Origin of the sequence: Paenarthrobacter sp. A20, assembly GCF_024168825.1 — a bacterium.
In the GTDB taxonomy this organism is placed as follows: domain Bacteria; phylum Actinomycetota; class Actinomycetes; order Actinomycetales; family Micrococcaceae; genus Arthrobacter.
On the sequence record NZ_JALJWH010000001.1, the window covers coordinates 2,454,417 to 2,512,087 of the forward strand.

General features: G+C 64.4%; 44 protein-coding genes and 1 tRNA gene (2 of these 45 cut by a window edge). 28 read left to right on the forward strand and 17 right to left on the reverse strand.

Going from position 1 to position 57,671, the window contains the following annotated elements; genetic code table 11:
* Positions 1–85 carry the end of a pentapeptide repeat-containing protein gene (locus J3D46_RS11605; protein ID WP_253467260.1) on the forward strand. The gene continues 767 nt to the left of window position 1, outside the view, so the window shows 85 of its 852 coding nt (coding positions 768–852); its start codon lies beyond the left edge, outside the window; its stop codon occupies positions 83–85.
* A gap of 27 nt (positions 86–112) precedes the next feature.
* Here the strand turns inward: J3D46_RS11605 and J3D46_RS11610 are convergent, their stop codons facing one another.
* Entirely contained in the window at positions 113–919 is an 807-nt protein-coding gene (locus J3D46_RS11610; RefSeq protein WP_253467262.1) for an RDD family protein, read from the reverse strand.
* Positions 920–1,025: 106 nt separating this feature from the next.
* On the opposite strand from J3D46_RS11610, the gene J3D46_RS11615 reads away from it, so the two are divergent.
* Positions 1,026–2,018: a stage II sporulation protein M gene (locus J3D46_RS11615; RefSeq protein ID WP_231338726.1), complete on the forward strand. Its 993-nt coding sequence runs from the start codon at positions 1,026–1,028 to the stop codon at positions 2,016–2,018.
* 141 nt (positions 2,019–2,159) lie between these two features.
* Entirely contained in the window at positions 2,160–3,317 is a 1,158-nt protein-coding gene (locus tag J3D46_RS11620; protein WP_253467264.1) for a TIGR01906 family membrane protein, read from the forward strand.
* On the opposite strand, the gene J3D46_RS11625 is transcribed toward J3D46_RS11620, so the two are convergent.
* The 4 genes from J3D46_RS11625 to J3D46_RS11635 form a co-directional block, all read right to left on the reverse strand.
* On the reverse strand, positions 3,314–3,661 hold the full coding sequence (locus J3D46_RS11625; RefSeq protein WP_253467266.1) for a hypothetical protein: 348 nt from the start codon (positions 3,659–3,661) through the stop codon (positions 3,314–3,316). The genes J3D46_RS11620 and J3D46_RS11625 overlap by 4 nt on opposite strands.
* Before the next feature lie 12 nt (positions 3,662–3,673).
* Positions 3,674–3,805 (reverse strand): hypothetical protein, encoded by a 132-nt coding sequence (locus J3D46_RS24955; protein ID WP_256491218.1) that lies wholly within the window; start codon positions 3,803–3,805, stop codon positions 3,674–3,676.
* Between the two features lie 156 nt (positions 3,806–3,961).
* On the reverse strand, positions 3,962–5,794 hold the full coding sequence (locus tag J3D46_RS11630; protein ID WP_253467268.1) for a long-chain fatty acid--CoA ligase: 1,833 nt from the start codon (positions 5,792–5,794) through the stop codon (positions 3,962–3,964).
* Positions 5,795–5,804: 10 nt separating this feature from the next.
* Positions 5,805–7,622 (reverse strand): dolichyl-phosphate-mannose--protein mannosyltransferase, encoded by a 1,818-nt coding sequence (locus J3D46_RS11635; protein WP_253467270.1) that lies wholly within the window; start codon positions 7,620–7,622, stop codon positions 5,805–5,807.
* 125 nt (positions 7,623–7,747) lie between these two features.
* Between J3D46_RS11635 and rsmI the strand changes: the two genes are divergently transcribed.
* Together rsmI and J3D46_RS11645 are read left to right on the forward strand one after the other, a co-directional pair.
* Positions 7,748–8,623, forward strand: a complete 876-nt coding sequence (gene rsmI / locus J3D46_RS11640) for a 16S rRNA (cytidine(1402)-2'-O)-methyltransferase (RefSeq protein WP_253469211.1) — start codon at positions 7,748–7,750, stop codon at positions 8,621–8,623.
* Positions 8,624–8,783: 160 nt separating this feature from the next.
* Positions 8,784–10,265, forward strand: a complete 1,482-nt coding sequence (locus tag J3D46_RS11645; protein ID WP_253467272.1) for an NAD-dependent succinate-semialdehyde dehydrogenase — start codon at positions 8,784–8,786, stop codon at positions 10,263–10,265.
* Positions 10,266–10,399: 134 nt separating this feature from the next.
* Here J3D46_RS11645 and J3D46_RS11650 read toward each other — a convergent pair whose 3' ends face one another.
* The 3 genes from J3D46_RS11650 to J3D46_RS11660 are packed head-to-tail and all read right to left on the reverse strand — an operon-like array spanning position 10,400 to position 15,492.
* Positions 10,400–12,946 (reverse strand): DUF3488 and DUF4129 domain-containing transglutaminase family protein, encoded by a 2,547-nt coding sequence (locus tag J3D46_RS11650; RefSeq protein WP_374110795.1) that lies wholly within the window; start codon positions 12,944–12,946, stop codon positions 10,400–10,402.
* Positions 12,943–14,394: a DUF58 domain-containing protein gene (locus J3D46_RS11655; RefSeq protein WP_253467277.1), complete on the reverse strand. Its 1,452-nt coding sequence runs from the start codon at positions 14,392–14,394 to the stop codon at positions 12,943–12,945. Before J3D46_RS11655 ends, J3D46_RS11650 begins: the two co-directional genes overlap by 4 nt.
* A 9-nt stretch (positions 14,395–14,403) precedes the next feature.
* Positions 14,404–15,492, reverse strand: a complete 1,089-nt coding sequence (locus J3D46_RS11660; RefSeq protein WP_253467280.1) for a MoxR family ATPase — start codon at positions 15,490–15,492, stop codon at positions 14,404–14,406.
* A gap of 178 nt (positions 15,493–15,670) precedes the next feature.
* On the opposite strand from J3D46_RS11660, the gene J3D46_RS11665 reads away from it, so the two are divergent.
* The 5 genes from J3D46_RS11665 to J3D46_RS11685 all read left to right on the forward strand — a co-directional run bounded on the left by J3D46_RS11665 (position 15,671) and on the right by J3D46_RS11685 (position 21,767).
* Positions 15,671–16,558: a TatD family hydrolase gene (locus J3D46_RS11665; RefSeq protein WP_231338717.1), complete on the forward strand. Its 888-nt coding sequence runs from the start codon at positions 15,671–15,673 to the stop codon at positions 16,556–16,558.
* A 292-nt stretch (positions 16,559–16,850) separates the two neighbouring features.
* A complete protein-coding gene (locus J3D46_RS11670; protein WP_253467283.1) occupies positions 16,851–18,002 on the forward strand; it encodes a resuscitation-promoting factor in 1,152 nt (383 codons plus the stop codon).
* A 26-nt stretch (positions 18,003–18,028) separates the two neighbouring features.
* Positions 18,029–18,910, forward strand: coding sequence for a 16S rRNA (adenine(1518)-N(6)/adenine(1519)-N(6))-dimethyltransferase RsmA (gene rsmA / locus J3D46_RS11675; protein WP_231338715.1), 882 nt, complete (start codon positions 18,029–18,031; stop codon positions 18,908–18,910).
* Positions 18,907–19,899: a 4-(cytidine 5'-diphospho)-2-C-methyl-D-erythritol kinase gene (locus J3D46_RS11680; protein WP_231338714.1), complete on the forward strand. Its 993-nt coding sequence runs from the start codon at positions 18,907–18,909 to the stop codon at positions 19,897–19,899. The genes rsmA and J3D46_RS11680 overlap by 4 nt, the downstream gene beginning before the upstream one ends.
* Before the next feature lie 35 nt (positions 19,900–19,934).
* Positions 19,935–21,767 (forward strand): ABC-F family ATP-binding cassette domain-containing protein, encoded by a 1,833-nt coding sequence (locus J3D46_RS11685; protein ID WP_253467286.1) that lies wholly within the window; start codon positions 19,935–19,937, stop codon positions 21,765–21,767.
* 124 nt (positions 21,768–21,891) lie between these two features.
* On the opposite strand, the gene J3D46_RS11690 is transcribed toward J3D46_RS11685, so the two are convergent.
* Complete coding sequence (locus J3D46_RS11690; protein WP_253467289.1) at positions 21,892–22,293, reverse strand: VOC family protein; 402 nt, start codon at positions 22,291–22,293, stop codon at positions 21,892–21,894.
* Positions 22,294–22,589: 296 nt separating this feature from the next.
* The gene (locus J3D46_RS11695) at positions 22,590–23,189 is read right to left on the reverse strand and encodes a TetR/AcrR family transcriptional regulator (RefSeq protein ID WP_231338743.1); all 600 of its coding nucleotides are present in this window, start codon (positions 23,187–23,189) and stop codon (positions 22,590–22,592) included.
* A 288-nt stretch (positions 23,190–23,477) separates the two neighbouring features.
* Between J3D46_RS11695 and J3D46_RS11700 the strand changes: the two genes are divergently transcribed.
* The 10 genes from J3D46_RS11700 to sufU all read left to right on the forward strand — a co-directional run bounded on the left by J3D46_RS11700 (position 23,478) and on the right by sufU (position 38,239).
* Positions 23,478–23,549 (forward strand) — tRNA-Gln (locus tag J3D46_RS11700).
* 120 nt (positions 23,550–23,669) lie between these two features.
* Complete coding sequence (glmU, locus tag J3D46_RS11705) at positions 23,670–25,163, forward strand: bifunctional UDP-N-acetylglucosamine diphosphorylase/glucosamine-1-phosphate N-acetyltransferase GlmU (protein ID WP_253467292.1); 1,494 nt, start codon at positions 23,670–23,672, stop codon at positions 25,161–25,163.
* 2 nt (positions 25,164–25,165) lie between these two features.
* A complete protein-coding gene (locus tag J3D46_RS11710) occupies positions 25,166–26,146 on the forward strand; it encodes a ribose-phosphate diphosphokinase (protein WP_011774071.1) in 981 nt (326 codons plus the stop codon).
* Between the two features lie 319 nt (positions 26,147–26,465).
* Positions 26,466–27,038 carry a 50S ribosomal protein L25/general stress protein Ctc gene (locus J3D46_RS11715; protein WP_231338710.1) on the forward strand — a complete coding sequence of 191 codons (573 nt, stop codon included), beginning with the start codon at positions 26,466–26,468 and terminating at the stop codon, positions 27,036–27,038.
* Positions 27,039–27,194: 156 nt separating this feature from the next.
* On the forward strand, positions 27,195–27,779 hold the full coding sequence (gene pth / locus J3D46_RS11720) for an aminoacyl-tRNA hydrolase (protein ID WP_231338709.1): 585 nt from the start codon (positions 27,195–27,197) through the stop codon (positions 27,777–27,779).
* A gap of 141 nt (positions 27,780–27,920) precedes the next feature.
* Entirely contained in the window at positions 27,921–30,653 is a 2,733-nt protein-coding gene (locus J3D46_RS11725) for a LuxR C-terminal-related transcriptional regulator (protein WP_231338708.1), read from the forward strand.
* Between the two features lie 35 nt (positions 30,654–30,688).
* Positions 30,689–33,349 carry an AAA family ATPase gene (locus J3D46_RS11730; RefSeq protein WP_253467295.1) on the forward strand — a complete coding sequence of 887 codons (2,661 nt, stop codon included), beginning with the start codon at positions 30,689–30,691 and terminating at the stop codon, positions 33,347–33,349.
* A 472-nt stretch (positions 33,350–33,821) separates the two neighbouring features.
* Positions 33,822–36,284 carry an ATP-binding protein gene (locus J3D46_RS11735; RefSeq protein WP_253467300.1) on the forward strand — a complete coding sequence of 821 codons (2,463 nt, stop codon included), beginning with the start codon at positions 33,822–33,824 and terminating at the stop codon, positions 36,282–36,284.
* A gap of 88 nt (positions 36,285–36,372) precedes the next feature.
* On the forward strand, positions 36,373–37,698 hold the full coding sequence (locus J3D46_RS11740; protein ID WP_231338704.1) for a cysteine desulfurase: 1,326 nt from the start codon (positions 36,373–36,375) through the stop codon (positions 37,696–37,698).
* 88 nt (positions 37,699–37,786) lie between these two features.
* The gene (sufU, locus tag J3D46_RS11745) at positions 37,787–38,239 is read left to right on the forward strand and encodes a Fe-S cluster assembly sulfur transfer protein SufU (RefSeq protein ID WP_253467302.1); all 453 of its coding nucleotides are present in this window, start codon (positions 37,787–37,789) and stop codon (positions 38,237–38,239) included.
* Positions 38,240–38,260: 21 nt separating this feature from the next.
* Here sufU and nhaA read toward each other — a convergent pair whose 3' ends face one another.
* From nhaA to J3D46_RS11765, 4 genes are all read right to left on the reverse strand, one after another.
* Positions 38,261–39,604, reverse strand: a complete 1,344-nt coding sequence (nhaA, locus tag J3D46_RS11750) for a Na+/H+ antiporter NhaA (protein WP_374110839.1) — start codon at positions 39,602–39,604, stop codon at positions 38,261–38,263.
* A gap of 126 nt (positions 39,605–39,730) precedes the next feature.
* On the reverse strand, positions 39,731–39,952 hold the full coding sequence (locus tag J3D46_RS11755; RefSeq protein ID WP_089594213.1) for an SCO4848 family membrane protein: 222 nt from the start codon (positions 39,950–39,952) through the stop codon (positions 39,731–39,733).
* A gap of 1 nt (position 39,953) precedes the next feature.
* Entirely contained in the window at positions 39,954–40,451 is a 498-nt protein-coding gene (locus J3D46_RS11760) for a DUF2505 domain-containing protein (protein ID WP_231338701.1), read from the reverse strand.
* A gap of 47 nt (positions 40,452–40,498) precedes the next feature.
* Positions 40,499–42,037, reverse strand: coding sequence for an SDR family oxidoreductase (locus tag J3D46_RS11765; protein ID WP_253467305.1), 1,539 nt, complete (start codon positions 42,035–42,037; stop codon positions 40,499–40,501).
* 109 nt (positions 42,038–42,146) lie between these two features.
* On the opposite strand from J3D46_RS11765, the gene mfd reads away from it, so the two are divergent.
* The 7 genes from mfd (at position 42,147) to J3D46_RS11800 (ending at position 54,161) form a co-directional block, all read left to right on the forward strand.
* A complete protein-coding gene (gene mfd / locus J3D46_RS11770; RefSeq protein ID WP_231338699.1) occupies positions 42,147–45,767 on the forward strand; it encodes a transcription-repair coupling factor in 3,621 nt (1,206 codons plus the stop codon).
* Between the two features lie 4 nt (positions 45,768–45,771).
* Positions 45,772–46,581, forward strand: coding sequence for a metal-dependent hydrolase (locus tag J3D46_RS11775; RefSeq protein WP_231338698.1), 810 nt, complete (start codon positions 45,772–45,774; stop codon positions 46,579–46,581).
* A 230-nt stretch (positions 46,582–46,811) separates the two neighbouring features.
* Complete coding sequence (locus J3D46_RS11780) at positions 46,812–47,609, forward strand: glycosyltransferase (protein WP_256491222.1); 798 nt, start codon at positions 46,812–46,814, stop codon at positions 47,607–47,609.
* Positions 47,606–49,045, forward strand: coding sequence for a glycosyltransferase family 4 protein (locus tag J3D46_RS11785; protein WP_253467309.1), 1,440 nt, complete (start codon positions 47,606–47,608; stop codon positions 49,043–49,045). Before J3D46_RS11780 ends, J3D46_RS11785 begins: the two co-directional genes overlap by 4 nt.
* 36 nt (positions 49,046–49,081) lie before the next feature.
* Entirely contained in the window at positions 49,082–52,201 is a 3,120-nt protein-coding gene (locus J3D46_RS11790; RefSeq protein ID WP_253467311.1) for an oligosaccharide flippase family protein, read from the forward strand.
* A 4-nt stretch (positions 52,202–52,205) separates the two neighbouring features.
* A complete protein-coding gene (locus J3D46_RS11795) occupies positions 52,206–53,357 on the forward strand; it encodes a glycosyltransferase family 4 protein (RefSeq protein ID WP_253467313.1) in 1,152 nt (383 codons plus the stop codon).
* Positions 53,358–53,369: 12 nt separating this feature from the next.
* Positions 53,370–54,161 (forward strand): PIG-L family deacetylase, encoded by a 792-nt coding sequence (locus J3D46_RS11800; RefSeq protein ID WP_231338693.1) that lies wholly within the window; start codon positions 53,370–53,372, stop codon positions 54,159–54,161.
* 22 nt (positions 54,162–54,183) lie between these two features.
* Here the strand turns inward: J3D46_RS11800 and J3D46_RS11805 are convergent, their stop codons facing one another.
* The 3 genes from J3D46_RS11805 to deoC all read right to left on the reverse strand — a co-directional run bounded on the left by J3D46_RS11805 (position 54,184) and on the right by deoC (position 56,369).
* Entirely contained in the window at positions 54,184–55,287 is a 1,104-nt protein-coding gene (locus tag J3D46_RS11805; protein WP_253467315.1) for a right-handed parallel beta-helix repeat-containing protein, read from the reverse strand.
* A 108-nt stretch (positions 55,288–55,395) separates the two neighbouring features.
* Positions 55,396–55,623, reverse strand: coding sequence for a hypothetical protein (locus J3D46_RS11810; protein WP_231338691.1), 228 nt, complete (start codon positions 55,621–55,623; stop codon positions 55,396–55,398).
* A 53-nt stretch (positions 55,624–55,676) separates the two neighbouring features.
* Positions 55,677–56,369 (reverse strand): deoxyribose-phosphate aldolase, encoded by a 693-nt coding sequence (gene deoC / locus J3D46_RS11815; protein ID WP_159697802.1) that lies wholly within the window; start codon positions 56,367–56,369, stop codon positions 55,677–55,679.
* A gap of 159 nt (positions 56,370–56,528) precedes the next feature.
* On the opposite strand from deoC, the gene J3D46_RS11820 reads away from it, so the two are divergent.
* Positions 56,529–57,671, forward strand: partial view of an HNH endonuclease gene (locus J3D46_RS11820; protein ID WP_253467317.1) — the 5' portion only. 354 nt of this gene lie beyond the right edge of the window; 1,143 of the gene's 1,497 nt are visible here — the first part of the coding sequence; its start codon is at positions 56,529–56,531; its stop codon lies beyond the right edge, outside the window.

Sequence of the window (57,671 nt, forward strand, 5' to 3'; positions counted from 1 at the left end):
CCTCACCCAACCGCAAATCAACGCCGCCGAAGGCGATGCCACAACCCTCCTACCCCCACGACTTACCAGACCGGCCCAGTGGTGATTTTGGCTGGTAACAGCCGCACCAGAGCTAGGACTCGTGGCTGAACGGCAGCTTCCTGAGTCGTTCCCCGACAGTCGCATTCCGCTGCTCCGCTTGGCGCAGACGGGCGAGTTCGCGGTTGCGCCGTTCCCCGAGGACTGCCCCGATGTAGTCCTCGGGGATGGTGCCTGGGGGAGGGGGAGGGGCGACGTACCCTGCGAGTTCGGACGCCAAGGATGCCGCCATGTTCACGCGCGATGCCGGGGCCATGAGGTAGGCCTGCTGCACAAACGTTCCTGCCCTGCGCGCGGTGGCATCGGGGACCCTGCCGATGTCAGCCATGGCTACCCAGGCCTGAAGGTAGTGGGGTGCCACGGGCATGATCCGTGGCTTGGAGGGAACACGCTGACGGAGCGAGTAAGTACCGGCGACGATGTCGCCCAGGCGCTTGGACTTGTCGTTGAAAAGCGCTACTCCGATGGCCAGGCCACCGAACGTCATGTAGATCTCCAGGAAGCCGAGGAGGCCACGGATGAGGGCGTGGCGGAATCGGATGGACCCGCCGTCGTCGCGAACGATGCGAAGTCCTGTGGCGAGTTTTCCCAGGGACCGTCCTCGGGTGAGGGTCTCCACGGCGACGGGCACGATCACGACAGAGAATACGATGCTGCTGAGGACCAATGCCTGGATGGCGGCGTCATCGAGGTCCTGGGAGGCGGCGCCGATGAGGATGATGAGCAGTATCGCGAGGATGACCTGGGAGATGACATCAAGGATGAGCCCCAGGGCACGGGCAGCGAAGGAGGCCGGGCGCAACTCCAGGACCACTGCCTCGCCGGTGATGATTGAACTCATACCCGCCCCCATGCTTCGCAAACGCGGCGGGCCCACGGCGTGCCCGCACCAATGAGTCTAGCCGCGGCACTGACCCGGTGGGTGGCACAGGCGCTAGGGTGGTGCCGTGGACATTGACGCCTTCTCGGCCGTGCAGGGGGACAAGTGGTCCCGGCTTCATTTCCTTGCGCACAAGCGCCGGCTCACGGGAGCCGAAGCGGATGAACTGCTGAGGCTGTACCAAACGGTGTCCGGACATCTGTCCCTGATTCGCTCCGTGGCCCCGGAGAGCGGCTTGTCGGCATCACTGTCTGCTGCACTGGCGCAGGCCCGGACACGGTTCACGGGCGCGCGCTCGAACTTCATGGAGGACCTGGCACGGTTCTTCGTTATTTCCTTGCCCGCGGCGTTCTACCGAATCCGCTGGCTCACCCTTTGGTGCGGGCTTGCCTTCGTGCTGGTAGCGGGCGCCTATGCCCTGTGGATCGGCACGTCACCGGATGCGTTGAGGGCCGTAGCCAGTGACGCAAAAGTGCAGCAGTACGTGGAGGAGGACTTCATTGACTACTACTCGGAGAATCCCGCTGCCTCGTTCGCAGGCGCTGTGTGGACGAACAACGCCTGGATTTCCGCTCAGGCTGTGGCGTTTGGAGTCACCGGGTTCTGGGTGCCGTTCATCCTGTTCATGAACGCACAAAGCCTGGGAGTCGCCGCAGGGCTTTTCCTGGCAACGGGAAAGATGGATATCTTCTTCAGCTACATCCTTCCGCACGGCCTGATGGAACTCACCGCGGTGTTCATTGCCTGCGCGGCGGGGCTCAAGATTTTCTGGGCCATGGTGCGGCCCGGTCCCAGGACGCGGCTCCAGGCTGTGGCCGATGAAGGACGGTCTTTGATGACAGTTGCCCTCGGGTTGGTGCTCGTCCTGCTCATTTCCGGGATAGTGGAGGGCTTCGTGACGCCGAGTGCGTTGCCTGTGTGGGCCAAGATCACCATTGGCGCGCTGGTTTTGGCTGGTTATTGGGTCTACACCCTGGTCCTCGGTGGGCGGGCAGCCCGCGCAGGTGTCACCGGTGACCTGGATGCCCACGACGCCGGGTATCGCAGCATCGCCGCGTAGACCTTACAGTTACGTTTCGATCTGGTCGCAGCCGGGGTGGCACCGCGTGTCTGTGTAAAGCCGGGCGGTAGGCTCGAATGCAGACAAGAGAGCCGGCAGCACCCCAATCGCCGGTGGATGCCTACGGAAGTGAAACCCGCTGTGAGCGACAAGAGCCAGAAACCACAAGAACCGGACACGGACGTCCATGAGGACCCCAACGAACCGGCCTTCGACTGGATGAAGCCGAAGGCCTCCGGCACTGCTTCCGGCGCAGCTCCTGCTACTACAGCGACGCCGGCCGCCACCACGACCGCGACGTCGGAAACTGAGACGCCCGCCGGCGGTCAGCCCGAAAGCCGCGCTGACCGTAAGGCTGCAGAAGCGGCCGACGCCGAGCCGGAACCTCCGCTGTTCGCTGACACGCTCGCTGGTGGCTCCACTGACAAACAGCCGTCGCACTATTCGGAACCCTTGCCGACGTCGGCCCTTCAGGTCCGTCCGCCGGAAGACGAGGTGGCCCGACGCAACGCAGAGCGGGAGCAAGCCGCCAAGGTGAAACCGATCGGCCCACGGGTTTTCCAGGTGCTGTTGGCCGTCTTCTATCCGGTGATCCTCCTGGTGCTCGCCGTCCGGGCGGTCACCAGCCCCCTGTTCCTGTGGGTGGAGTACAACCGCCCTGGTTTTCCCGGAGACGGCTACGGTTTCAGCACTGACGACCGCATGACGTACGGCTCGTACGCCGTGGATTACCTGAGCAACTGGGCCGGTCCGCGGTACTTGGGTGGCTTGGTCAACCAGGACGGTGCCAAGCTGTTCAAGGACAGCGAAGTGGCGCACATGGCCGACGTCAAGCTGGTCATTTTGTCGTCCTTCGGTGCCGGCCTGCTGCTCATCATCCTCAGCATCATCGCCATCCTGTACCTGCGTAAGCGCAGTAACGGCGGGATCCGTCGCGGCCTCTTTGCAGGCTCCATCGTCACCCTGGTCATCATCATTGGCCTCGCTGTCCTGGCAGCACTGAGCTGGCAGCAATTCTTCACCGAGTTCCACCGGATCTTCTTCGCCAACGGGACGTGGACGTTCTCGCTGGAGGACACCCTCATCCGGCTCTTCCCGGGACAGTTCTGGATCGACGCGGGCATCGTCATCGGCGCGTTGGTGTTCCTCGTGGCTACGGTGACGTTCATCTTCACGTGGCCCACCAAGCAGCGTCGGGGTGCGGGCACAGCGGTTGACGAAGCCGATGCTTCAGGCGATGACGCTGATGCGGATGATGCGGAAAGCGTCAGCAACGAACCAGCGGACATTAAGCGCTAGCCGCACCGGCTTCTCCGGGGACCACTCCCGCGGGCCAGGAGATCGACAAGGCGCCCGGGATGGTCTGTGCTGGCGATGACGGTCTTGCCGTTTTTCAACTCGATATTGATCTCGGGACCGCCGGCGAGGTACCCGACCATGCCGGGCCCCATGTATCGGAGCCCGTACCCGCTGGGGCCGGCCGCCTCGTCGGTGGTCACCGTCGCGATTTCATCCCTCGGTAGAGTTCGTTTGAAGATGTCGCAGAAGGCGATTACGACGTTCTGCGGGTCGACCTTGACCGTGACGGTCATGAAGGCGATGAATGAACCAGCTGCGGTGGTGACCAGGGGTGCGAAGAGCACTTCCGGCGTGTTCTACAGGACGATCAGCACGAACAGCACCGGGCCGAGCGCAATCATCGTGAAACCCACGATTCGCGGTACCAAGGTAGACCGGACACGCGAGTAGTAGAGCGCGGGTAGTGGTATGCGTGATGGATCTGCCATGGGTTCCCCTTTGAACGTTTGGTTGTTGAGGAAAACGCTAGGGGGACAACAGCGGCACCTAGGGGGACATTGCCCAAAATAGGTGGCGATGTGGGCCGAACTAGGTGCTGATTTGGTTGTGCCAGGTGGTGTATCGCGGCGGTCTAGGTGGTGCCGCTACTTTTCGTAGAGCTTCTCCACAACCGACGGGAAATCGCCAACCACGGCGGCCCGCTTCAGTTTGAGCGAAGGCGTCAAATGCCCGGATTCGACGCTGAGCTCAGCCGTAAGGAATGCAAACTTCTTGATCGATTCAGCGGCGGACACGAGCTTGTTGGCCTCGTCCACCGCCGACTGCACGGCGGCGTTTACCCGGTCGTCCCGGGCTGCGTCCTCGAGTGACAAGGCATCCACCTTGTTCTCCGCGCACCAATCGGCAAGGCCCTCGGCGTCCAGGCTCACCAGTGCCCCGATAAACGGCCGGCCATCGCCCACCACCACTGCCTGGCCCACCAGAGGGTGCTCGCGGAGCTTCTCCTCCAAAGGTGCGGGGGCCACGTTCTTGCCACCTGCAGTGACCAGGAGGTCCTTCTTGCGGCCGGTGATGGTCAGGAAGCCGTCGTCGTCCAGTTCGCCGAGGTCGCCGGTACGGAAAAAGCCATCAACAAACGCAGCCTCGTTGGCTGCCTCATTGCGGTGATACCCCTTGAAAACGCCGATACCCTTGACCAGAACCTCACCGTCGTGTGCCACCCGGACGGTGGTGCCGGGAAGGGGGATCCCGACGGTACCGATACGCGACATGCTGGGGGTGTTCACTGTGCACGGCGCAGTGGTCTCTGTCAGTCCGTAGCCCTCCAGCACGGGAACACCCGCGCCATGGAAGAAATGGTTGTCACGGAGGCTCAGGGGACTGGCTCCCGACACCGTGTAGCCGACGTTCCCGCCAAAGATCTCCCTCACCTTGGGATACAGGAGTTTGTTGAACGCACGATGCTTCATTTCCAGCAGCCAACCCGGCCCCTGCCCCTGGCCACGGGAGGCGCGATCCACCGCCGTCGAATAATCCACAGCGGTTGCCGAAGCTGCGGAGAAGAGCGCCGACTTTCCGCTCATAGCGGCTTTGTGGCCGGCGCCGGCGTAGACCTTCTCGAAGATGCGGGGCACGGCCAGCAGGAAAGTGGGCTTGAACGTACTGAGGTCTGCCATGAGTCCGCTGGCGCCGGCACTATGACCGAGTGTGATGCCTGCCGTGAGGCAAACCACCTGGACCGCCCTGGCAAGGACGTGCGCCAGAGGCAGGAACATCAGCGTCCGGGCGCCCTGCTGCATGAGCAGTTCGGGGAGGAACGGGATGACGTTCCGTGCCACCAGGACAAAGTTGCCATGGGTTATTTCGCAGCCCTTGGGCTTGCCGGTGGTTCCGGAGGTGTAGACGATCGAGGCGATGTCGGCCAGGTTTGCGGCACTGCGCTGGCGCTCCAGCTCTGCGTCCATGATGCCGACTCCGACGGCGGAGACGCTGGTCAGGTTGGGGGCGTCGCCGTCGTGCTCCATCCGCACGATCGCCACGGGATCGTCTCCGAGGGCCGTGGACCGGTTTACCACGGCGTGCACGAGATCGGCTTTGGCGATGTCCTCGACAAAGATGCGCCGGGCACCGGAATCGGCCAGGATCCATTCGATCTGGCTTGCCGACGACGTCTCGTAGATGGGCACAGTCACTCCGCCGGCCATCCAAATGGCGAAATCAACCAGCGTCCATTCGAAGCTTGAACGGGAGAGCACTGCTACGGGGTCGCCGGGGTTGAGGCCACCGGCAATCAGTCCCTTGGCCAGGGCAGTGACATCGGCGAGGAACCTTGCTGCGGAAACATTCAGCCAGCCGTTGGCCGTCTTGTGCGCGTACAGGATGCCGAACGGGTCCTTGGCGCAGCGTTCCAGGAGGAGGTCCGTCACGTTGGTGTTCGGGTCGGCCTCGACCAGAAGGTCTGTGCTGGCTTCCCTCACTGCTTGCCTCCTAGATCCACGATGGCATCCACATTCTCATCCGCCATTCTTCGTAGCTGATCACTTCCGCGGTCAGCACCGAATAGAAGAACGCAGTCGCCAGGACAGCCAAAATCAGCACCAGGCCCACCACGTAGAGCCCGGACCGCCGCCGCCACGGAGGATCGCTGCTGCGGCCCAGGGCCAACCCCAGCACGTACGTCAGGCCGAGGACAAGGAACGGCTCGAAGGACACCGCATAGAAGATGAACATGGTCCGTTCCGGGTACATGAACCACGGAAGGTATCCGGCGGCGACTCCGGCAAGGATGGCACCTGCGCGCCAATCCCGGCGGCCCGCCCACCAGAACAGCAGGATGACCAAGGCAATGGTCCCGCCCCACCACACCACCGGGTTGCCCACCGGCAGGATGGCCGAGGAACAGGTTTCAACGACGCAGCCCGCGGTGCCCTGCTTGGGGGCCTGGTAGAAGAACGACGTAGGCCGGCCCATGACGAGCCAGGTCCAGGGGCTGGACTCATAGGGGTGGTCCGAGCTCAGTCCTTGGTGGAACTTGTAGGCCTCAAGGTGGTAATGCGCAAGGGACCGCACGGAGTTGGGCAGCCAATCCCATCCGGGTGCGGGATTGGTGGCCGCCCACTGCCGGTAGTAGGCGTCCTTCGACAGGAACCAGCCCGTCCAGGTTGCCGCATACGTGACGGCGGCGACCGGAATGATGGTCACGAACGCCAACAACCCGTCCTTGATGATGCCGGCACTGAACCAACTGCGGATGCCGGAAATGCGCCGGGCGCTCAGGTCCCACAGCACAGTCATCAGGCCAAAGGCAGCCACGAAGAACAGCGCGGACCATTTGGTTCCCACTGCCAAACCCATGCAGATCCCGGCAACCAGACGCCACCAGCGCATACCGAGCCAAGGACCTGCCACCAGCTGGGTGGGTGTTGGGCGACCGCCCGGCGAAGCAGCCGCCTGCGCGGCGAGCCGGGAAGCGAGACGACGGCGGCCGTCGTCGCGGTCCAACAGCAGGGCGCCGAACGCGGCGAGGATCCAGAACGCCAGGAAGACGTCCAGCAATGCTGTCCGGGACAGCACCAAATGGTGGCCATCAATGGCGAGCAGGAGCCCGGCAACGGCGCCGAGGGTGTGCGAACGGAACAGCTTCAGGGCAATGAGTGAGACAAGGAACACGGTCAGGGTCCCCGTCAGCGCCGCGCTAAAGCGCCAGCCGAAGGGATTGTCTCCGCCGAACAGCCACATCCCGAAGGTGATCATCCATTTGCCGACCGGCGGGTGGACCACATACTCCGGTGTGTTGAGCAGGACGTTCGGGTTGCCGGCATTGAAGGAGTCGTTGGCATTGGCGGGCCAGCTGCGTTCGTAGCCGCTCACCAGGTAGGAGTAAGCATCCTTGACGTAATACGTCTCATCGAAGACCAGGCTGTGCGGGGCGTCCAGCCGGAAGAAGCGGAGAATCCCGCCCAGGACCGCGGTGATGGTGGGGATCAGCCAGAACCACAAACGCAAGGTGGCCGGGTAATCGCGCCAGCTTTGGATCCCGCCGATCAGGCGCTCTCTCAGGGCTTGGGCCGTGTAGGCCTCGGCTGGCCGGACGATCCAGGGGTGGCGTTCCAGCCCCCGGCCCGGCAGGGGACTGCCCGGGTTGTCGTCCACAGACGTGCTCAGGCGGGACCGCGATGCGTCCCGTCTGGTCCGGGCGCCGGGCTGATCGATGCTGTCCACAACGCCCGTGTCACCGGCTCCGGCGGTTGCGGGGGACGCCACAGGAGTTCCGGAAGTGGTGGCAGGAACGGGCGACTGGTTCACCCGCCCATGCTACCTTTCCATCCTTGCTGCAGCGTTGAGGTGCGGCGTTGAGGACGGCGCGGCATTAGGCTTGGCAGGTGGACGAACAACGCAGCACCCCGGACGAGCCTCCCTTCAGCGATGACGTGTACGAGGCGACTCCTGCCGCCGGCGGCGGCGCAACCCCGGGCATAGGACGGATTGTGCTGGCGGCCACCCCCATCGGAAATGTGGGGGATGCCTCCTCCCGCTTGATCGAACTCCTGGCGACCTCGGACATAGTGGCGGCAGAGGACACCCGCCGTTTGCACCGGCTCGTCACGGCCTTGGGCGTGGAGGTCTCCGGACGCGTCATCAGTTACCACGAACATAATGAAGTGGCTAAGACCGGGGAACTCCTTGACCACGTGCGCGCCGGAAAGACCATCCTCATGGTCAGCGACGCCGGGATGCCCGCGGTTTCTGACCCCGGTTTCCGCTTGGTGGAGGGAGCCGTCGCGGCCGGCCTGACCGTTACAGCGGTGCCCGGACCTTCGGCTGTGCTGACGGCGCTCGCGCTGTCCGGCCTGCCAACGGACCGCTTCTGCTTTGAAGGCTTCCTGCCACGCAAATCAGGGGAGCGGAACTCCCGCCTGGTGGATTTGGCCGATGAGCGCCGCACCATGGTCTTCTTCGAGGCCCCACATCGTCTTGAAGTCATGGTGCGTGCCCTGCATGAGCGCTTCGGCTCCGAACGCCGCGCCGCTGTCTGCCGTGAATTGACCAAGACCTACGAAGAAGTCATCCGTGGCACTTTACGTGAACTGCTGGAGTGGGCAGAGAACAACGAGGTCCGCGGCGAAATCGCGGTTGTGGTGGGCGGTGCGCCTGAACAGGAACCCGGTAAGCCCGAGGACCATGTAGCCGCGGTGAACGAACTCATCTCCCAAGGCATCCGCTTGAAGGAAGCCGTGGCTGCGGTAGCCGATGACGCCCGCGTCAGTAAGCGCGAGCTGTACTCCGCGGTGCTTGCAGCACGCTGACGCGCGCTGTGCAGCTGCACAAATTGGCGTCCGCATGGCAGTGCGTGAAGGCGTAGACACTCCTTCTCGCGGGGCAGTACCGTGGCAGTAATTCAAGCCACTTCCGGCAACGAACCCCAGTGGTGCAATTCTCCAAAGCACCCAAGACGAAGGAGTCGCCATGACTGTCACGGTTGAACGCGAAAGCGAACTGCTGGCTTCCGTCCCCACCGGCCTGCTGATCAACGGTCAGTGGCGCCCGGCCGGATCCGGAAAGACCTTTGATGTTGAAGACCCGGCCACGGGCAAGGTCCTGCTCAGCATCTCCGACGCCGGTGCTGAAGACGGCGCCGCGGCCCTCGACGCCGCTGCTGCCGCCCAGGCCGATTGGGCCCGCACTGCACCGCGCGAACGCGGCGAAATCCTGCGCCGTGCCTTCGAGCTCGTCACCGAACGTGCCGAAGACTTCGCCCTGCTGATGACCCTGGAAATGGGCAAGCCCCTGGCCGAAGCGCGCGGCGAAGTCACGTACGGCGCCGAGTTCCTGCGCTGGTTCTCCGAAGAAGCGGTCCGCGTATCGGGCCGCTACTCCGCAGCACCTGATGGCAAGAACCGCCTCCTCGTGCAGAAGAAGCCGGTGGGCCCCTGCCTGCTGATCACCCCGTGGAACTTCCCGCTGGCCATGGCCACCCGCAAGGTAGCCCCCGCCGTCGCTGCTGGTTGCACCATGGTGCTCAAGCCCGCGAACCTGACCCCGCTGACCAGCCTGCTCTTCGCGCAGGTCATGCAGGAAGCCGGCCTCCCCGCCGGTGTCCTGAACGTCATCCAGACCTCCACTGCCGGTGCCGTCACCGGCCCGCTGATCAAGGATGACCGTCTCCGCAAGATCTCCTTCACCGGCTCCACCCCGGTAGGCCAGGCCCTGATCCGTGAAGCCGCCGACAAGGTGCTCCGTACCTCCATGGAGCTCGGTGGCAACGCCCCGTTCGTGGTCTTTGAAGACGCCGACCTGGACAAGGCCGTTGAAGGCGCCATCGCCGCGAAGATGCGCAACATGGGCGAGGCTTGCACCGCAGCGAACCGCTTCATTGTGCACGAGTCCATCGCCGACTCCTTCGCGGAGAAGTTCGCCGCGAAGATCGGTGCGCTGACCACGGCCCGCGGTACCGAGGCCGAGTCCAAGGTTGGCCCGCTGATCGACGGCAAGGCCCGCGATGGCGTTCACGCGTTGGTCACCGAAGCCGTAGCAGGAGGTGCCACAGCCGTCACCGGTGGTGCCGCCGTCGACGGTCCCGGCTACTTCTACCAGCCCACGGTGCTGAAGAATGTCGCAGCCGACGCCCGCATCCTGCAAGAAGAAATCTTTGGACCGGTAGCGCCGATCATCACTTTCTCCACGGAAGATGACGCTGTTCGCCTGGCCAACAACACCGAATATGGCCTGGTTGCCTACGTCTTCACCAAGGACCTCAACCGTGGCCTGCGCATCAGCGAGCGGATCGAGACCGGCATGCTCGGCCTCAACGCCGGCGTGATCTCCAACGCTGCTGCCCCGTTCGGTGGCGTCAAGCAGTCGGGCCTGGGCCGCGAAGGCGGTTCCGAAGGCATCGAAGAGTACCTGTACACCCAGTACGTAGGTATCGCGGACCCGTACGCCGACTAGGCGGCGCAGGATCCGGTCCACCGCTCTCGCAACAAGAACGGTTGACAAACGCAAGGGCCCGGCCATGGAACCACAAGTTCCGGCGTCGGGCCCTTTGCTGTGTCATGGGGTCCTGCCGATCGGGAACAGCGGAGCTAGCGGCGCTGCGGCAGCAGGCCCCGGAGCATGCGCCAACCACGCGCGACCGCCCACACCACCGCCTTTCCGAGCGCTGCCAAGGCCCGGAATGGCGCGCCGAGGGCGTGCACCCATCGGCGCATCATCGACGGCGGCAGCCAGTCCGCGCGGAAGCGAACCAACCAGCGGGCGTTGTGCCGCATCGACTCACGGACGACGGCGATACGCGTCGCCGCTGGTGGTGTGGCTGCCTGCGCGGCTGTCTGCGCGGCTGTCTGCGCGGCTGTCTGCGCGGCAACGGCACCGCGGCCATAACGCTGCCGTTCGAAGTCCGAGGTGAGCGACGAGACTGCGACGTGCGCGGCGTCGTCCATTCCGCCAGTGTCGCCAAGGGCGGCGCTGGATCGGAGCCTGGCGGAGAAGTGCCGGGGCGTTTCGCTGGGCGTGGACGGTAAGCCGTAGTCGGTGGCCAGATCCTGGAGTTCCGCCCACGCCAACTCGGGGGCTGGGTCTTTGTATCCGGGCATCACGGCGTCGGCTTCATCCGGAGGTTTCCGGTTCAGGCGGCGGCGGCGCAGCACCGTCCTGCTGAGCCGTGGCGACCACAGGAATCCCAGCAGCACCAGCACGCCCGCCGTGGCCGCCGCGATGGTGGGGAGCGGGTTCACACTGGCTGAGCCTGCGGCCGGAGTGTCCACTCCGGGCAGGGGAACAGGAGCGGGAGTGGCGGGAGCGGGGGTGGTCAGGACCTCTTTTTCGTCCGCGTTGGTGCTGAGGTTGGTGGGGACCGAAGATTCAGTAGCGTATTCGGGAACTACGCCGCGCGAAGGAGTGGGCTCAAACGGAACCCAGCCCAGGCCCTCAAAGTAAAGCTCAGGCCACGCATGGGCGTCGCGGGCGTCAACCTCGTACTCCGGGAAGGACCCCTGACCGACCAAGGCCACGGACTCTCCGGTGAGCCGGCCGGGTGCATAGCCCACGGCAATGCGGCTCGGAATACCTTCAGCCCGGGCCATGACGGCCATCGCCGAGGAGAAATGGACGCAGTAGCCGCTCTTCACCGCCAGGAAGTCGGCCAGGACCGAGAGGCCGTTGCCGTCGTAGCCGTTCTGCACCGGCGCCTGCAGGGAATAGGTGAACTCGCCGGAGCGAAGATACTTCTGGAGGGCCAGCGCCTTGCCGTAGTTGCTGCCGGCGGATGCCGTGACCGAATCGGCCGTTTGGCGCACAATGTCCGGCAGGTTGCCCGGGATGCGGAGGAAGTCATCCGAAATGCCCTGCGGGACCGCCGAGGCCTGGGACAAGGATTGCGCCGTGACCTTCGGGGCGGCGGAGAACACCACGTACCGCTGCGCACGGGTGGTGGTCTCGGTGCTCATGATGCTCAACGTTGCAGGATCCCAGGTCCAGCGACCGTTGAGGCCGTTCACTGAAGCCGGCGCGAACGGGGCAGGCAGGTAGGGGCTTGTGAACAGGCCTGCGTTGACGGACGTGACGGCGTTGACCACTTCGCCCTGGACGGCGTACCCCGTTTCAATCCTGTCCGCCCCCACGCGCCGCTCAGCGGAGCGGTCGTCGGGGGCCCAGGTTTCGCCGTCGAAATGATCGATGGTCACTGATCTCAGATACAGGGGCGCGCTGGAGCTCGTGGCATAAGTGATACGGCCAGCTCCCGTAGGACTCCGGAGGCTGTTGCCCAACGTGATCATGGGATTGAGCCCGTTGGAGGTACCCCATGGGCTCAGCCGCGAGCCCTGCGGGAAGGTGCCGGTCTCGAAGCCCGGGATTGCCAACGGAACCACCATGGTCAAGGCCAGGGCCAGCCCACCGGTAACCACTGAACGCCTGAACTGGCCAGCGCCCCGGCCGGATCCGGACTGCAGCCGGGCATCAGGGGCGAACCAGTGGCTGCAACCGAGAATGAGGAGGTAGCCCACGGCAGCGCCGATGAAGCCCGCAACGCCCACGCTCTGGGGCTTGATGGTGGCCGGAACCACCATGACGGCAAGCAGGCCAATGCCGCTGGCCGCGGGCATCGCCAGGGGTACAGCCAAGGCATCGATCAAGATCACCAACAGCCCCAGGCAGGCGCACATGACGAACACTATTCCGGCGTTCGGCGCCACGGGAGCGCTTTCGGACACCACCGTTTCGGCAGCCCGTTTGATAAGGCGCCCGACGGCGGAGAACGTCCCCGCAGTGGGGATGAAGCCCGCAAGGCTTTCCTGGCGGCAAAACGTGAAACTCAGGATCCCCGCGAGGGTGGCAAAGGAACCCAAGGTGGCCAGCAGCGGCCGGGCTCGAAGCGCGCGGAGGACGGCCAAGGTCAGCGCCACGACAACCACGGTGGTGATCAATGGCATGAACCAGGCCCACCCCCTGAAGACACCGTTCAGGGACAAGGCAGCGCCAAGCACGGCCACGACAATGGACCCTGCCATGACCCAGGGGTAGGGGCCCGGCCCTGGTGCTCGTGTCCGTCGCGAGCCGGCCGGCTGCTTCTGGCCCGTCCCGCTGTTGGGCTGGGTGGGCGTGGGGGAGCCTACATGGGAGGTAGCGGTCACCGGGGCACCGCCGCTCCACGACGAACGTCCATGGCTGATCCGGCAGCGTCCACAATTCCGCCTTCGTCGAACGCTGACCAGGCTGCACCCAGCTGCGTCTTGGATGTGACCACGGCCACCCGCCAGCCCGCGAGCCGCAGAATCTCCAGCACGTCGTCGTTGTTCCGGGTCGCCTCCGTCACCATCAGGGCGAAAGCGTTGGCTCCGTAGGCCGCCGCAGGAGCCAGGGATCTGGCCTCGGCGGGAGTCAGCGTGCCCAGCAGCGCAAGAAGCGGGCCACGCAGTCGGTGGGCAGCGAGCTTGTCCATGAGCCGGTCATCAAAGGGGGCATCGGCAGAATCCGGGGTGGATGACCCCGCCGCGGCCTCCCTGTGTTCGGTGCCGTGATGATCCGCCCGGTGATGCTCACCCCTGGAATGCCTGGGACCGCTGAGCTCTATGGCCGCCAGTCCTTCGGCGATGGCCTGCAGGCCACCGGCACCCGCGAACTCCTCGGCATCAGGTTCCGGTGCCGAGCGCGAACGGTTGAACGCCGGGCTCCCAAAAGCGTCCAGAACCCGCAACGAGTAGTTTCGTTCTGCCAAATGGGACGTGATGGACATGGCTGCCGTGACAATCCACTCAAAGTTCGGACTCGTCACCAGGTCCGAGTCTTCGTCGTGGCCGCCAAACATGGATCCCGTTCCGCCGGCCAAGGCATTGAAGCGCTGGTCCAGGATGAGGGTGGCTTCCGGAGTCGTTACTGACTCCTCCTGGCGCACCATGAGTTGGCCATGGCGCGCAGTGGCCGCCCAATGGACCCTTCGCATGGGATCGCCGTGCCGGTACTCGCGGGTCATGATGTCGTCGTCGCTGGGGTTGGCGCGGATGCGCGTCGCGGTCACGCCGTCGTTGCCGCGCGCTCCTGCGAGTCCGGTGACGGGAAGGTCGACGGCGGCAGGCGTCACGGTGAGGATGTCGCCGTCGTCGATTGAATGCCGCCGAAGCGACAAGCCGAAGGGGTCGCTGAACTCTGCCGTGACCGGACCGATGCGGAACTGCCCGCGCTTGCCCGAGCGGAGGTGGTATTCGTAGCGGCTGGTGCCGCCGGAAGCTGACCGTGCGGGGAAACGGAATGCCGGAGGCTCTCCGAAGCGGGGAGGCAACTGCTCCTCCATGATCACGTGCCCAGTGGAATATGAGGACCTGGCCACGGCCAGTCGCACGGTGGTGGTGCTCGCTGTTTCCACAGTGGAGGGATTGAACTCCCGGTACACCTGGAACTTGGGCTTGAGAACCCGGACGCCGGCGAGGGCCGCCAGCGGCAGGAGGATCAAGAGGATGGCCAGCGTCAGGAGATCCCGGCGGCCCATGACGTAGGCGCACCCAAGGGAGATCGCCCCGGCCGCAAGCAAACCCCAGCCACGGGTGGTAAACAAATGCTTGGGGAGTCGATCAACCAGCGCCATTCCTGCCTCCTAAGCGGTGTGCCTGTCCCTGCGCCAGGCACCAGGCGGCTCCTGGGCTACCGGAACGGATGCCAGGATGCCACGAAGAATGCTCTGGGGCGTATCGCCCGAGCTCGCCGCTTTGCGGTCCAGGATGATCCGGTGGGCGAGTACCGATTCCGCCACGTCCACCACGTCGTCCGGGAGCATGAAGTCGCGGCCGTCCAATGCCGCGGTCGCTTTGGCCGCACGGAGCAACTGCAGCAATGACCGGGGGCTCGCGCCCAGACGGAGCCTGGCGCTGTCGCGGGTGGCCCGCCCGATTGCCACCGTGTATTCCTTGATCGCCGTGGATACGTGGACCTGCTGGACGGTGGCGATCATGGCAGCGACATCGCTGGCCGTGACAACCGGGGTTACTTTGACCAGGGGAGAGGACGCTTGGTGCGTCTCCAGCATTTCGATCTCGGCTTCCTTGTCCGGGTAACCCATGGAAATCCTCGCCATGAAGCGGTCCCGCTGGGCCTCCGGCAGGGGGTACGTGCCTTCCATCTCGATAGGGTTCTGCGTCGCTACCACCATGAAGGGCAACCCCAGCTGGTATGAATGCCCGTCCACTGTCACTTGGTGCTCTTCCATGCATTCCAGGAGGGCGGACTGCGTCTTGGCCGAGGCTCGGTTGATTTCATCGCCGATCACAATGTTCGCGAACACCGCCCCCGGGCGGAACTCGAACTGCCGTGAGGACTGGTTGTAGACGGAAACGCCAGTGACATCGGAAGGCAGGAGGTCGGGGGTGAACTGGATGCGGGAGACCGTACAGTCCACTGTCCGGGCCAGTGTCTTGGCCAACAATGTCTTTCCGACGCCGGGCACATCCTCCAGCAGGAGGTGGCCTTGCGCCAGCAGCACGGTCAGGGCGAGCTTCGCGGCGTCGGCCTTGCCGTCAATGACCTTGTTGATTGAACTGAGGATGCGTTCGCTGGCGTCGTGGAACCGCTCTCCGTCCATGACCTGCGGCCGATGCCCGTTGAGCGCGGCTCCATCGCGTGGCAGCGCACTGTAAGCCTCACCCTGAAGAGGGGTAGGTTCAACGGATACTTGTCGCTTGGACTCCATGGATTGCCCTTCAGCCGTGGCCGCTGCATCAGCAATCTGTCGTGCTGTTGCTGACCGTCTGTCCGTTCCAGACTACCCAGTCAATGGCCGCCGCTGACATAGTGCTCAGGAATTTATGTGCCGAGTGGAATTTATCGCCGTTGCCTCAGGAGGACCACGGTCCGATTAAGGTGGGAGCATGTGCAATTCCCTCGCTCCTGCTCCGTACCGCGCGTCCTCCGAGGACACAGATTCCCGCAGGGAGTACCCGCCGGCACCGGAGCCGCTGCCCGTTCCCGTCATGGACAACCACACGCATCTGGACTTCAGGAACGGACTGATCGAGGTTTCCGTCAGGGACGCCATGGACGCGGCCCAGTCCGTGGGTGTGCAAGGAGCAATACAGGTTGGCTGCGACCTGGAGTCATCCCGCTTCACGGTGGAAGCTGTGGACGCGGACCCGCGCCTGCTCGGCGCCGTCGCGATCCACCCCAACGATGCTCCCGTTTATGCCGGGCGCGGTGAACTGGAGTCGGCGCTCGCCGAGATAGAGGAGCTGGCATCCCATCCCCGGATCCGTGCGATCGGCGAGACAGGACTGGATTTCTTCAGGACGCACGGGGACGGGCTGGTGCACCAGCGGCACTCCTTCAGGCGCCACATCGACATCGCGAAGCGGCTCGGACTGACCCTGCAGATCCACGACCGCGACGCCCACGACGACGTTGTTCAGGTGCTGCAGGAAGAAGGGGCGCCCGACCGGGTGGTGTTCCACTGCTTCTCGGGCGACGAAGAACTGGCCCGGATCTGCAACACGAACGGCTGGTACATGTCCTTTGCCGGCACCATGACGTTCAAGAACGCAGGGAACCTCCGCTCGGCGCTGGCCATCGCCGAGCCCAGCCGGATCCTGGTGGAAACGGATTCGCCGTTCCTGACACCCCACCCGTACCGGGGACGCCCGAACGCGAGCTACATGGTGCCGTACACCGTCCGCTCCATGGCGGAAGTGACAGGAGATGACCTGTCCGAACTGTGTTCGCGCCTGGCGGAAAACACGCTCCAGGCCTACGGTTCGTGGGCCTGAGGCCTCGTCCAGGGAGCCCTCAGGACGTCTGGTGCATGAATACCCGGTATGCAGAAGTCTTGGTTGCTTTATAACAGATCGGTTACTGTGTTAAACAAGTAGCCGGGGTCGGGGAAGGCCTTCGGACAGCTGGGCCGGTTGATTCCGGACTTAATCAGTTGAATGTATGTGGCGGCGCAGATGCCGGCAGCAAGAGTGGGACCAGGCTTTGCGCCTGGCCCCTCCGTTTTGCGGCTGGCATTATTTCTGTGCTTTTCCCCGTGCCCGGATGGTCTGAGAGTTATGGGCAATCGTGATCAAGTTCTTCACAACGGATGGCAAGTTCAGCTTCCTCAAAGTAGGCGCCCAGTTGCTGGTAGTTGCGGCGCTGGTGGTTGGTGTTGTGGCCTTCGTGGGCAACAACAAGACCGTCACCCTCAACGTCGACGGCAAAGTGAGCTCCATCCAGACCTTTGGCGGCACCGTAGACCAGGTGGTCAAGGCAGCCAAGGTTGAATTGAAGGACGCAGACCGGGTCTCACCCGCTCTGGACGCCACTGTGGACAACGGCACCGTGGTGAACATCAACCTCGCCAAGGCCGTGTCCATTGAACTGGACGGCGCCCGCAAGACCGTGAACACGAACGCCCCCGACGTCGCCGCGCTGGTCAGCGAACTCGGAGTGGCCAGTTCCTCGGAAATCTCCCAACCAAAGGAAGCGTCACTGGAAGTCAGCGGCTCCTTCGTTTCCATCTCCACTCCCAAGACCATCAGCGTTGTGGCTGACGGCAAGGACACCAGCACCACCACGACGGCGGCCGATGTCGCCACCGTGCTCAAGGACACCGGCATCACCGTCGGCGCCAACGACCGCATCTCCCAACCTGGCAACGCGCCCATCGTCCAGGACATGGTGATCAAGGTCTCCCGCGTGGACACCAGCAAGACAGCCGAAGCCACTGAGGAAGTGCCCTTCGAAAGCGTGAAGACTGAAACTGCCGAACTGTTCAAGGGCGAGGAAAAGGTCACCCAGGCAGGTGTCGCCGGCTCCTTGGTCAAGACGTTCAAGCTGGTCCTCGTCGACGGACGCGAAGCCTCAAGGGCCCTCGTATCAAGCAACGTCACTACCAAGCCCGTCGCCGAGAAAGTCAGCGTTGGCACCAAGGCACGCCCCGTGGCGACTCCCGCCAAGGCGGCGGCAACCTCCAGCGGCCCCACCGGAGCTCCGAACGAGGCCATGTGGGACAGGATTGCCCAGTGTGAGTCCGGTGGAAACTGGTCCATCAACAGCGGTAACGGCTACTACGGCGGCCTGCAGTTCTCCAGCCCCACGTGGCTTGCCAACGGTGGCGGAGCCTACGCCCCCAACGCCAGCCTGGCCAGCAAGGCACAGCAGATCGACATCGCCAACCGCCTCTACGCCAAGAACGGCCTCCGCGACTGGGGCTGCGCGCACGCAGCCTGACCCCGCACAGGCGATACGATACCTAGGTGACTGAACCGAATTCCGAACCCGCCGCCGTCGCGCCCCTGCTGGGCGCCACAGACATCCGACGGCTTGCCGAGGAAATCGGTGTACGCCCCACGAAGACCTTGGGGCAGAACTTTGTGATCGACGGCAACACCATCCGCAGGATTGTGGCCGCCGCCAACATCGACTCCGACGAAACCGTTCTGGAGGTGGGCCCTGGATTGGGCTCACTGACGCTGGGGCTGCTTGACGCCGCCAAGAACGTCGTGGCTGTGGAGATCGACCCCGTGCTGGCCGGAAAGCTGCCGGAGACCGTGCGTGCTTGGCGGCCCGGGGCGGAGGACAATTTCCACCTGGTGCTGTCCGATGCCATGAAGGTCACCGAACTGCCCGTTCCACCCACCGCGTTGGTGGCCAACCTGCCCTACAACGTCGCCGTTCCCGTGGTCCTGCACCTGTTGCAACATTTCCCGAGCCTGCAGCACGGCCTGGTCATGGTGCAGGACGAGGTGGCTGACCGCCTGGCCGCAACACCCGGGTCCAAGATCTACGGTGTTCCGTCCGTGAAGGCCGCTTGGTACGGCCACATGCGCAAGGCCGGTGTCATCGGCATGAACGTGTTCTGGCCTGCACCCAAGATCCACTCGGGACTCGTGGCGTTCACCCGCCACGATCCGCCCCAAACGCATGCAACGCGCGAGCAGGTCTTTGCCGTCATCGATGCCGCGTTCGCCCAACGCCGGAAGACCCTCCGCGCCGCCCTCGCCGGGTGGGCCGGAAGCGCGGCCGAGGCTGAGCGGTGCCTGGTGGCGGCAGGTGTGGACCCGACGGCCCGCGGCGAGGTTTTGGACATCTCCGCCTACGTCAAGATCGCCGAAGCCCGCCACCCCGTGGACGCATGAATCCGGGCACCCGCAAACCAAGCAGCCTCCCGTTTGTGGGGGACCGCTTCCATGCCCGGACAGTTCGCGTCAAAGCACCCGGAAAAGTCAACGTCTCACTGAGCGTCGGCCCGCTGCGGCCGGACGGCTACCATTCGGTGGCCAGTGTTTACCTTGCGGTTTCCCTGTATGAGGAAGTGGCCGCTACCAGCACCGAGGCTGAGGGGATTACCGTCAGCATCAGCCCGGAAAGCACGCTTGACCTCGACGGCGTTGACATCCCGCTGGATGAGCGCAACCTTGCCTACAAGGCCGCGGCCATCATGGCGGAAATGTCCGAGAAGCCAACGGGCGTTCACCTTGAAATCACCAAGCGTGTGCCGGTCGCCGGCGGTATGGGCGGTGGCTCCGCCGACGCCGCGGCCACGCTGTTGGCCTGCGACGCATTGTGGAACAGCGGCCTCTCCCGCGAGGAACTCGCGCACCTGGCGGCCGAGTTGGGCGCAGACGTGCCTTTTTCGCTCCTGGGAGGCACCGCCGTCGGGCTCGGCGTTGGCGACAAACTCTCTCCGGCCCTGGCCAAAGCGCAGATGGACTGGGTGCTGGTCTTCGCGGACTATGGCCTCTCGACGCCGGACGTGTTCCGCACCCTTGATGGACTCCGGGACTCCGAAGGCGCCGAGATCGCGGAACCCGTGGACGTGGATCCCACCATTCTCCAGGCGCTCCGCCACGGCGATCCCGAGACCCTCAGCCGGGTGCTCATCAACGATCTCCAGCGCGCGTCCATAGCCCTGGCGCCGCAACTCCGCGACACCATCGGACTGGGCGAAGCGCGCGGTGCGCTGGCCGGCATGGTGTCCGGTTCCGGTCCGACCATCGCCTTGCTTGCACGGGACTCAGTCTCTGCCAGCGTCCTCGCCGAAGAACTAACCCACCGGGGCCACACCGCGGTGGCTGTCCACGGACCTGTGCACGGCGCCCGGATCATCTCCGATACCCTCCTTTAGTACCCCCGCATTCCAGCAGTAGAAAGTAGTACCCATTGGCCCACCTGCTTGGCGGCGAAAACCTCACCGTTTCGTTCGCGACCCGCACTGTCCTCGACGGCGTCACCCTCGGTTTGGAGGATGGCGACCGTATTGGCATGGTGGGCCGCAACGGCGACGGTAAATCGACCCTCATGCGCCTGCTCGCTTTGCGCTCGACGCCGGACTCGGGCCGTGTCACCAAACGCGGTGACGTCAACGTCGGCTACCTGGACCAGGGTGACGTGCTCGACGGCGACCTGACGGTGGGGGCTGCAATCGTCGGTGACCGCGCGGACCACGAATGGGCCGCAAACGCCAAGATCCGCGAAGTGATGGGCGGACTGGTGGGCGACGTCGACTGGCACGCCAACGTCCATGCCCTGTCCGGCGGCCAGAAGCGCCGCGTTGCGCTGGCCAAGCTCCTCATCGAGGACCACGACGTCATCATGCTGGACGAACCCACCAACCACCTCGACGTCGAAGGCGTCGCCTGGCTCGCCCGGCACCTGAAGACACGCTGGCGCGCCAACCAGGGTGCCTTCCTGGTGGTCACCCACGACCGATGGTTCCTCGACGAAGTCTGCAACTACACCTGGGAAGTCCACGACGCCATGGTGGACATGTTCGACGGCGGATACGCCGCCTACGTTCTGGCGCGCGCCGAGCGCGACCGCACGGCCGCCGTCGTCGAAAATAAACGCCAGCAGCTCGTCAAGAAGGAACTTGCCTGGCTGAGGCGCGGCGCCCCCGCCCGAACCGCCAAGCCGAAATTCCGCATCGAAGCAGCCAACGACCTCATCGCCGACGTGCCCGATCCCCGCGACTCCGTGGCCCTCAGCAAGATGGCCACTGCCCGCTTGGGCAAGGACGTGCTGGACCTCGAGAACGTGACACTCGACTTCGAGGGTGGCGAGAGCGGCCAGAAGCTGTTCAACAACATCACCCTCCGTCTCGCACCGGGCGAACGGCTCGGGCTGGTGGGCGTCAACGGCGCCGGCAAATCCACGCTTCTGAAACTGCTGAACGGCGAAATTCAGCCGACCTCGGGCAAGGTCAAGCGCGGTAAGACCGTCGTCACCGCCGTGCTGACCCAGGACGTCAAAGAGCTCGACGACGTCTCCGACCTGCGCGTCATCGAGGTCATCGAACGCGAAAAGCGGTCCTTCAGCGTGGGCGGCAAGGAATTCACTGCCGGCCAGCTGGTTGAACAGCTTGGGTTCACCAAGGAAAAGCAGTGGACGCCGGTCAGCGACCTCTCCGGTGGCGAGCGACGCCGGCTCCAACTCCTGCGCCTGCTGGTAGGAGAGCCCAACGTACTCATGCTCGACGAACCCACCAACGACCTCGATACCGACACCCTTGCCGCCGTCGAGGACGTCCTGGACGGTTGGCCCGGGACCCTGGTGGTGGTCAGCCACGACCGCTACCTGCTGGAACGCGTCACCGACAACCAAATGGCGCTGCTGGGCGACGGGAAACTCCGCGGCTTGCCGGGCGGAGTGGACCAATACCTCGAGCTGCGCGAGGCCGCACTTGCCTCCGGCGCCGTTGGCGGGGGCTCCGGTGCGCCAACTTCTGCCAGCGGAGCTTCCTCGTCCGCTGCCGCCCCTTCAGGTGCCAGCGAAGCCGAAAAGCGTGAAGCCCGGAAGGACCTCAACAGGGTCGACCGCCAACTCGGCAAGATCGCGCAGCAGGAAGAGAAGCTCCACACCCAAATGGCGGCGAAATCCGAATCCGGCGACTTCGACGCGCTGGGCGAGCTCAACGCCAAGCTTCGGGAGTTGCTTGACGAGAAAGAGGGCCTCGAGCTCGAATGGCTGGAGGCTGCCGAAATCCTCGGCGAGTAGGGGGCGTAGGCCGACGCCCCGACCGCCGAAGCGACAACCCCGTCTCACCTTTTGCGGTGGTGGGCTGGGCGCTCGCTCATCTTTTGCGGTGGTGGGCTGGGCGCTGTCTCATCTTCTGTCGGTTTTAGGCAGCTGGTTCATATCCGATGAGCCAATGCAGGCCGTGGCGGTCCACCACTTGGCCGTCGGATGCACCCCAGGGCTTTGGTGACAGTGGGTCCAGGATCCGACCGCCGTCGGCGAGTTTGTCGAACCAATGGTGAAGAACGTCGGGTTCTGCCGCTCCCAGCAGTGAGAGCATGGCGCCTTCCATGCGGACGGTTTTGTCGCCTGTCGCAGCGTCAGATCCACTCAGTGAGACCACTCCGCTGAGGACGCCATGGGCGATGGCATCGGAGGGGCCATCGGTGCGGCTGAAGTCCTCAAACGTGTACAAGGAAAGCTCCCCGCCGAAGATCTCCGCGTAGAAGCTGAGGGCTTCACGCGCTGTGCCGGGAAAGGTGACGTAGAGCTGGGGTGCTGACATGAGCACATCCTACAAAGCAGACCCTCCGACCTTGCAATGGCGCGTCACCAATCCGGCTTCCCAGGCGAGGAAAGAAGTACCCCGCGTCATGGGGCTCAGGTGAGAGGGGGATGCCCTAAAACCCGCAGGCGGTGAGAGGGGGATGCCCAAAAACCCGCAGGCGGTGAGAGGGGGATGCCCAAAAACCCGCAGGCGGTGAGAGGGGGATGCCCAAAAACCCGCGGGCGGTGAGAGGGCGTCGAGGCGAGGAACGGGCCAGCACGCGGAGGATGGCTGGTGCAGCGCCGGGAGGGGAATCAGCCCTCTGAACGCAGTCCGGGCTCCTTCTGCAGCCCGGTCAGGCCGTTCCAGGCCAGGTTCACCAGGTGCGCGGCGACGGCCCGCTTGTCCGGTGTGCGGCTGTCGAGCCACCACTGGCCGGTCATCGCCACCATGCCGACCAGCATCTGTGCGTACATGGCGCCGTCGGCTGCACTGAAACCCCGTCGTGCGAATTCATCGGAGAGCAGGTGTTCCACCCGGGCTGTTACGTGGGAGAGCAACGTGGAGAAGGCGCCCTCGGGTTGGGAGGGCGGGGCGTCGCGCATGAGGATCCGGAAGCCGTCGGTGCGGTCTTCGATGTAGCCAAGGAGGGCCAGTGCTGCGCGTTCAACCAGGACCCGGGGCTTGGCTTCGGTGCTGAGGGCCTCGGTGATGGAGTCCAGCAGAATCCGGAATTCTGTCTCCACGACCCGCCGGTACAAGCCTTCCTTGGAGCCGAAGTGCTCGTAGATGACGGGCTTGGAAACGCCAGCGTTGGCAGCGATTTCCTCGATGGTGGTGCCGTCCAGGCCACGGGCTGCGAAGAGGGCGCGGCCGATGCCGATGAGCTGGGATTTGCGCTGCTGGCCGGTCATCCTGACACGGACTGCGGGACCGGTGGCACCATGCTCCAGGGGTTCGGCGGTGTCCGCGGGACGGGGAAGTTCAGTGCGCTTGCTCACGTGACCATCATGCCTTACCGGCCCGCCGCCCCCGGTGGAAACAGGGTCACGGAGGGGTCCCGGAGTGCGCCAGTGAATGGGTGGCGGGCGGTCAAGTCGCGAAGCACGCAATGGTCATGGCAAACTAGATTCTTGTGTGTGCATCCCGGTAGCCCGGGAAACCGTCAGACCCTGCGGTCTGGTGGTGTGAATCATGCACGGTCCGCTCTGGTGTAATGGCAGCACCCCGGCCTTTGGAGCCGTGGAGTATAGGTTCGAATCCTATGGGCGGAACGGTCGGAAAATGCGCTCCTCTCTGTACCTGGAACGGCTCAAACGGTGCCTGGGTCCATTGGGATGGCAGCATTCCGAAGCCGGGTTACCCGGGACATACCGAGCAAGGAGAGCCAGTACGTGAGCCCCGAATCCACCGGTCCCGCAGCCGTCATAGTTTTGGCCGCAGGCGCTGGAACGCGCATGAAGTCCCGGACCCCCAAGATTCTCCACGAAATTGGCGGACGTTCCATGGTGGGCCACGCTCTCCTGGCAGCCCGTTCCATCACTCCACTGAAGCTGGCACTTGTTGTCCGCCACGAGCGTGACCGCGTGGCTGAGCACGTCACCACGCTGGATCCCGCCGCGCTGATTGTCGACCAGGACGATGTTCCCGGCACAGGGCGCGCGGTTGAGGTTGCCCTCAAGGCCCTCGACGCCGCGGCTGAACTTACCGGCACCGTGGTTGTCACGTACGGCGATGTCCCCCTGCTGACCGGCGAACTGCTCGCAGAGCTCGTAACCACCCATGAGGCTGAGGGTAATGCCGTCACCGTCCTCACCGCAGTACTGGATGACGCCACCGGTTATGGGCGGATCCTTCGCGCGGAAGACGGCACCGTCACGGGCATCCGCGAACACAAAGACGCAAGCGAGACTGAGCGCAGCATCCGCGAGGTCAACTCCGGCATCTACGCCTTCGACGCCGCGGTCTTGCGTACGGCACTCTCGAAGGTCACCACGGACAACGCCCAGGGCGAGATGTACCTGACGGACGTCCTCGGGTTGGCGCGCGACGCCGGCGGCCGGGTTGCCGCCGTCGTCACCGAAGACCGCTGGCAGGTTGAGGGTGCCAACGACCGCATCCAGTTGTCGGCGCTTGGCGCCGAGCACAACCGACGCATCATCGAGTCCTGGATGCGCGCAGGCGTGACCGTGGTGGATCCCACCACCACCTGGATCGACTCCACCGTGACGCTCGACGAAGACGTCCGCTTGCTGCCCAACACCCAACTGCACGGTTCCACCACTGTGGCGAGGGACGCCGTCGTGGGTCCTGACACGACGCTGACGGACGTCAACGTAGGCGAGGGCGCGAAGGTGACCCGGACGCACGGATCGGGTTCCACGATTGGTGCCAAAGCGAGCGTCGGACCGTTCACGTACCTCCGCCCCGGCACGGTGCTGGGGGAGACCGGCAAGATCGGTGCATTCTACGAAACCAAGAACGTGACCATCGGCCGCGGCTCGAAACTGTCCCACCTGGGCTACGCGGGCGACGCCGAAATCGGCGAAGACACCAACATCGGTTGCGGCAACATCACTGCCAACTACGACGGCGAGAAGAAGCACCGCACGGTGATCGGCTCGGGCGTGCGCACCGGTTCCAACACGGTCTTCGTGGCTCCCGTGTCCGTCGGCGATGGCGCCTACAGCGGCGCAGGAGCCATCATCCGCAAGGACGTTCCCGCAGGTGCGCTCGCCCTCAGCCTGGCCGCACAGCGGAACGCCGAAGGTTGGGTCATAGCCAACCGCCCGGGCACAGCCTCTGCCAATCTGGCCGAAGCCGCCCAGGAACTGGCCTCCGCCTCCACATCCTCACAATCCCCGGCAACCATAGAAGAGGGCAAATAGGCATGAGCGAAATTACCGCACACGGAGAGAAGAAGTTGATTCTCGCCGCCGGAAGGGCGCATCCGGAGCTGGCGCAGGAAATCGCGAAGGAGCTGGAGACCGAGCTCCTGCCCATCGACGCCTACGACTTCGCCAATGGGGAAATCTACGTCCGTTCGGCCGAGAGCGTGCGAGGCACTGATGCCTTCGTCATCCAGGCCCACCCGGCCCCGCTGAACAACTGGCTCATGGAGCAGTTGATCATGATCGATTCCCTCAAGCGCGCCTCGGCCAAGAGGATCACGGTTGTTTCGCCGTTCTACCCGTACTCCCGCCAGGACAAGAAGGGCCGCGGCCGCGAGCCCATCTCCGCCCGCCTGGTCGCCGACCTCTACAAGACTGCCGGCGCGGACCGCATCATGTCCGTGGACCTGCACACCTCGCAGATCCAGGGCTTCTTCGACGGCCCCGTTGACCACCTGATGGCCATCCCGCTGCTGGCTGACTACATCCGCACCAAGGTCGAGGCCGACAACATCACTGTTGTTTCCCCGGACACCGGACGTGTCCGCGTTGCCGAGCAGTGGGCCGAGCGCCTGGGCGGTGCCCCGCTGGCGTTCGTGCACAAGAGCCGCGACCTCACGGTTCCCAACCAGGCCGTCTCCAAGACGGTTGTTGGCCAGGTTGAAGGCCGCACCTGCGTTCTGATCGACGACATGATCGACACTGGTGGAACCATCTCCGGCGCTGTCCAGGTCCTGAAGAACGCCGGTGCCAAGGACGTCATCATCGCCTGCACGCACGCTGTCTTCTCCGACCCCGCCGCGCAGCGCCTGGCCGATTCCGGCGCCCGCGAAGTGGTGGTCACCAACACGCTGCCCATCCCGGCTGAGAAGCGCTTCCCGTCACTGACGGTGTTGTCGATCGCACCGCTGATTGCACGCGCCATCCGTGAAGTGTTCGACGACGGTTCGGTCACCAGCCTGTTCGACGGCAAGGCATAACGCCGGACTGCTGAAAGTACGAGGGCCACCTGCCGCCTCACGGCGTCGGGTGGCCCTTTTCTTTGCCCGTTTTCAGTTCCGACGCGTTCCGCTGCTAAACTCTTGGGGATACCTTGGCGAGGGAGAGCACATCCGGTCCGCGTTTGATGGACCAGGGTTGCGGGTCTCCGTTATCGACTGGGTCTGCATCTCCTTCAACACAGGCGGAACGGCTGCTCGGCGGCCGCCCTCAGCCGGGCGTAGAAGGTCTCCAGACCTCCGCCCTTGCTGATAGACCAGCCCGGATATTTTCGGGCGCCACAGTAATCAAGGAGTACACATGTCTGAGCAGAAGCTCACCGCAGAACTGCGCACCGAATTCGGCAAGGGTTTCGCCCGCCGTGCACGCATGGCCGGCCAGATCCCGGCTGTTATCTACGGCCACGGCGCAGAGCCGATCCACATCAACCTGCCGGGCCGCGCCACCACGCTGGCAGTCCGCGTTTCCAACGCCCTCCTGGCGATCGACGTCGACGGCGAGCAGCACCTGACGCTCGTCAAGGACATCCAGCGCGATCCCGTAAAGCAGATCATCGAGCACGTTGACCTCCAGACCGTGAAGGCCGGCGAGAAGGTTACCGTCGACATCGCAATCCACGTTTCCGGTGAAGTTGCTCCGGGTGCTGTTGCCAGCCTCGAAGCCACCACGGTTTCCCTCGAAGCCGAGGCAACCCACGTTCCCACCGCCGTCGAGGTCAGCATCGAAGGCCTCAAGGCCGGCGAGAGCATCCACGCTTCGGACCTCGTCCTGCCGAAGGGTTCCACCCTGCTCACCGAAGGTGACACCCTGGTGGTCCGCATCGCTGAGACCGCTTCCGAAGCTGAAGAAGAAGCAGCACCGGCTGCCGAGTAGTCTTCTGACTGCTTGAGGCTTATGCCGTGGAGTGGCCGGGTACCTTCGGGTCCCGGCCACTTTCTTTTGGCCCTTGCCGGTAGTCCCTGGCTGGCCGCCTGTCCTGGCTGGCAACCTGTCCCCGCTGATAAAACCAACGTTCCCTAGGATGAGACCATGAGTGACACCTGGCTGATTGTCGGCCTCGGCAACCCCGGCAGTGAGTACAGCAACAACCGGCATAACGTGGGCCAGATGGTGCTGGATGAGCTCGCGTCCCGCATGGGTGGGAAGTTCAAGGTCCATAAGGCCCGCGCCCAGGTGGTGGAGGGCCGGCTGGGCATCGGTGGCCCTCGCGTGGTCCTGGCCAAGCCCATGACGTATATGAACACGTCCGGGGGACCCGTAGCGGGGCTGTGCAACTTCTTCGACATCGCACCGGACCACGTCATAGCGGTCCACGATGAAATCGACATCCCTTTTAACACAGTCAAGCTAAAACTGGGCGGCGGTGAGGGCGGGCACAACGGCCTGCGGGACATCTCAAAAGCACTCGCCACCAAGGATTATCTGCGGGTTCGTGTAGGGGTGGGGCGGCCGCCGGGACGGATGGAGACCGCCGATTACGTCCTCCGGGATTTCGCCACCGCAGAAAAGAAGGAACTGCCTTTCCTGCTTGACGAGGCGGCCGACGCCGTGGAGTTGCTCATGGACCAGGGCCTGCTGTCGGCGCAGCAGAAACACCACCCCGCGAAATCTTGAGCAAATCTTGAGGAAAGCCTGATGAAAGCCTGACGGTCCCGAGGACCCTAAGGCCTACAAAGTGTCGGCGCCCGAAGGTAGTGTGCATGGTACGCAGGTAAGCGGTGGGGGACTGTCGCGGATGTGTAGCGAAGGATGCGAATGTCGGCGGAGTTGCTAAACAAGGGCGGGGGAGGCGCAGCAAGGGCTGCGGCTCCCGATCTTGTGGGCGGACCAACCGACAGGCAAACGTGGTCACTCCTGGCCCGGAGCCATGATCTGTCAAAGGCCGGCAAATACCTTGAGTCACCTGATTCCTATGGAGTAGTGCTCACGGGCCAGCGGGGAATCGGCAAATCCGGGCTTGCCCGCGCTGTTGTATCTTCGCTGGGGCCCAAGGTCCACAGCCTCCAATTGCGCAACACCGTAGCCAACGGCCAAACCCCGTACGGATGCCTGGGGTTCCTGTTGGCCCGGCTGCCGTCCGAAGCCGTAAGTTCCCCTACCGGGATCCTGCACGCAGTGACCAGCCTGATCAGGACAGAGGCCGCGGGCCGGGACACGGTTCTCATCGTGGACAACGCCGGTGGCATGGACCCCATGAGTACGGGCGTGCTGTTGAACCTCATGGCCACGGGTACCGCAAAGGTCGTTGCCACGGTCCAGCGCGCCAGCGACCTCCCTGCTGACTTCCACCGCCTGGTCCTTGAAGGTGAGCTGGGCGAAGTCCACCTCAACACCTTGAGCGAGGAACAGACCAAGCAAGTGCTGGGCTCTGTGCTGGGGCACTACGTATCCTCGACTTTGGTGGGCTCGCTGCATTCGGCTGTTGGCGGTAACCCCATGCTCCTCCACGCCCTCCTCGAAGAGCAGAGGCATACCGGCAATCTGGTCCTGAACGATTCCGTGTGGACGCTCAGGGACCGGATCAAGCTGGAGGGCGCAACGGTTGTTGAGGACTTTGTCCGCTCCAGGCTGGCGCGCGAAACGCAGGCCAGCAGGACCGTCGTCGAAATCCTGGCCTGTGCGCAGCGCGCCACCCTCATGGACTTGGCAGCCATCTTCGGGACAGAGGTCCTGGTGGAGATGGAGGAATCCGGGCTGCTCACCGTGGAGCGGTGCGGTGACCATTGGGTCTCCCTCCGCGATCCCTACGTTGGCGAGGTAGTCCGCGGCTGGTTGAGCACCCGCCGCAGGCGTGAATTGCGCCTGATGCTGCACGGCCCCCAAGAACCTGAGTTGCAGGGGTTGGCGGCGCAGGATCTCCTCAGCTACGCCGCGTGGATGCATTCGTGCGAGGACGAGCCAATGCCCTCGCCGGCGCATGCCCTCGCGGCCGGGCGTGCGGCGCTGGATGACTACGACCCCAATTTCGCCATCCAGTGCACGCTGTCACTGGGCCCGAAAGATGTGGAGTGGGTACCCGGGCAACGACTGAAGGCCGCGGCATATCTCATGCTGGACCTGCCGTTGCATGCTGCACAGGCGTTGGATGAGGTGTCCGAGTCCCATCTCGCTGCCCTGGATCCACTGGAATTCGCGGAGATTACGGCAGCAAAATGCCAGGCCATGACATGGATTGATGGGCGTTCGGGCATGGTGCCGGGAGTTGTTTCCGATGGGCTTGAGACCCTTGAAACCATGGCGGAGGCCTATCCGGCAGAGACGCTGGCCAAGGCGCGCAACCGCCTCCACCTGTGCAGCTACGAATACAACTCCTACATGGGCGAGTACGCCGCCATGATCGACGATCTGGAAGGGGAACTGGCCAAGGACCCGGACGCGGACCGCGAGCACTGGCTGAGGTCCTCCTTCTTCCTGATTGAGGCCCGTTGCATTCTTGGCCGGGAGCTTGAGGCGCAGGAACTCGCCAGGACCGTGTCACGGAATCTCGGTGACACAGACCGTCCAGCCCAGCTGGAGGAGGCCTTCGCCAGGCACGCCTTCCTGGTGCTGTTGTTGTCGGGGCAGTGGCGGCAGTGCATCGAACTCATACGGCGCACGCCATCGAGGTCATCACGGCTCCAGTACCGGGGTGCGCTGACTGAACTGGGCATCGGCCTCGCGTACGCCTACGCGGGCAAGCCTGCCAGCGCCATCGAACCGCTGCGGTCCGCCGTTGCCCAGCTTGAACTCCGTCCGGCCATGAACATGAACAAGGTAGCGTACGCCGCTACCGCTTTTGCCTACGCCCAAGTGGGCAATTCAGTGGAGGCCGGGCGGTATTTGGACCTCTACAGGACGTGCAGGGGAGTGGGGACATTCTTCTCCGAATCCGTTGCTGGGTTCTGCTCGGAAATGGCGGGGCGTTGGATGGGGGATCCTGAGGTCAAGCAGCGGCTCCTGGCGCGGGTGCGCAACGACATCGATAAGCAGCGGTTGACGACCGCCGGCATTTACCTCTTTGGTGCCACAGTTGAAGGGACCGACGACGAGTACCGGCTGCTCGAAGACATTGCCGGGCGTCGCCAAGGGCCCCTCGCCGAGATTTCGGGGAACCTCGCCCGAGGCGCCCTGGCCAGGAGCTCCCGGTCCCTCCTGGCCGCCGCGGATGCTGCCGCAACGCTGGACCTGCTGGTGGTTGAGGCCCGGTGTGTGGCCATGGCATTGGACTTTGCCCGGGACGCCGGCGAGACAACAGCGGCCCGGACAGCCCAACTGAGGCTGGAGCGCCTGGAACATTCCGTGTCAACATTGCCGATCCAACCGCGCAGCGACGCGCCGGTACTGACCGAGCGGGAACGCCAAATTGCTAAACTCGCCGGGAAGGGAGTCAGCAACCGTGAAATCGCGATGGATATTGGGGTGTCTGTGCGAACTGTCGAGGGCCATTTGTACCAAGTGTTTACCAAGCTCGGTGTGTCGTCTCGAGGCGAGCTCAATGGACTCCTATGAGGCCGGGTGCCCAGTAGTTTCAGTTCGGGTTGCCCATGCAGGCTGAGCACCTTGTAGGCCGGGACGCCGAACTGGACCTGGCCACCGGGATATTGCGCCAGGAAGGCGCAGGGGCTGTGCTCCTGGTAGCGGATCCTGGTATCGGCAAGACTGCCTTGGCAGCCGAAATCGCGGCCCGTCTGGCAGGGGAAATGGTGGTGATGCGGGTCCATGGGAGTCCCGCCTTGTCTGCTGTGCCCTACGGTGTCCTGGCGCCCTACCTGATGGATCTCCCGGTTGAGCAGGCCACCTCCCCTGTTGCGATCCTGCGCGAGTTCTGGTCACAGTTCGAAAAGCGGCGCGGTGGCGAAGGCGCCCGCCTGCTGCTCATCGTGGACGATGCACACGACCTCGACGAAGGCAGCACCCAGATCCTGGCCGAATTGGTGACGGCAGGATGGGCGCGGCTGGTGGCAACCAGCAGGCCGCGGCCCGGTTTGCCGGCTGCCTTGCTCCAGCTCTGGTATGACGGCCTTGCCGAGCGGCTGGAACTGCATCCCCTTGACCAGGAAAGCGTCACTGAGCTGGCGGAGAAGACCCTTGGTGGAACGGTCATGGCCAGTGCCGCGGACGTCCTGCACTCCGTTTCCGAGGGTAACCCCCTGCTTCTGCGCTGCCTCCTGGACGACTCAAGGGCCGACGGAAACCTGGTGCGCAGGAATGGAGTCTGGTTCCTGACTCATGCCCTCTCAGGCAACGGCGAAGGACTGGCCGAGGTGGTGAGGAACAGGGTCCTGCGGACCAGCGAGGCCGAACGGGAAGCGATGTATGTCATTGCGTTGTCCGAGCCCGTCCCTGCCGCTGTCCTGGACACACAAGTGGGCAGGGAAACCGTGAGGTCGTTGATGGACAGCCGGTTGGTCCTGTCCACCAACGGGCCAGGCAGCCCGCTCAAGATGTGGCACCCCATGTACAGTGAGGCGCTGCGCCAGATCGTTTCGCCCGCTCGAAGCCTCCAGATCCGGCAGCGCATGGTCCAACACTTGCTCGCGGAGCCGCCCACCGCCGAGGGCTTGCTGCGCTTGGTGAGCTGGGCGCTGGACTGCGGCGCCGACGTCGAGGATGAACAACTGCTGCAGGCAGCGTTCCTGGCCGCGAAGCTGCTCCAGAATCCCTTGGCGCTGGCCGCCGCCGGCAAAGTCGGCTCCGAGGTGCTGCGCCCGCGTGCCCGGGCCGTTATGGCCATGGTCAACTACAACGACGGCGACTTCAGCAGTACCGTACGGTTGCTGGAAGAAGACTTGGGTTTCCTGGACGCGGATCCGTCCGGACCGGTGGGCACAGGTCTGCTGTGGGCAGCTGCCCGGGCGGCGAATGGAGACTCGTCCGCGGACATTGTTGCCGACGCACGGGCCGCCGCCGCCACCCTGATCAAGGGCCGTCCGGCGTCGGACCCGATGGTTGGGCTGGTGGGGCGGCATGCCCGCGCCCTGGAATTGGCGGCCTTGGCCCATGATGGGCAGTACGGAGAACTCCGCGAGGGCCTGGAGCGGTTTGCTGAAGTGCTCGGAACCGATGAACCGGATTTCGTGATGAACCGGGTTTTCCTGCTGGCCATGCAGTGTGAGCTGCTGACGGTCGAGGGCCGGGCCGCAGAGGCGCTGGAAGCCGGCCGTGAGGCCCTGGCGCTGCTGGACGCACCCTCGGATGAGCTCCTGTACTTCAGCGACTTCGTCCTGGCCCGCTACACCCTCGCAGCCTTGGAAGCGGGCGATTGGGGGGCTGCCGGGAGCGCGCTTGACCGCTATTCGGCCAGTTCGGCCTTGGGACTCATTGTTTTTGGTGGCGATATTCAGACCCTCAAAGGATTGTCGCTGCTGCGCCAAGGCCGCTTGGAACAGGCCACGGAGCTGCTGGCGCCCGCCGTCGAGGCGCTCCGGATCCACGACCCCCAAAGGCTGCAGGGCCTGGGCGGTGCCTTGGCGTTCTACGCGGCGGCCAAGTCCGGCGACACCGCACTTGCAATGCGCTTGGCAGGTGAGCAGGACGAAGCCGCGGTTGGCGGATCCTATGTAGGGGCCCTTTCGGAGCTGTTCATCCTCGCCGGCCAGGAACTGCTGGCAAAAGGCTCAGGGTTGGACAAACTGCGGAAGCTGCCCGAATCCGGGCCGCTGCATCGATGGCCCGGAGTTTTGCTGCAGAATCTTGTCCTCCGGGCAGAGCTCGGTGATATGCCGGCCATGGAGTCAGTCATGGACACGGCGTCGTCCATGTCCGGTGCGTGGGCAGCAGGATGGCAGTCGATGGCGGCAGCACATCTGGGCGGTGAGGGCCAGGGCTTCGTCAACGCGGGCAACCTCCTGGCCGCCGCCGGTATGCCCGGCCCTGCCGCAGTGGCGTTCGACAAGGCTGCCCTGTCGTTCGACGCTGAAGGCAAACGCCCGGAGGCACGGCAGGCAGCGGTGCTGCGTGACGTGAGCGAAGCCAGCCTTGGCGACGCACTGGTCCATGACCCGAGTGCCGAAGCAGACCGTTCCGTGCCGTTGACGCGCCGGGAGCAGGACATCGTGGCATTGGCCGTTTCAGGACTGACGGACCGCCAGATTGCCGAGAAGCTGATGGTCTCGGTGCGCACCGTCGAAGGCCACCTTTACCGCAGTTACGCCAAGCTGGGTATCCGACGGCGCGAAGATCTCGGGGCGGCCGTCCGCCACTGACGGTGCCGCCCTTTGAGTACCCATAAAACCCGCAATGGGCCACTTGCGCCCCTGTCTGCGCGGGATTTAGCCAATCAATGGAGTAACGCGCGGGTGTTTGGCGTCCAAACCAAGTAGTGCCCTGTTGGGGGACTGAGTACAACAAGGTACCGGGCCGGAAAAAGCCGCGGAGTAATCGAGTACCAACTACTGGTGTACGGCAGTCGCCACCACGGCAGGATTGTTCTTGGAAGAACGGTTCAGCCCCAAGCATCACCGGGATTCCGAAAGTCGCATCATCCGCATCGGTGGTCTCTTTGAGCCGATGCACCGGCCATCGAAAGATGGTCCGGCCCTGGACGAAGCCGGCGGCGACAGAGTCTTCTGAGACCGAGACTCTCCCCCCAGCCGCCGCCGGCTTCTAGGCCAGGTAGCCCGCACTTCGCGGGAACCAAACCTCCCGGACCATGGGACTGCTGCTATTGGAGTGCGCATGCTGCCGGATCCCTGGCTGGACGAAGACACCGTCACAGTCGGGCTGAGGCCATCAGCATTCCCGGACCGGACGCGGCTCCTCGATATCATCCTTTCCGCAGTACCGTCATCCTCCACCAGCGGCATCGTGGTGGTGGGAGACCGAGGATCCGGAAAGAGCCACCTGTTGCTCTCCGTCAAAGCGGGGCTCCCCGACTCCATGGACGTCAGGAGCTTTGCAGGCAAGCCAGAGCTCAAAACCACCAGTTACGGAGCCTTGGGCGCGGCCCCTGCGGAGGAAGGCGACGGGGCAGCACTACCAGGACTTCACGTACTCAGGGCCCTCACCAGCACCCTTGGCGCTGCCGGGTATCTGTACACCCCAACGCTTGGCCGACGCCGGAACAAGCGCCAGTCGCAACCGGAACGTCCTCCGTTGGTATTGCTGGTAGACGACATCCACTACGTGGATCCGGCCTCGCTGGCCGTCCTGCTGCAGCTCATCCCCGGCTTCGGGGCAACGTTGGTGGCAACCGCGGACAGTCGCCGGCCCCTTCCGCCGGACCTCTACCAACTGTGGGAAGACGGCTTCCTGGAGCAGTATTTTCTTCCACCCTTTACTTTCTCGGAGGCACACGTGGTGTGCGAGGCCGTCCTGGGCGGCAGGGTCCAACGCCGCGCCAGCAGTCTTCTCGCTGCCATGAGCGGCTTCAACGTGGGCCTGCTTGGATTGGCAATCAACGATGCCCGCCACGCAGGGCTTCTTATGCGGAAGGACGGCTTCTGGACCATCGACGTCCGGGTCCATTGCCACTGGCCCGCTGTCGTTGCGCAGGTGCACGCCGAAAACGCTGCCCGCCCACCTGAGGAACGGCATGCGCTGGAACTCATCGCGCTCGCAGAGCCCGTGGCGCTGGACGTCGTGGAACGCCACTTCGGCCGGAAGGCAGTGGAGGATCTCCTGGACAACCACCACATCAGGTTGCTCCCCGGACGGCCACCGCTGGTCCGGACGAGTTCCTGGCTGCGTGGGGAGGGCACCCGCCTGTCTGTGCCGCGCCCCAGGAGCCTTGCACTCCGGCTGGGTGTTGAGGAGCCGCAACTTACGCGGGAATCGGCGCCCACCATGCTGCGCTGGATGAACTGGACCTTGGACTGCGGCCTCACACTCTCTGATGAGCTCCTCCTGGCTGCCGCCCCGGCCGCGGACAGGCCATCCACCGCAGAGCTTGCGCTGCGGGCCGCCGCAGCTGTGACAGAGCCCGGCCGGCAGGACGAGGCAAGGCTGCTCAGGGCACGGGCACTGGTGGCCGAAGGCCATATCGGCGAAGCGGCGCCGGAACTTCGGGAATTGGCAGCAAAGGCCGGGTCCGCCACCGTAAAGACCGATGCCGCGAACCGACTCGTGGCGCTGGAACTCCTGGGCGCTGTTTCCGATGAACCGGCAACTGGTGCTCCGGAGCAAGTGACCACAAGGGACACCGGGCTGGAGCAGGTGCCCCAAGGGGTGTCCGGGCTGGTGCTTGAAAACGTCCGGGAAGCCGAGCGCCTGCTGCAATCCGGAGCTGCCCCGGAGGCATTGGAGAGGTCCACAGCGGCAATGGCGGCCGTGGAAGCGGACGTGGGCTTGGAAATGTTCCGGCCAGGGGTGCTGCTCCGGCATGTGGTGTGCCTGCGGAACAACCTTGCGTGGGGGCAGGTGGATTCGCTCCTGGAATGCCCTTCCGCGTTCGTGCTCCCTAAGTATTTGGCCGTGTGCCTGGAGGTGGCCCGCGGATACGCCGAACTCAGCCAAGGGCTCCCGCGTGCGGCGCGGGGAACCCTGGAACCGGTGCTTGCGGAACTGTCCGACGCCGGCCTGCCGCCGGTACTCGCCCTGGCCGCAGCCATGCTGGCCTACTCGGAGGCGCTCTGCGGCAACCCGGACCTTGCCATGGAACGGGTGAAGCAGAGCCTGGCCGCACTCTCACGCGTGTCCCGGGGGCCCGCGGACCTCTTGCCTGAGCTCAGCACCGTGTACTTGGCAGCGGCGCAGGACCAAGTGTCGGGCAAGCCAAGCCACTTGATGGCGCTGGCCGGACAACTTCACGCCCAAGGCAGTACGTTGATGGAAGCGGAGGCAGTGTCCCTCCTGACGCTCAACGCAAGCAGCGCCGCCGTCGACGATCTTGTGATCCAGCGCCGCCTGGCGGGGCTGGCTGCGGACATTCACGGCGCGGGCGGAGCAGCCCTGGGAACGTATGCCTCCGCACTGCTGGACAACGACCCCAAGACGCTCGAGTCGGCAGGGCGGAGCTTGTCCGCAGACCGGCAGTTTGCGCATGCAGCCATCTGCTATTCGCGGGCAGCCAGTGGATATGAAGCAAGAACCCGGAGCGCGGCGAGCCGGCGGGCCGCGGTACTCGTTGAGCGGCTGCGCGGTGCGTTCGACAGCGAAGCGGTTCCGCCGCTGGGCTGGGTGCCCGGGAGGGCAGGCGGCTGACGTGCTGTACGGCACACCTTCGGCACCGCACGCCAGGGGTCTCCGTGGGATAATGGGGAGTCCCTGAAGGATTTCCAAGGAGCGCCCCTTGACTGCCGTATCAACCCCCGCCTCTCTGCAGCGGTCCGTGCATGCCATGGACAACGCGGAGGTGTTGCGGATCCGGAACGACTTCCCGGTGCTGGACCAGCTGGTCAACGGCAAGCCCCTGATCTACCTCGATTCCGGCGCCACGTCGCAGAACCCGCTCAGCGTCATCGAGGCCGAGCAGGAGTACTACGAGCAACGCAATGCAGCCGTTCACCGCGGCGCGCACCACCTCGCCGTGGAAGCCACGGAGGTCTTCGAGGACGCACGCCAGACCGTCGCGGACTTCGTCGGCGCCCGGTACGAGGAAACCGTGTGGACCTCCAACGCCACCGAAGGCCTCAACCTGATCAGTTATGCCTTGTCCAACGCTGCTCTCTGGGCAGCGCAGGGGAGGGGCGGTTCGGCGTTGAAGGACCTGGCCATCGGACCGGGCGACGAGATCGTGGTCACCGAGATGGAACACCACGCCAACCTCATCCCCTGGCAGGAACTCGCCTTCAGGACAGGAGCCACGCTCAAGTTCATCCCCGTTACGGACGAAGGGACCCTGCGGCTCGACGCCGCCGCTGACATCGTGGGGGAGCGGACCAGGCTCCTGGCCTTCACCCATGCGTCGAACGTCCTGGGCACCATCAACCCGGTGGCGGAGTTGGTGGCCCTCGCCCGCCGGGTTGGAGCCCTGGTTGTGTTGGACGCGTGCCAGTCCGTGCCGCACATGGCAGTTGACGTCAAGGAACTGGACGTCGATTTCGCCGTGTTCTCGGGGCACAAAATGTTGGCGCCCACCGGGGTTGGCGTGCTTTACGGAAAGCAGGAACTCCTTGATGTCCTGCCGCCGTTCCTTACGGGCGGCTCCATGATCACCACTGTCACCATGGAGCGGGCGGAGTACCTGCCGGCACCCCAGCGGTTCGAGGCCGGCACCCAGCGCATCTCCCAGGCCGTGGCGCTCGCGGCCGCCGTGAACTACCTCACGGAGACCGGGATCGACCGCATCCATGCGTGGGAAGCAACGCTGGGACAGCGACTGGTAACGGGACTGGAGGGCATTGACGGCATCCGTGTCGTCGGTCCAGCCTCCGGGTCCGAGCGGATCGGTTTGGCGGCGTTTGACGTCGCCGGTGTCCACGCCCACGACGTCGGCCAGTTCCTGGACGACCGCGGCATCGCCGTTCGCGTCGGTCACCACTGCGCCCAACCCCTCCACCGCCGCTTGGGGCTGACGGCAACGACGCGAGCGAGTACTTACCTCTACAACACAACGGACGACGTCGACGCTTTCCTCGACGCTGTTTCCGGGGTCCGGGCCTACTTCCAGGCCTGACAAACGGCACAGGCCTTGTTGGCCGGAACGCCGTCAATCCACGATTTCGCCAGAACAGGCATCAACCACCGAACAGGCAACAACCACCATGAGTCTTGACCAGCTGTACCAGCAGATCATCCTGGACCACTCCAAGCAGCGTCACGGCAGCGGCCTGGCAGAAACGGCCGCCCCCGCCGGGGCATCCACCGGCCAATCGCACCAACTGAACCCTGTGTGCGGGGACGAAGTGACCCTGCGGCTCGCCGTTGCGGACGGAACAGTCCAGCAGATCAGCTGGGACGGTGCCGGCTGCTCCATCTCCATGGCGTCGGCCTCGGTGCTCAGCGAACTGGGTGAGGGCATGTCAGTGGAGGAACTGCACGCAGTGATCGAGAACTTCCGCGAGGTCCTCCGGTCACGTGGCAAAGTCCAGGCGGATCCGGAGATCCTGGGCGATGCCGCCGCGTTCGAAGGTGTCGCCCGGTACGCAGCGCGCGTGAAGTGCGCCATGATCTCCTGGGTTGCCGCGGAAGACGCCCTGAACCAGGCCACCGCCTAGCCCTTCCGAAGCACCCGCGCGTCAGGCGCGGGCAAAGACGTCAGGTACGCCGTCGCCGTCGTCGTCCCGTTCTTCCTCCGCCTGCACCTGGCGGTAGCGCCGGTTGCGGGCCCTCAGCACGACGGCGGCCAGCAGCGCCGCTATCAGGGAGCCTGCCAGGATGGCCACCTTGGCGTGGTCATTGTGTGCCGAACCGGTGCCGAAGCTCAGCTCGCCGATCAGTAGCGAGACGGTGAACCCGATGCCGGCCAGGAGGGCCAGCCCGAAGAGGTCGATCCAGGCAATGCTGGAGTCGAGGCTTGCCCGGGTGGTCTTGGTGACCAGGAACGTGGTGCCGAAGACGCCAACGGCCTTGCCCACCACCAACGCCGCCACAATGCCGACGGCCACGGGATCCGAGAGGGCTGCGCCCATGCCATCGAGTCCGCCCAAGGCCACGCCGGCTGAGAAGAACGCAAAGACAGGTACGGCAAACCCTGCCGAGAACGGGCGCAGGCGGTGTTCGAAGTGCTCTGCCAGGCCCTCGGAAGGCTCTCCCTTTTTGCCGCTTGCCAGGACGGGCACGGCGAAGCCCAGCAGCACCCCGGCCACGGTGGCGTGGATGCCGGAGGCGTGGACGAAGCCCCAGGTAGCCAAGGCGAGGGGGACGAGCAAGTACCAGCTGCGGATCCGTTTTTGGACCAGGAAGGTGAAGAGGGCGAGCGGAACCAAGGCCGCCAACAGCATCAAGGGCTGGAGGCCCGTGGAGTAGAAGAAAGCGATAATGCCGATGGCGATGAGGTCGTCCACCACGGCGAGAGTCAGCAGGAAGGTCCGCAGGGCAGCGGGCAGGTGCGTGTTGATGACGGCCAGCACGGCAAGGGCGAAGGCGATGTCAGTGGCCGTGGGAATGGCCCAGCCCTTGAGCGTTTCGGGGGATCCCAGGTTGAACAGGACGAAGATCAACGCCGGAACCACGACGCCGCCGACGGCCGCGGCCACCGGGACCACTGCCCGGGCCGGTTTGCGGAGTTCGCCGGCAACGAATTCGCGCTTGAGCTCAAGGCCGGCGAGGAAGAAGAAGACTGCCAACAGGCCGTCCGAGGCCCAATGGCCAAGGCTGAGTTCAAGATGCCAGGGTTCGTAGCCGATCTTGACATCGCGGAGCGCGAAGTAGCCATCTGCTGCGGGCGAGTTGGCCCAGATCAGGGCGACGACGGTGGCCGCCAGGAGGAGTGCGCCGCCCACGGTTTCCGTGCGGAGAATGGAGAGGATCCGGCGGTACTCGGGGTACGTGGAGCGGGAGAAGACTTTGCTGGAGCTGCTGGTATCGGGCGAAGGAGGGAGTTGCTGGGCCACGGGGGGCTCCTCACGGTGGGCGGGCATCACGAAGACATCGCCGACCAGACTTCCCGGCACACCATTGTCCATCTTACCCAACTGGGTAGCAGCACATGCTCCAATAGGGGCTCAGTGGAGCGTTTACTGCTACTCAGTTGGGTAAGGCGAGGGTCAGGCGACGAGGCCCGCAATCCCGATGGCCGCCGTCGCAAGGCCGAGCACCATGGAGATGGTGACCAGCACGACGTGGACCGTGAGGAACTTCGTGGCCTTGCCTGCGGCGTCGCGGGCGCGGGGGTCCTTCATGACACGCTTCAGGAACTGCGGCCACACAACCAAGGACCAGACACCGGCAACGATCAGGACGACCGCAAGGATCGCGGGGATCTCCACGCTAGTGGCTTTCGAGCCAGGCCTGGGCCTGCTGCGACTGGATGTTCAAGGCCTTGCCCACCATGGGCTCCGCGGCGTCGGCGATCTTGCCACCGAGGAACGGGACCGAGGAGGACACGTTGCCTTCGAGCTCGATGCGGGTGTTGCTGCCATCGGCCACGAGGCGCTGAACGGCCGTGACGTCGAGGGGAGCACCCGAGATCTTGAGGGCGATGTTGCTGGCGCGCGAGCCGTCGGCGGCAGGGGCTTCCCACTGCTCGGTCTGGGTGACCTTCAGGGTTTCGCCAACGAACTTGCGGGCAATGTCCGGCAGCCGCGTGGTGGGGAGGGTACGGACGGTGGTGGTGGTGAAAGCACCGGCGGTGTCGCCGTCGATCGTGAACGATTCCAGGGAGCCGCCCACCAGTTCGCTCGTGTGACGCAGGAATTCCTCGTCGACAAATACGGCAGCTACGCGGTCAACGCTGTGCGGCAGGGTGGTGGATGCGCTCAGGGCCATGGGTCCTCCGTGGATGATGGTGGTGAAGCTTTTTAGCTCCCAACATCCTACGGGTTGTCCGTGGCCACCCCCGAACCCCGCTTCTGCTCAGCCTCCTGGAGGGTCATGGCCGCCGCCGAAATGTTGCGAGCCATCGACGGGAAGATGAACCCGTGGAACGGGTACACGCCCAACCAGTAGAGCCTTCCCGCCAAACCCCGGGGGAAGAAGATGGCTCGCTGCTTGTACAGGCTCCCGCCGCCGTCGGGCTCCACTGCCAGTTCCAGCCAGGCGCCGCCGGGTGCCCGCATCTCGGCGCGAAGGCGCAGCAGGTGTCCCCGCTCGATGGCCTCCACCCGCCACCAATCCACCACCTCGCCGGTATTCAGCGTCTTGGGGTGGCGCCGCCCCCGCAGCAACCCGGCACCGCCCTGCAACTTGTCCAGCCAGCCACGGATGCGCCAGGCCAAAGGCAGCGAGTACCAGCCGTTCTTGCCGCCGATGCCTTCGATGATGGTCCAGACGTGTTCGGGCTTGGCGTCGCTGTGGAAGGCCCGTTCATCCAGGAACACTTTGTAGCCGGCCCAGTCGGGGTCGCTCGGAAGCGGATCGGCATCGATGCCGGCGTTGGCCCACGTGGTCTCCACCTGCACGTCCCGTTCCTTGCCGAGCGCCAAGGCGACGGCACGGCGGTAGGGCGTCAGGCCGCCGTCGGGCTGCGGGAAGTAATCGTCGACGTCGTGCTCCCTCGACACAGCGTCGTGCTGCAGTGACTGCACCAGAGGCAAGGACATGGACAGCGGAATGGGTGTCACCAGGGCAACCCACAGGCCGGCAAGCTTGGGTGCCGGGACGGGGAGCGCAATGACCAAGCGCCGGGGGAGTCCACGCTCCACGGCGTACTGGTTCATCATGTCCTTGTATTTCAGGACGTCCCGGGACCCGATGTCGAAGGAACGGTTCAGTTTCTCCGTGAGCGCCGCGGCAGCGACGAGATAATGGAGCACATCGCGGACGGCAATGGCTTCAACCCGATTGTTGACCCAACTGGGCGCCGGCATGACGGGCAAGGTTTCGGCCAGGTGGCGGATCATCTCGAACGAGGCCGACCCCGAACCGATCACTACACCGGCTTGGAAGACGATGGCGTCCACCGGCGACTCAAGGAACACCCTGCCCACGGTCTCGCGCGAACGCATGTGCGTGGACAGCTCGGTGTTCTCCGGGTGCAGCCCACCGAGGTACACGATCCTGTCCACCCCGGCCTCCGCTGCGGCTCCTGCCACGAGCCGGGCCATGGCTTCTTCCTTGGACTCGAACCCGCTGCCGGACGCCATGGAATGGACCAGGTAATACAGGACATCCACGCCGTTCAGGGCATCGGCGAGGCCTTCGGCGTCGGACAGGCCGTTCTCGATGATTTCGACGTCGTCATGCCAGGGAACGTCGGCGATCTTCTGTGGCGTACGGACCAGCACTTTAACTCTGTGGCCGGCTTCGAGGAGCCGGGGGACCAAGCGGCCGCCGATGTATCCCGTGGCGCCGGTGACCAGCACTGTCTTGGTGTCCTGCGGGGTGTTGGAATGCGTAGCTTCCGAAGGCTGCAAAGGAACTCCTGGGGCTGGGGGTAGAGGTAGGCTGGAATGACCCGGCGTTCATCTGAATTTCCGGGCATTTGTGTTGCCTGCCCTTGGACCCACCCTAGGAGTTTCTGTCATGAGCCTCAACGGTCTGCGCCGCGCATTGGCGGAGGACAAGACGTTCGCGCGCGTCCGAACGGAGGCACAGCGGCCTTTCAGCGACCGCAACACCGACTACCAGATCAGCGCGCCCACGGGCATGCGCGCCGTCCTGCTGGCGGAAATGGCAGATGCCCTGGCTTCCCAGGACGGCACTCCCGTGGTTCTCGCCGTCACCGCAACCGGCCGCGAAGCCGAGGACCTCACAGCCGCGCTGGGCTCCTATCTTCCGGCGGACTCCATAGCGACCTTTCCCAGCTGGGAAACCCTCCCGCATGAGCGGCTGTCGCCGCGCTCGGACACCGTTGGCCGCAGGCTCTCCGTCCTGCGCCGCCTGACCCACCCTGAAACGTCGACGGCGGCCCCGTTGCGCGTGGTGGTGGCCCCGGTCCGCGCCGTGGTCCAGCCCATTGTTGCCGGTCTCGGCGACCTTGTTCCGGTGACACTGCAGGTAGGACAGGAACGTTCGTTCACGGAGGTCGTCCGCGCCCTGTCCGACGCCGCCTATGCCCGCGTTGACATGGTGACGCACCGCGGCGAATTCGCGGTCCGCGGCGGCATCCTTGACGTCTTTCCGCCCACCGAGGACCACCCGATCCGCGTGGAGTTCTTCGGTGATGAAGTGGACCAGATGCGTTGGTTCGCGGTCGCCGACCAGCGCTCGCTGTCCGCGCCCGGGATCCACCACCCCACGGAACTGCATGCCCCGCCGTGCCGGGAAATCCTGATCACGCCCTCCGTGATGTCCCGTGCCTCGAAGCTGAAGGCCGACATGCCTGCCGCAGCGGACATGCTGGAGAAGATCGCGGGCGGCATCGCTGTTGAGGGCATGGAATCGCTGGCTCCGGTGCTGGTGGATGCCATGGTCCCGTTCGTGGACCAGCTACCGGCAGGCTCGCTTTCCGTGGTCATCGAACCGGAGAAGGTGCGCACCCGTGCGCACGATCTCGCGGCGACCAACGAGGAGTTCCTCGAAGCTGCGTGGTCAACAGCGTCCGACGGCGGTGCGGCGCCCCTTGACCTGTCGTCCCAGGCTTCCACGGATCTGCATGCCGCCAGCTTCAAGTCCCTCACCGACACCCGCTCCGCCGCCCTTGCGCACAACGTTTCCTGGTGGTCCATCACCTCGCTCGCCTCGGACGAGGACCTGGTACTGGATATCGACGTCCTCAACATGCGGGCCCGTGAACCGCGTGGTTACCAGGGCGAAGTGGCCGAGATGCTGGAGTTCATCGGCTCCCGCGTCCGTGAACAGTGGCGTGTGGTGGTGGTAACCGATGGTCCCGGGCCCGCCCAACGCCTGGCCGAGCTGTTCCACGACGCCGACATTCCTTGTTCCCGCGTTGAGTCCCTGGACAAGGAACCCCAGGCCGGAATCATCGAGGTGACCACCGCCGCCGTCGGACGTGGTTTTGTCCTGGACGGCCTCAAATTGGGCCTGTTGACCGAAGCGGACTTGCTGGGTCGCGCCACGGCCAGCTCCACCAAGGACATGCGGCGCATGCCGTCCAAGCGTCGCAACGCCGTGGACCCGCTGCAGCTGCACGCCGGCGATTTCGTGGTGCATGAGCAGCACGGCATTGGCCGGTTCGTCGAGCTCATCCAGCGCAAGGTCACAGGTACGTCAGCCTCGGACGCCGGGCTGCGCGAGTATTTGGTCCTGGAGTACGCGCCGTCCAAGCGCGGCGCCCCGGGTGACCGGCTCTTCGTGCCCACAGACCAACTGGACCAGGTGACACGCTACGTCGGCGGGGACACCCCGGCATTGAGCAAGATGGGCGGCGCGGACTGGGCCAGCACCAAGTCCAAGGCGCGCAAGGCCGTCAAGGAAATCGCCGGCGAACTGATCCGGCTGTACTCCGCCCGCATGGCATCCCGAGGCCACGCCTTTGCCCCGGACACCCCCTGGCAGCGCGAACTCGAGGAGGCTTTCCCCTATGTGGAGACGCCCGACCAGTTGACCACCATCAACGAGGTCAAAGCGGACATGGAGCGGGAGATCCCCATGGACCGGCTCGTGTCCGGAGACGTGGGCTACGGCAAGACCGAGATCGCAGTCCGTGCAGCATTCAAGGCCGTCCAGGACGGCAAGCAAGTGGCTGTCCTGGTGCCCACCACGCTATTGGCCCAGCAGCACTACGAGACGTTCACGGAGCGCTTCTCCGGGTTCCCGCTGCGCGTGAAACCACTGTCCCGCTTCCAAAGCACCAAGGAAGCCAAGGAAACGGCCGACGGCGTCAAGAGCGGCGCCGTGGACGTGGTGATCGGCACGCACCGGCTCTTGTCCAAGGACTTTGAGTTCAAGGACCTGGGCCTGGTCATCGTGGACGAAGAGCAGCGCTTCGGAGTGGAGCACAAGGAAGCGCTCAAGAAGATGCGCACCAACGTGGACGTGCTGGCCATGAGCGCCACGCCGATTCCGCGAACCCTGGAAATGTCCCTCACCGGCATCCGGGAAACGTCCACCCTGGCCACGCCTCCGGAGGAACGGCACCCCGTCCTGACCTACGTGGGACCGTATACCAACAAGCAAACGTCGGCCGCCATCCGCCGCGAACTCATGCGCGAGGGACAGGTGTTCTTCGTCCACAACCGGGTTTCCTCGATTGAGCGCATCGCAGCGCAGATCCGCGAGCTGGTCCCGGAAGCGCGGGTGGAAGTAGCGCACGGGCAGATGTCCGAGAGCCGCCTTGAGAAAATCATCGTGGACTTCTGGGAGAAGCGCTTCGACGTACTGGTGTGCACCACCATCATCGAGACCGGCCTGGACATCTCCAACGCCAACACCCTGATTGTGGATGGCGCGGACAAGTACGGGCTTTCGCAGCTCCACCAGCTTCGTGGACGTGTTGGCCGTGGCCGCGAACGTGCCTACGCCTACTTCCTCTACCCGTCCGAGAAGCCGCTGGGCGAGGTAGCTCTGGAACGCCTCAAGGCCGTGGCAGCCCACAACGAGCTGGGCGCCGGCATGCAGCTGGCCATGAAGGACCTCGAGATCCGTGGTGCGGGAAACCTGCTGGGCGGTGAGCAGTCCGGCCACATCCAGGGCGTGGGGTTCGACCTCTACATCAGGCTGGTTGGCGAGGCTGTTGCCGAGTACCGAGGCGAGGCCGAGGAGAAGGCTGCCGAGATGAAGATCGAGCTGCCCGTCAACGCCCACCTGCCCCACGACTATGTGCCCGGCGAAAGGCTGCGCCTGGAGGCGTACCGTAAGCTCGCCGCGGCCATTACCTATGAAGCCATCGACGAGGTCCTTGCTGAACTCGTGGACCGGTACGGTGAGCCGCCATTGCCCACCCAAAACCTCATTGCCGTGGCACGCTTCCGGGTGGGTGCCCGCGAAGCCGGCCTGTCCGACGTCGCGCTCCAAGGCAACTTCATCCGTTTCTCGCCGGCGCAACTGCCCGAATCCAAAACCATGCGCCTGAACCGCATGTACCCGGGTTCGCAGGTCAAGCCTGCTTTGGACTCCGTGCTGATTCCCAAGCCCAAGACTGCCCGGATCGGTGGACGGGATCTCCAGGACGCCGAAATCCTGCAGTGGGCCAACAACGTCATCGAAGCAATCTTTACCGACGTCCCCGTGAAGGCTGGCTAACCGAATGATGGGAGGACACCACGCCGCGTCAGGAGCCGCGGCGTGGATAGCTATTGCCTCGACCGGCCCGTACGCCTTGGGCTGGTACCCGCTGGATTCCACCGGCATCCTGATCGGAGCCATGGCGACGGCGGGAACAGCCTTGGTCTGCGACTGGGACCACCGGCACAGCACGATCGCGAATTCGCTGCCGCCGTTGTCGAACGCGATCGCCGTCGGAATCGAGAAGGCCAGCGGCGGGCACCGGCAGGGCACGCACTCCCTGCTGGGCGCCTCAGCCTTCGTGGTGCTCGCAGCCATGGCCGCACAGTTCCAGATGGTAACCCCGGTGGGCAAGCTTTCCGTGGGTGCAGGGCTGCTGTGCATGTTCATGATCAACCTTGCCGCCAAGGCCTTGAACCTGTTTCCCAAGTCCGGCTGGATCACCAATTGGCTTTTCGCCCTGGTGATGGCCGGACTGGTGACCTGGTTTGCGCCCGATCAGTGGGGATGGTTGCCGTTGTCCATGCTGACCGGTGTTGTGGTGCACATCGTAGGGGACATGATCACCGTGGGCGGAGTCCCACTTTTGTGGCCAATTGTCATCAAACCGCCAAAATTTCTCCGCAAATCCTTCATTAGTGGAATTTGGCGGGCAAACGGCGCCTTCTCCATTCCGCTGTTGGGGCGGGCTGGTTCGCGCCGTGAATGGCTGGTCCTTATTCCTGTCAGTGGATATGCCATGGTGGGCATGATTGCTTCGGCCTGGACGCTTGCCCAACAGCATTGGCCCGGAGTTCTGGCCGCTTTGGGCGGTGTTCTTCCCTTGCCTTAGGGGTGCAGCAGGCCTAGTATTACCGCACCTGCAGTGAGGCGTATGTAACGTCGGTGGAATATTTGAAATGACCCTCTACAAGTAGTGGGTTGCTGCTAAAACTGCGTACTCCGCTGCCAGACCAAGAGCTACTCCCTGAGATTTCGAGTAGTGACTACTCGTGCCTTCGGAGTAGAACCCCTAATAGCTTGGACCTCAACGTCAAATTGTTTGACTAAATGGAGGTTCAGATGGATCTGCTCCACTCGCACAGTATCCATACAGGCAGCAGGGGGAGTTTTCAAGCCCGGCAGGGGACCGATTCGCTTCGGCGTTCACACGTAGACCTTGAAGTGGTTATTCCTGCCTATAACGAGGCTGCCCGAATTCCCGGAACGCTCATGCAAGCAGTCGATTTCCTGGCCGGGCAGCCGTGGTCTTCCCGGATTGTGGTGGTGGACAACGGCAGCGTAGACGAAACGGGCGCAGTAGTCCGCAGGATATCCCGCGACAAAGGAAACGAAATTCCTATTTCCGTGGTGGGGTGTTCACGCCGCGGAAAAGGGGCGGCAGTCAGCAGGGGCCTGCTCAGCGGAACGTCCAAGTACACGGGCTTCTTTGACGCTGACCTGGCGACACCGCTTGAAACACTGATCCCGACGATGGCCCACTTGGAAGAGGGCGCCTCCGCGGTCATTGCCTCCCGTCACGCGCCAGGTTCCACCTTTGTCCAACCTCAACAACTGGGACGCCGGGTAGGCGGAACAGCCTTTCGTGTGCTGACCAAATCGAAGGTTAAAGGCATTTGGGATACGCAGTGCGGCTTCAAGTTTTTCGAACGGGCCGCACTGACAGCAGCCATGGTCCAGTGCCGCACCGCCGGTTTTGCTTTCGACGTTGAACTGCTCCTCCGGCTCCAGCACCAAGGGGCCCGGATTGTTGAATTACCCGTGGCCTGGACGGATGTGGCAGCGTCTACTTTCCGGCCGTTCAAAGACGGAATTTCCAGTTTTGCCTCAGTTCTCCAACTACAAAAGGCGATGCCGTGACCGAAACCTTGGTAAATGCCGGCCTCCCGGCACAATTGGCCGGTCAACGGATCCTCGTCCTGAACTGGCGTGACATCAGGCACTCCCAGGCCGGTGGAGCCGAACAATACATGCACGAAATATCGCGTCGTTGGGTCGATTTCGGCGCCGAAGTGACGTGGTTCACCGGACGTGAAGATCATCAGCCCGCCGAGGACGTCATTGATGGCATCCGAGTGGTCCGTTCGGGCGGCCCCTTGTCCCTGTATGGCAAAGCAGCCCTCAGAATGCTGCGTACGCGCAACCGGTTCGACGCCGTTATTGATTGCCAAAACGGGATTCCGTTCTTTTCGCCACTGTTCCTGCCCCGGGAAATGCCCATCGTTCAATTGATTCACCATGTCCACCAGGAACAATTCCGCACCCGCTTTTCGGCTCCGATGGCCGCCGTGGGCCGCTTGCTCGAAAGTACAGGGGCCAAGGCAGTCTATGGACGACGGGCTATTGCCGCGGTATCGCCATCCACCCGGCTGGAGTTGCGCAAGCTCGGGTTCCCCGGTGCCATCCACGTAGTTCCGAACGGAACCATCGAAGTGCCCAAGACCGTTGGCCCCCGCGATCCCGAGCCGACCATCGCCGTCGTCAGTCGATTGGTACCGCACAAACGGCTGGACCTGCTGTTGGGCCAGTTTGCCATTGCCGCGGCAAGCGTACCCAAACTCCGCCTGGAAATAATGGGCGATGGTCCCGAGCGGCCGCGATTGCAGCAGCTGGCCATGGACCTGGGCCTCGATGACATCGTGACATTCCACGGTTACCAACCCAACCACGCCCGCAACAGCCTGCTGAACAGAGCCTGGCTCACCGTTTCGACGTCGGCCTCGGAGGGCTGGGGTTGCTCGGTGATTGAGGCGGCCGCGTGGGGTGTTCCGTGCCTGGCGCTGCGCGTCCCAGGCATCCGGGACTCGGTGGTTCACGGGAGCACGGGCTGGTTGGTGGACACGGCTGCCGAGTTCGGGCCCGCCTTGGTGGCCGCCCTCGAGACACTCTCCGAACAGCGTGAGGCGGGCGGGATGTCGGCCAGGTGCCAGGACTGGGCACGCTGCTTCACCTGGGATCGCAGCGCGGCCCTGCTCGCCGGGGTGCTCATGGAAGAAGGAGCCTTGCGTCGCGGAGGCGTCGACGCCGGCGGTTCGTCATCGGACATGTCCACGCTGGTGCACTTTGACATGCCTGCCGGCGCCAACCTGGAAGCCATCCTTCGGCCAACCGACGAGGTCTCCGAAAACCAAGGGCGGGTGTCCGTGCTGATGAAGGGCCGGGACGAATTCGAGGCCTTCGCCATCATGAGGCGCATTGGAGTTGTATCAGCCGAACTCCGTGCCGTGGGCCGGAGCACGCTCCTGGCCGGTCCTGGAAGCACGTTTACACCTGCAGACGCCGTTGAGGGCATGTAGCGGACACCAGTCCATGGGGGAATTCGAGGGGGAAAAATGACTGACACTTTGCGCGCACCCGATACGAAGGCAGACGCCACTCCTGTGAACCTGCCGGAGCGGAAACCGGGACCAACCCCGGGCCGTGGGCCGAAAAGAGCATCGCCAACGGACAGCGGCGCCAGCGCCAAAGTAGCCGAAAACAGTGGCTTCCTTTCCGTAGCAGCTGGTTTGGTGGGGGTCATCAGCTACGCCTGCACACTGCTGATGGCCAACATGCTGGGCACGGCGGACTACACGCAGTTCGCGGCCGGGGCGATGCTTCTGGGTGTCGTAGGCATCGTCGCTTCCGCGCTCGTTCCCCTTCCCCTTTCCCACTTTGTGGCCGTCCACCCGGCAGGGTCGGTGGGGCGCAGGGACGGCATGGCCTTCTCGGTGTTCGTCTCCTTCATCGCGGGCATCGTTGCCGCGGTGACGACCGGCGCACTGACGCTGGCCTTCGCCACGCCGGCACTTGCTGCTGCTGTAGCGCTGGGTTCACTGGCCATCTTCCTGATGGCGGCGCCGTCGGGCTGGCTGCAGGGTGAGCTGCGATTCAAGTGGTACGCGCTGACAACCATCGGCGAAGTGCTCCTGAGGCTGGTGTTCAGCCTCCTGGTGGTGGTCCTTGCCTGGGGTGCTGTGGGCGCGATCCTTGGATTCGCGGTGGGTGCGCTGGCCCTGGTGGTTGTTCCTTGGTCCTTTTACCGGGACCTCCAGTGGCGCCCGGGTGTCCTGCGGCAACGATGGCGGTGGGCTGAGACCACTGACATCGCGTCCGTCCTGTGCGTGGTGTCGGTTCTGGTTGGCGTGGATGTGGTGGTGGTGGCGTTCCTGGACGAAGGTTCCGCCGCCGCAGGATTTCAAGCGCTGGCGACTATTGCCAAGGGCCCGGTCTACGTTGCGGCGGGCACCGCGTTGGTGGCGTTTCCACTGCTCCGCCGCCGCGGCGCCAATGTCCGCCAAGTACTCGCTGCCGCCTTCGCTTCCTTCAGTCAGCTCGCCGTGGTGGCGTTCGCCATCATCGCCACCGCCCCCCATGTTTTTGCCGGTGTGATCATTCCGGAGAAATATCATGGCTCCCTGGAACTCCTGCCCTGGCTTGCGGCCGCCGGGTTGGGCTACGCAGTCCTCACTGTCCTGGCCACGATCCTGCTCGCGCTGCGGGCATACCGGCGCTGCCAAACCGGCTTGGCCTGCGCCTGCCTCCTTGTAGTGGCAGGGCTCTGGGTGGGGTGGCACCTTGCTGCGGTCAGTGGCCTGGCCATGGGCTCTGCGATCGGGGCTGTCCTTGCAGCGCTGGTGATGACACTCATTTCAAGGCCGGTCCTCACTGACATTGGACCGGTGAAGGGCGCCGGACGCTTCATGGGCGGCGCTGCCGCCCTGCTGCTGGTCCTTGCCGTCGCCAGCCAACTTCAGCCCTTCGCGTGGCTGGTCCTTGCGACCATCAGCGGGCTGGCTGTGCTGGCCCATCAGCGCGGTTTGTTGCCGCGAACGCTGGGCATTGGACCCTTTCGACGGCGGTTCGGGGCGCGTTCCCGGGCTGGCCGGCGGTCCGCGGCCCAGGAGCCTTTCAGCAGCGTGCTGGCAGCAACCATGGTCCGGGTGGTTTCCAGTCCGGCGGCAATCTTCGTTGCCGTGTCCGCTGCTGCCTTTGGGGTGCGGGCCTTTGGCCTGGAGCGCGGCTTTGAAATGTGGGTGGATGAGCTGCTCTACGTCCGTCTGGGCGAGTCGCTGACGACAGGCCAGGTTCCCACCTTGCCGGACGGCCCGTTCTTCCTGCACCCACCGGGCTTCTTCATACTGGAGGCCGGAGCCATCAAGCTCTTTGGAATCTCCGGCGACATCGTGGAAGTAGTGCTGCAACTGCGCTGGCTCAACGCCGCCCTGGGAGCAGTCACCGTTGGCTTGGGATTCCTTCTGGTCAGAAGGCTTGCAAGCACGACGGCGGCATGGCTCACCGCGGTGGTCCTGGCCTTCGAACCCTTCATCCTGCGGAATAACAGCCATGCGTTCCTGGAGACGGCGGCGATGGCCTTCGTGCTCGCTGGCTTCCTCGTGCTGACTGGCCCGCGCCAGGCGGCGGGGAAGCTGCCCGGTATCCTGCGGCTGCCCGGTATCCTGCGGCTGGTCGGGGCTGGACTCCTGCTGGGATACGCCGTCCTGTGCAAGGACTTCTTCGTCATCTGCACAGTTGGTCCCGTCGTAGTCGCCGTGATCTGGAAGCGGACCCTGCCATGGCGGCAGGCCGCCGTCGTGATTCCTGCAGCGGCCGTGCCGTACGCGACGTACCTGGCCGTGGCGGCTTCGCAAGCCCACCTGCCGGATTGGATCGATGCGAAGACCAGCGGCTTGCTGCGGGCATCGGGACTGGAAAAGAGTACGGGCTTCACCGCAGAAGGTTCACCGGACATCGTCACCAGGTTGGTCGAACAGAGCGGACACTTTGGCACCAGCTACCTCCTGCTGGCCCTGTGCCCCTTGGCCGGTGCGATGCTGTGCTTCAGCCACCGGGCAGACCGGCGACTGATTGGTCTTGCCGGCCTCGCTTTGGGCGCTGCCGGGGCTTACAGCGCCGCGTTTGGCACCTTCGAGGAACAGTACGGGTATGGCGTCATGATCGCCGGGGTACTGTGTTCGGTCCTTGTGGTGGTTGAGCTCCGGGAGAGGTGGGTGCGGGGACGGACGTTCCTGGCCGTCGCCAGCCTGTGCTTCGTGGCCTTGACCGTGGTACTGGGTGTACGGACCGCACTGACGGTGGACAACGGCTTTGTCCAGGTCAAGGAGTGGGTTAAAACCAACCTCCCGCAGGAGGCCCGGGTAAGTGTCACCAACAGCACGGGTGAGTTCGCTTTTGCCGACGATCCACGGTTTGGTGTTTGGCCGTCCGCGCCCCTGATGCAGGGAGCCGGGGCAAGCTACATCCTGACGCAGTCACACCCCACAAGCCAGGGCTACGGCTACGCGAGGCCCGAGATGCTGACATGGCTCAAGGAGCACGCAACACCCGTGTTCAGCGCCGAGGGACCCACCAACGGTGCCACCACGCTCTGGTTTGTGCCACCTGCCGAACTCAGCGCCGGAGCTGCCGACGGCACGGGCACGCCCTCCAAAACCTACGAGACGGAACGGTGAACCCATGAGAATCCTGCATCTGGGTTTTGAGGATCCCCGCATGCCCGGCGCCGGTGGGGGATCGGTGAGGACCCATGAGATCAATCGCCGCCTCGCAGCCGACGGGTTCCGGATCACCGTGCTGACTACACGCTATCCGGGGTGGCGGGAGCGGGTTCAAGACGGGGTGCACTACGTACCGATCGGCTTCGGGCAGGGCAGCACGCGTATGACCCGCCTGCTGGGGTATGTTGTCCGCCTGCCGTTCGAAGCCCGCAAACGTCGCGCCGCCGCCGACCTTGTGGTGGAGGACTTCTTCGCTCCGTTCTCCACCATGGCCGCCCGGCTGTGGACCAAAAGGCCCACCATTGGCGTGGTTCAGTGGCTGCACGCCCGTGAGAAAGCGCGGCAATACAGGCTTCCTTTGCACTGGTTGGAACGGTTCGGAGTCAGGCGTCATCGGCGGTGCATCGCCGTCTCGCAGGGAATTTCGGACCGGCTGACCGCCCTGAACCCGGACATCCACGTGGACGTGATCGGAAACGGCGTGGACCCTGCCGCCTGGAAACCTGTGCCAACGGTTGGCCAGGACATTCTTTGCCTTGGCCGGCTGGAGTTCACCGGCAAGGGCCTGGACCTGCTGCTGGCGGCCTGGGCACAATGCTGCCGACGAATCGACGGAAAGCTGTTGATTGCAGGGACCGGCCCCGACGAGGCGACACTGCGCGCAGCCATTGCGAACGCCGGACTTGCGGACCGTGTGGAGCTCCTTGGCTGGCTGTCCGGAGATGCCAAGTTCCAGGCCTTGAGCCGTGCACGACTGGTGGTGTGCCCGTCCCGGCAGGAGACCTTCGGCTTGGTGGCCATCGAAGCGCTGGCCACCGGCACGCCGGTCATCGCCTTCGATATTCCTTGCCTTCGGGAGATTGTCCCGAACGGTGCGGGCTGGCTGGTGGACGCGTTCGACGTCGGCGCCCTCGCCCGGGAGCTCGAGGCGCGGTACTCCCAATCCGGCCTGGAGTCCGTCGGTGCGCAGGGCCGGGCCTTCGCGGCCGGCTACAACTGGGACCGTTTGGCAACGCTGCAGGGTGCGGCATACCGTGCCGCGATATCTGAGCCCGCTGCTTTTGAAGCCCAGGTTGAAGGCCCCGCGGCGCTACCGCACATCGTCCGTTAGGAAGGTACCGTCTTGCCCCAGCAATCCAGAATCGATCGATCCTTGTCAGGCGATGCGCCGTGGCTTTTCCTTTCGCCGCACCTGGACGACGCCGTCCTGTCCTGCGGTGCGCTGATGGAGGCCCAGGCCCAAGGCCGCGAAGTGATTGTGGCAACCTTGTTCACTGAAGCGTCGCCGGGGCCGCACACACGGGCCGCGAAGTCCTTCATGAACCAATGCGCGGTCAAGAATGCCGGGCATTTGTTTGCCGCCCGTCAAGCCGAAGACAGGGCAGTGTTGGAAGACATGGGCGTCCGATCGATCCACATGGGAGCCGTGGACGCTTTGTTCCGCCGACGCCGGGCCCTCCGGTTTGGCAGCAGTGCTTGGGACAGGCTTCTCCCGGAAATGACGCACCGATATCCCACGTACAGGTTCGACATCGCGCTGGGACGGATCGCGAGGGGAGACCAGGAGCTCATCGGCCAACTCCGCACCGATGTGGCTGGGTTGATGGGGCTGACCGGGGCCGAGCTGCTGTTCTGCCCTGTGGGAGTAGGGAAGCACGTGGACCACCTCATCACCCGGGAAGCCGGCATGGCCCATCCGGAGAACCTGGTGCTGTACTCGGATTTCCCTTACGACCTCGAGGCCGAACCGGATGCACGGCGCTTGGCACAACTGGGCTACGTCCCGTGGAGCTGGGATCAGGGCCTTGCCAATAAGCCGCCCAGGATCCGGCAATACGGCACCCAGGCGGATGCACTTTTTCCCACTGGCGAGGTTCCGGTAAAGGCGGAGACCTACTTCGTCCCGGCTTTTTGAGTAGCTGACAGGCCGGCTGTGGTCAGCAACCTTCGCGGTTGTTCGACACAACATTGCCGGGAGCATCGCCAAGCTTCATGGCCCCGCTCTGGCAGAAGACGTTGTCCGTCACCGTGATATTCCTCAGGTCCCCTTGGAAATCCAGCCACGGTCCTGGCGTATCAACGACGGAGTTGTTCTTGACCACGATGTCATGAACAGCGGCGTTGCCGTCGTAGTAGCCGATCTTGACGCCGTTGGGGGATTCCCAGAAGCGGTTGTTCTCCACCGTGATGTTGTAGATCTCGTGCTTTCCCACCGCCAACTGCATTCCAGAACCGTGCGATCCGCCGCGGACCTTGTTATTCCGGTAGGTGACGTCGTAGACCGAGGCTCCAATGGTTTGCGCCACGAGGCCGTCGTCGCCGTCGTCTCCCTGGCGTTGATCGACAGTATTGCCTTCCACTATGCCGCCGTGTGAATCGGTGATGTGGATGCCGTCCAATTGATCGTATGTGCCGCTGCTGGTCACCAGCGTGTCATTGTTGCGGATGCAGAAGTTGCTGCTGGCGACCACCGCGATGGAGTAGGTAAAGGGGTTCCGGGTCCGGACATCTTCCACCAACGCATTGGTGGTGTGACGCACGTCCACCAGGTATTCAGTGAGCCGTTCCGAGGTGTTGCCGTCCAATTCCCCGCCGCTTTGATCTGCAGTGAGGTGGGAGATGGTGACGTTCTGCGCCCCGTTGGTGGTGATGAGCGGGTGCCCGCCGAAGGGTCCTTTGGTTTTCAGGAACCCCGGCCCCGCTTTCAGCACTGTGGCTTGCCCCGTACCCTTGAGGGCCACGTTGCTCTTGATGACCAGCGGACGCCCCAGCGTGAACGTTCCCTCAGGCAGTTCTACGATGCCGCCACCGTCCTTGGATGCGGCGTCGATGAGTTGCTGGAGGGACTTGGAGGTGTCCTCCGGGTCCAGGTAGCCGTTGACTGTGAACTTCTCGACGTGGGTGGCTTGGCTGCCCGGAGCGCTGCAGTAGGACGGGTTAGGGTCGACGGCGCCGGGTTTCGCCGCGACGACGGCCACGCCGAGGCCTGCCGCGGCCAATGCCACTACCAGCAAGGCAACCTTGGGGACCGCTGATTTCATGGCAACACCCTATCCTGCGCGGGTTTCCGGCGGGTTAAGCGGGTTAGAGCGGGTTAAAAGGAAACGGCCCAGGCAGCAGCCTGAACCGTTTCCCGACATGTGAAGGATTTAGCTTTCGCCCGCGGAATCAGAGCGGCCAAGAATGGTCTGCGGGATCCAGAAAGCCAGAGCGAACAGGCCCAGGCAGACGGCCATCGGCCACGGGTTCTCGAGGCTCAGGAAGGACAGCGAGTAGATGGCGCCCAGGAAGAGCACGAACATGACCACGAACAGCACAATGCTTGTGCCCAGGTTGTTCTCACGTTCAATGGGGGCGCTTGTTGCGTTCTTGGACATTCGTTCCTCCTCGGCCCCGCGGGGCTCAAAAATCTCTGGCGGTTGCGGAAGCCTCAGTAGGCAGATGAACCTTGTTCACCCTTGACGATGGCAATTCCGGAACTCGCTCCGATACGTGTTGCACCAGCAGCAATCATAGCCTGTGCATCGGCGAGGGAACGCACTCCACCGGAGGCCTTGACGCCCAAGTCCGGTCCAACGGTCTTGCGCATCAACGCAACGTCTTCTGCTGTGGCGCCGCCGCCGTTGAATCCGGTGGACGTCTTTACGAAGTCCGCCCCTGCCTCCACGGCTGCTTGGCACGCGATGACCTTCTGCTCATCGTTCAACATTGACGTCTCGATGATGACCTTCAGGATGGCTTCACCGGCGTGGACTGTCTCGGCCACGGCCTTGATGTCATCCACCAGCGCACCCTTGTCGTTGGCGCGGGCGGAGGCCATGTTGATGACCATGTCGATCTCGTCCGCTCCATCAAGCACGGCTCCGCGTGCTTCGAAGGACTTGACGTCGCTGGGCGTGGCACCCAGGGGGAAGCCGATCACCGAGCACGTCAGCACACCGGAACCTTTGAGGGCCTTGGTGACGGTTTTGACCCAGACCGGGTTCACGCACACTGATTTGAACTGGTATTCGATGGCTTCGGCGCACACCTTGAGGACGTCGGCCTCGCTGGCCTCCGGCTTCAACAGGGTGTGGTCGATGTAGGAGGCGATGTTCGCAGGGGCGACGGCTTGGTTGCTCATGGGATCCTTCCGTGCTGGGCGTGGCCGGCCCGGTGGCCGCAGGGTTGTCACTGCCCGTCAAAGGACCATCTTGCCACATGGCCTGAGGGCTTTTGGGGTTTGTCCACATAGGCAAAGTCAGGCCTGATGATGGTCCGGGATGGCTGGAAGAGTTGGGGTATGGAGCGGATTTGGAGGGGGCAGGCGGCCACTGCGGCTACTGCAGCGACTGCGGCGGTAGGGGATGTTTTGGCGGCCCTGCGTTCCGTCCACCTTGGTGTCGGTAGCCGTGGGTTGATCGACCAGATCCGCGGGCTGGAAGAGCTGAAGTCCGCCGTCGTGGGGTTGCAGGCCCGTGCCGCGGTGGCCTTTGACCTGGCCCAACGGCAGGAGCAGGCCGCGGTGGGTGTGCCCGCGTCCGAACGGGGCCACGGTGTCGGGGCGCAGATCGCGTTGGCCCGGCGGGAATCCCCGAACCGGGGCTCACGACTCCTGGGCATGGCGAAGGCGCTGGTGACGGAGATGCCGCACACCATGGCGGCGCTGGAATCGGGCCAGTTGAATGAATGGCGGGCCACGCTGCTGGTCAAGGAAACAGCATGCCTGTCTGCGGAGGACCGGTGCGCCGTGGACGAGGAACTCTCCGCAGATACCGGCACGTTCGAGGGGAAGGGCGACCGGGCGGTCATCGCCGCGGCGAAGGCTGCCGCCTACCGGCGTGATCCGCGTTCCGTTGCCCAACGCGCCGCCCACGCTTCCACCGAACGGACCGTGACCCTGCGCCCGGCGCCGGACACCATGACCTACCTGACCGCCCTCCTGCCAGTGGCTCAAGGTGTGGCGGCGTACGCCGCTCTGACCCGGGCTGCTGACTCTGCCCGTTCGGCCGGGGACCCCCGGATCCGGGGCCAGGTCATGGCAGACACCCTCGTCGAGCGCATCACCGGCAGGCGCGGCGGGATCAGCGGAATCGACCTGCAGCTCGTCATGACCGATCGAACCCTCTTTCAGGGCGACAGCGAACCTGCCCGGCTCCAGGGATACGGAGTTGTGCCTGCAGAATGGGCCAGGGCACTGGTTGGCGCCGGAAGCGGGGCCCTGTCCGAGCAGGCCCCGGCACCAAGGCAGGAGCCGGCGCCAACGCGGGACGACGAGCTAACCGTGTGGCTCCGCCGGCTCTACACCGCGCCGGCCACAGGCGAACTTCTGACCATGGACTCCAGAGCGAGGCTCTTCCCGCCACGACTCAGGCGTTTCATCGAAACCCGTGATGACACCTGCCGCACCCCCTATTGCGACGCGCCCATCCGGCATATCGATCAC

Bases quoted from the DNA above. Each gene is read 5' to 3' on its own strand.
- mfd (WP_231338699.1), top strand. From the start codon at position 42,147: ATGAGCCTCAACGGTCTGCGCCGCGCATTGGCGGAGGACAAGACGTTC.
- J3D46_RS11645 (WP_253467272.1), top strand. From the start codon at position 8,784: ATGACTGTCACGGTTGAACGCGAAAGCGAACTGCTGGCTTCCGTCCCC.
- J3D46_RS11795 (WP_253467313.1), top strand. From the start codon at position 52,206: ATGAGAATCCTGCATCTGGGTTTTGAGGATCCCCGCATGCCCGGCGCC.
- J3D46_RS11780 (WP_256491222.1), top strand. From the start codon at position 46,812: ATGGATCTGCTCCACTCGCACAGTATCCATACAGGCAGCAGGGGGAGT.
- J3D46_RS11730 (WP_253467295.1), top strand. From the start codon at position 30,689: ATGCAGGCTGAGCACCTTGTAGGCCGGGACGCCGAACTGGACCTGGCC.
- nhaA (WP_374110839.1), bottom strand. From the start codon at position 39,604: ATGCCCGCCCACCGTGAGGAGCCCCCCGTGGCCCAGCAACTCCCTCCT.
- J3D46_RS11735 (WP_253467300.1), top strand. From the start codon at position 33,822: ATGCTGCCGGATCCCTGGCTGGACGAAGACACCGTCACAGTCGGGCTG.
- J3D46_RS11725 (WP_231338708.1), top strand. From the start codon at position 27,921: ATGTCGGCGGAGTTGCTAAACAAGGGCGGGGGAGGCGCAGCAAGGGCT.
- J3D46_RS11655 (WP_253467277.1), bottom strand. From the start codon at position 14,394: ATGGCGCTGGTTGATCGACTCCCCAAGCATTTGTTTACCACCCGTGGC.
- J3D46_RS11810 (WP_231338691.1), bottom strand. From the start codon at position 55,623: ATGTCCAAGAACGCAACAAGCGCCCCCATTGAACGTGAGAACAACCTG.
- pth (WP_231338709.1), top strand. From the start codon at position 27,195: ATGAGTGACACCTGGCTGATTGTCGGCCTCGGCAACCCCGGCAGTGAG.
- sufU (WP_253467302.1), top strand. From the start codon at position 37,787: ATGAGTCTTGACCAGCTGTACCAGCAGATCATCCTGGACCACTCCAAG.
- J3D46_RS11680 (WP_231338714.1), top strand. From the start codon at position 18,907: ATGAATCCGGGCACCCGCAAACCAAGCAGCCTCCCGTTTGTGGGGGAC.
- J3D46_RS11805 (WP_253467315.1), bottom strand. From the start codon at position 55,287: ATGAAATCAGCGGTCCCCAAGGTTGCCTTGCTGGTAGTGGCATTGGCC.
- J3D46_RS11790 (WP_253467311.1), top strand. From the start codon at position 49,082: ATGACTGACACTTTGCGCGCACCCGATACGAAGGCAGACGCCACTCCT.
- J3D46_RS11695 (WP_231338743.1), bottom strand. From the start codon at position 23,189: ATGACCGGCCAGCAGCGCAAATCCCAGCTCATCGGCATCGGCCGCGCC.
- J3D46_RS11690 (WP_253467289.1), bottom strand. From the start codon at position 22,293: ATGTCAGCACCCCAGCTCTACGTCACCTTTCCCGGCACAGCGCGTGAA.
- J3D46_RS11760 (WP_231338701.1), bottom strand. From the start codon at position 40,451: ATGGCCCTGAGCGCATCCACCACCCTGCCGCACAGCGTTGACCGCGTA.
- deoC (WP_159697802.1), bottom strand. From the start codon at position 56,369: ATGAGCAACCAAGCCGTCGCCCCTGCGAACATCGCCTCCTACATCGAC.
- J3D46_RS24955 (WP_256491218.1), bottom strand. From the start codon at position 3,805: ATGGCAGATCCATCACGCATACCACTACCCGCGCTCTACTACTCGCGT.
- J3D46_RS11665 (WP_231338717.1), top strand. From the start codon at position 15,671: ATGTGCAATTCCCTCGCTCCTGCTCCGTACCGCGCGTCCTCCGAGGAC.
- J3D46_RS11660 (WP_253467280.1), bottom strand. From the start codon at position 15,492: ATGGAGTCCAAGCGACAAGTATCCGTTGAACCTACCCCTCTTCAGGGT.
- J3D46_RS11775 (WP_231338698.1), top strand. From the start codon at position 45,772: ATGATGGGAGGACACCACGCCGCGTCAGGAGCCGCGGCGTGGATAGCT.
- J3D46_RS11710 (WP_011774071.1), top strand. From the start codon at position 25,166: ATGAGCGAAATTACCGCACACGGAGAGAAGAAGTTGATTCTCGCCGCC.
- J3D46_RS11715 (WP_231338710.1), top strand. From the start codon at position 26,466: ATGTCTGAGCAGAAGCTCACCGCAGAACTGCGCACCGAATTCGGCAAG.
- J3D46_RS11610 (WP_253467262.1), bottom strand. From the start codon at position 919: ATGAGTTCAATCATCACCGGCGAGGCAGTGGTCCTGGAGTTGCGCCCG.